Below are 57,671 nucleotides of genomic sequence, written 5' to 3' on the forward strand. Positions count from 1 at the left end.
TCTCATACATGCGCGCAACGACGCGGCGTTCGTCCAAACTCAACTGCACAAAAGAGCGGGCCATTTCCATCCTCCTGAAATCATGGCCATTATTGTCTTCGTTGCATTTGAAAATGGAATCTGCCCCAAGTCGAACACAAAAGTCACATAAGATAGATTATGGAACTAAATGTGATGCAGAATGCCAGTTTACAAGGCTGTTTCGATGATCATTCCGTCGAATGCTGGCATTACATGAGACGGAGTTTCGTTTGAAATCCTCTCATAGTCCAGTGGCACATGCATATGCGTGAGCACTGCTTGCCGCGGCTTCAAGCGCTCGATCCATTCAAGCGCTTGGCTGACCGACAGATGACTTGGATGGTAACGGTACTGCAGCGCATCGATCACAAGCGTATCGAGATCAGCCATCTTGCTCACCGTGTCAGGCGGAAAGTCGCTGACATCCGAGCAATACGCTATATTGCCGACGCGAAATCCGAGCGAGATTATATCGCCATGGATCTGCGCCAGCGGTTCGAGAACGATAACGCCGCCATCGCCATCGACACTTATGGGCTGCGAATGATCGATGATGTGCGCCTTTAGAATTGGCGGATAAGAGCTTCCTTCGGGTGTCTCAAAGCAGTAGCCGAATGCCTGTTGTAAACGCTCCATAGTAGGATTGTCTGCATAAATATCAATGAGTTGATGCTGTTCCAGAACGTAGCTTCTGAGGTCATCGATGCCGTGAATATGATCCGCATGCGGATGACTATAGACAACGGCGTCGATCTTTTTGACCGCCGCCAACAGCATCTGTTCGCGAAAGTCCGGACCTGTATCGATGACGACACTGGTAACGCCGCCAGCAGCCGATATGCGCTCGACCAAGGCGGCCGCTCTCATACGGCGGTTCTTGGGATTTGACGGATCGCAATCCCCCCAATCGCCTGTGATACGCGGAACGCCCGGAGATGATCCGCAGCCGAGAATTGTAAGGCGCAGAATGTCCCGCACCGCTCAGTTGCCCTGCCTGTCAGGATGCGGAACCTTGCTGAAAAGCCGGAAGAAATTCTCCGTCGTAGCCTTTGAAATTTCTTCGAAACTTACGTTTTGAACATCCGCCAGAACGCGCGCCGTATTGACCACATGCGCAGGCTCGTTGCGTTTACCCCTGAATGGCATAGGCGCAAGATAAGGTGCATCCGTTTCCACCAAAAGCCTGTCGCGTGGAACGTCCTTGGCGATCGCTCTCAATTCTTCCGAATTGCGAAACGTCAATATGCCTGAAAACGAGACATAGCCGCCAAGTTCGATGCCAGCTTCAGCGAGTTTCCGGCCAGACGAGAAACAATGCAGGATGAACGGAAAAGCACCGCTTTCCGTCTCTTCGCGCAGTATGGACTCCATATCGTCATCGGCGCTGCGCGCATGAATGACCAACGGAAGTCCGGTACGGCGTGCCGCATCTATGTGCCGGCGAAAACCCGTCGCCTGGCCTTCACGAGACGACTTGTCATAATGATAGTCGAGACCCGCCTCGCCTATGGCAACCACTTTCGGATGCTCTGCGAGGCGAATGAGCTCGTCCACGCCTATGTCCAGCTCTTCGTCCGCATTGTGAGGATGCGTGCCCACCGAGCAAAAAACGTTTTCATATGCTTCGGCAATCTCGAGCACAGACGCAAAGCGCCTGACACGCGTCGAAATCGTCACCATACGGCCGACACCGGCGGCCTCGGCACGCGCGACGATTGCGTCGCGCTCCTCGGCAAAATCCGGAAAATCGAGATGGCAGTGACTGTCGACGAGCACCGATTACGCCTCCGCTTCGGCTTGCTCAACATAACGCGGAAACACGCCTTGCGGCGTCGGCAGAGATGTACCGGCGACAAGGACGCTGTCTTCGCTTACATGCTCGAAGCCACGCTTTTCCTGATCGACAGAAAGCAGATCGAGAAGTTTTGCCGCCGATCCCGGAATGAATGGCTGGCAGAGTATTGCAAGCCTTCTGATCGTCTCGATCGTCGTGTGCAGAACCGTTTCCATGCGTTGCGGATCGGTCTTTTTCAGCGCCCAGGGTTCTTGCGCGGCAAAATATCGATTGGCATCCGCCACGACCGCGAAAATCGCAGCCAATGCGTGGTGAATTGCCTGATCCTTTATCGCCTTGCGTGCAATTTCCAGCGAATTCAAAGCTTTATCGAGGATTTCGCTATCGGCGTCGTTCAACGTGCCTCTCGCAGGCACTGCTGCATTGCAGTTCTTGGCAATCATCGAAAGCGAGCGCTGCGCAAGATTGCCAAGGTCGTTCGCCAGATCGGCATTCGTGCGGTTGACGATGGCGTCGTGGCTGTAGCTGCCATCCTGCCCGAACGGCACTTCGCGCAGGAAGAAGTAGCGAACCTGATCAAGGCCATAGCGTTCAATCAACGAGAACGGATCGACGACATTGCCGACCGACTTCGACATTTTCTCTCCGCGATTGAAGAGAAAGCCGTGTGCGAAAACGCGCTTTGGCAATTCGATGCCTGCGGACATAAGGAATGCTGGCCAATAGACGGCGTGAAACCGCACGATGTCCTTGCCGATGATGTGATGTGCCGGCCAGTAATCCCACTTCGGATTGTCCAGGTCAGGATAACCGGCAGCGGTGATGTAGTTGGTCAATGCGTCCACCCACACATACATGACGTGCTTTTCGTCACCCGGTACCGGAACGCCCCAGTCGAATGTCGTGCGCGAAACGGAAAGATCGCGCAGACCTGACTTCACGAAACTCATCACCTCATTGCGGCGCTCGGTCGGGCCGACGAAATCGGGATTGCTTTCGTAAAGCTCCAGAAGCTTGTCCTGATATTTGGAAAGGCGGAAGAAATAGGTTTCCTCCTCGGTCCACTCCACAGGCGAACCAAGCGGCTCGCGCCGCACGCCATCTTCGCCGACGGTCGTTTCACCTTCGTCGAAATAGGCTTCCTGCCGGACCGAATACCAACCGCCATAGCTGTCGAGATAGATGTCGCCATTGTCGGCCATGCGCTTCCAGATTGCCTGGCAGGCCTTGTAGTGGCGTTCTTCGGTCGTTCTGATGAATTCGTCGTTCGAGCCGCCGACTGCTGCAAGCATCTCGCGGAAAACGGCAGAATTCTTGTCGGCAAGAGCCTTCGGGCTGATGCCTTCCTTCTCCGCCGTCTGCTGCATTTTCAGCCCGTGTTCGTCCGTTCCTGTCAGAAAGAACACGTCCTTTCCGTCCAGACGCTGGAAACGAGCCAGCGCATCCGTGGCAATCGCCGTATATGCGTGGCCGATATGCGGTTTGCCGTTCGGGTAGAAAATCGGCGTCGTAATATAGAATTTTTCGCGTGACATCAGGTCTGCCGTCAAAATCGATGAATGTTGAGGCTCAAATAGCCTATAGGGTGATCGAGCGCCACCCGCCCGAATATGGCGACCGTTACATTCGCATCGATTTCTGAAGACGATAGATTGTCTCGAGCGCATGCTGCTTGTGATCGAGATTGTATGTTTCGGTTTCGTTTATTGCGGCACGCGTCGCTTCCCAGGCTTCAGAAAGAGCTGCCGCCCGCTGCTGGTTGCCCTCATGTGCGGCAGTAGTCGCAGCTTTGGAAAGCAATGCCAGAGAATGCTCGTTAAAAAGCTGAAACTGGATTGCCTGATCGCGCCCGCTCACGGCTTCCGCCACACGGTAGGCCGCACCGATATCGAGCGCGTCGACACCAACGATCTGTTCGATCGCATTTGCAATCTCAAGCCCGCCATATTGGGTGAGCAGAATTGCTTTGCGCGCGCTTCCTTCCGTAAGGCGGGCGAGTTCGGCTGCACTCCCATCTCCCTCCGGCAATTCGTGGTTCGCCGCGCCAAGAGCGCCGATCAATCCATCCTGGTCAAGCGCGGACAAGCGAACCGTTTGGCAACGCGAGCGAATTGTCGGCAACAGACTGCCGGGCGCATGAACGATAAGGATGAAAACCGTGCGCGATGGCGGCTCCTCAAGGTTCTTGAGCAGCGCGTTTGCGGCATTGGTGTTCATGTCGTCGGCTGGGTCGACGATAACGACACGGTAGCTTCCATCATGCGACGTCATCGACAAGAACCGGCTTACTTTGCGGATTTCATCAACCGTAAGCACGGTCTTGAAATTCTTGGTCTTGTCGTTCAGCGGTCGCGTTAGATGCAAAATTGATGGATGCGAACCGCTCGCCATCTGTCGAAAAAGCTGCGAATTCACATCGGGTTCTGCCAGCATGTCTGGAGCCTGCGCGCTGTCTCCATGCTTGAGCAGGTGATAGGCCAGATGAAACGCAAGCGTTGCCTTGCCGATACCCTGCGGCCCGCTGAACAGCAGCGCGTGCGGCAGCTTGCCAGCCTTGTAGGCGCTGGCCAGCATCGCGCGGGCGGTCTCATGTCCATAAAGAGCGGGGTTTTCTGAAGGCTCTGGAACGCCTTCAAGCGTATCATGCTGTTCGGGTGCGAGACGTTCGAACATTACGCCTCCTCGTTCAAGTGAATGGCGCGCTCGCTTTGCCGGCTTTCCAAAAGCTCGAAGACGGCTGCGGTAACTGCGTTTTCCACATCGTCGGCAGAAAGAGACGCATCGATAACGACGCAGCGTTCAGGCTCGTTGCGGGCAATTTCCAAAAATGCTTCCCGTCGCTGCTCATGCAGATCGAGCGTTTCTTTCTCGAAACGGTCCGCTACGTCCGCGCCGCGTCTCACGCTTGCTCGCTTCAGGCCTTCAGCGGGATCGAGATCGAAAATCAGCGTTAGATCGGGCATGAAACCGTCGATGGCCACACGCTCCAGCGTTCCCATGAAACTTGCATCAAGATCACCAGTCGCGCCTTGATATACGCGCGATGAATCCAGAAAACGGTCACACAGAACGATTTCGCCACGCTCGATTGCCGGTCGGATAATCTGCTCGACATGATCGGAACGCGCCGCAGCGAATAGAATGGCCTCCATTTGAGGACCAAGCGACTCGGCAGCGCCAGAAAGAAGAACATGCCGCACAGCCTCCGCGCCAGGCGAGCCACCCGGTTCGCGGGTGACGACGAGGTCATAGCGCTTTGCACGCAAGCGCTTCGCCAGCCTGTCGATTTGCGTCGACTTGCCGGCCCCTTCCCCGCCTTCAAAGGTTATGAACAAACCTCGTTTCAAATCATCCAGTCCTGTCGCCGATTGGCAGCCGAGAGTTTCAACGGCGTTTTAAGGCGCGAGTGCGGTCGCGTCCACGATTAAAGAGAAATTCGGGAATCGCTGAGGCAGATGTCAGGAAGGCGTACGACGCATCCAGCCGATCATCAATTCGCCAATAGCGTCGAACGCGCGGCTGTAAATCGGCCCGACCGCCACGCTCTCTGCCGTGTACAATGGCGTTTCCTGGCTCAGCGTATCGCCGATCCAGACGCGCAGGCTTCCCACCTGGACGCCTTCTTCTACGGGTGCCACCAACGGCCCCTCATAGACGATGCGCGCGACAAGACGGTCGCGATTGGTGATTGGCACGAAGATGGAAACCGGGCCTTTGGCTACCAGATTGATCTTCGATTTCTCACCACCGTAAACGCCCGCTTCCGCAACCGTTTCACCTTGGGCAAAGAGTTCGGATTTTTCAAAGGCGCGCATACCCCAATCGAGCAGCTTGCGGGATTCTTCTGCGCGTTCCCGTTCGGTTTTCATGCCGCTCATCGCGGCGAAAATGCGTTTTCCATCGCGCTGCACCGATCCCACGATCGCGTAGCCAGATGCTTCCGTGAAGCCCGTTTTCATACCGTCGGCACCGATATCAGCCGCGAGCAAGGGATTGCGGTTTCTCTGGTTGATCTTGTTCCAGGTGAAATCGCGCTGAGAGTAGAATTTGTAGAATTCCGGGTATTCGCGCCAGATATGGTTCGCAAGCATGGCAAGTTCGCGAACCGTTACCACCTGGCCGTCGGCAGGCAGGCCGGTCGAATTTTTGAACACGGATTTTTCCAAACCGATTGCACGGGCACGCTCGGTCATCAGCGCTGCAAAATTCTCTTCCGAGCCTGCCATGCCTTCGGCGATAATGATGCAGCCATCATTGGCGGATTGAACGACCACGCCCTGGATCAGATCTTCCAGCCGGATCGTGGATTTGAGTTCGGCAAACATCGTCGAGCCGCCGGACCGTGCGCCGCCCGTCCGCCAGGCGTTCTCACTGACCGAAAACGTGTCGTCCAACGAATAGCGACCGGATTTGATGGCGTTGAATACGACTTCCATGGTCATCAGCTTCGCCAGCGAAGCAGGCGGTATCAACGCATCCGGGTCTTTGGAAAACAGAATGGTGCCGGTTTCGGCATCGAGCATGAATGCTTGCTCTGCGCGTGTTTCGAACAATTGAGCAAAGGAACTCTGTCCGGTCGAAAGCACCAGAATGAGTGAAAATATGGCTACAAAGCCGGATATGCGTCTGTGAACCAAAACATGCCCCCGCCAAGGAAACTTGATGCTGACCACGGTATCAAGCTTTGACTGAGGATCAACCGGGTTCAGCAAAAACTGGCGTTAGCCAAACGCCGTCGTGTTAGTCGCGAACAGCGATAGCTTCTGGCGCGCCATGCGACCACGCCGCCTCGAGCATATCATCGAGAGAGCTCTTGCCGTCTTGATAAAGATCAACCGTGTAGATCGATTTTCCGTCGATGATCGTCTTTTCCAGAACGGTCTTTCCGAACGCGCCCAATGCGCTGGCAACGGTCTTGGCTTCATCAGCCTGCTCGAATGAACCTGCCGCCACATAAGGGCTCGGTGTGTTCGCCACGCTGGAATTCGGATTGAGCTTCTTCCAGGATCCTGAAATATCTGCGGCGGACATTCGGCCATTGTCGACCGATGAGAATGCGTGCGCTGCACTGCTTATGCGCTTATCTGCATAAGACATTTCTGCGAAAGCAACCTGCGTTTGCATGCCGAATGGCGGACGCTCCGGCACTTGCGGACCGAATGCAGGCAGCGCGATTTCGCCGCCTGCCGGCGCGTCTGAATAAGCCTGAGCCTGGCCGAATGGCTGGTTTGGAAATGGTGTTGGCGCATCCGACATGCTGCCGCTGGGCGTTGCGCCATTCATTGCGATCATCACGCCGGTCGGCAAGCCATCGGAAGGATCGGGAGCGCGACCGCCTGGACGATAAGATGCCATCAGATACTGGTCATCTTCGCCATGCAGAGGCGCACGCCCGACATACTCAACTTTCACATTCGCGGTGCCCGAATGCGTGTAGTCCAGCATCGTGGCGGCCTGTTTGGACAGATCGATGATACGGTTATTGGAGTACGGTCCGCGATCATTCACACGGACAATGACCGAGCTGCCATTCGCAGTGTTGGTCACGCGCGCATAACTGGGCAGCGGCATCGTCGGATGTGCCGCGGTCAGATGCGTCATATCGTAGACTTCGCCATTGGCAGTCAGGCGACCGTGAAACGCATCGCCATACCAGGAGGCGGCACCCGCCTTCGCGTAATTCTGATCTTCTTTCGGGTAGTACCATTTGCCGCGGACTTTATACGGCTTGCCGATCTGGTCGCGTCCCCCTCCCCGTTGGAGGTTGGATTTCTTGGTGGTGACGCGCGGGCTGGCTTTCACGCCATATTCGGACTCGGCGAAATATTCCTTGGAACGCTTTTTGTTGACCATACCCTTCGAGGTCGGTGCAGAAGCGCAGGCCACAAGTGCCGCAGCGCATGCCGCCAAAGTCGCAACCGTGGATACGCGTCTGATCTGCGCGCGCCTCGATATGGCCATACTGGAAGGTCCCCTGAATGAAATCTTCGCTGCTCGATCACCCTCCAGCAATCGGCAGGCAGACGGAATTTTCGTTTCAGTACACTTCTAATCAAAAATTGATTATCAGCGTGTAAACCAATTATGTCGGCAACAGGGCAAGAATATGGCGCACTGCGAATGATGCCTATCTAGGATGCATTCTGGCCGATCGAGAACGGTTCTCGACTGATAAGCGCATTTGCTTAAAATAGCCGAATGCTCAGAAAAATCGCACTCGTCCTTACCTCTTTAACGATCATGATCGGGGCCGCCATGGCAAACACGCTTGAACAGAATTTGGTCGAAGCAACGACAAAGGGCGATGTCGAATCCGTCCGCGCTTTATTGGCGCAGGGCGCGCAGCCAGACGCACGAAACGATGATCGAGCGACAGCCCTTCTCATTACAACACATGCGAACAATGTCGAACTCGCAAAGCTGTTGATCGATGCGGGCGCAGACGTGAACGCCAAGGACTCCATACAGGACAGCCCTTATCTTTACGCCGGCGCACGCGGACATCTCGAAATTCTCCGTATGACCCTCGCCCATGGTGCAGACATCAAAAGCACCAACCGCTACGGCGGGACGGCGCTGATTCCCGCTTCGGAGCGCGGCCACGTCGAGACGGTGAAGACGCTTATCGAAGCTGGTGTCGATGTCGATCACATCAACAATCTGGGATGGACCGCACTCATCGAGGCCGTGATCCTCGGCGACGGTGGCGCCCGCCATCAGCAGATCGTCAAGCTGTTGGTGGATGCGGGCGCAGACACATCCATTGCCGACAAAGATGGCATCACACCGATCCAGCATTCCCGCGCGCGCGGGTTTGATGAAATCACGGCCATTCTTTCTAAAGGAAAATAAAAACGGCACCCGGATCAAGTTGTTTTACACCTGACCCTTGTTTCCGACATATTCACTCTCTATATGTTTTTAAGAAATTATGGATCGTCTCCACTTTTGACCACGGATGTACTGGCACTGGATGTTGAGACGCTAGAGAAAGGTCGGGGAAATGCCCGGCCTTTTTTGTTTTTTGAAAGGACGCACTTTTGAGCACGCAACTTACGACCAAAGCATCAATGCTGCAGATCCCGACGAAAGCGGAGAGCAAAAGCGACATTACGAATAAAATCTCGCGTTCCATCATCGAAGGCGAAGTGAACAGTCGCGAAAAAAAGACCGAACGCTTGCGTAAAGCGCGTCTTTTGAAGGAAGAGGCCGAGGCTTTGGAGCCTGTGAAGGAAAAGCCAAAACCTGTCCGGAAAACGAAAAAATCCGCCGCTGCCGGCTGATTCTGGTTTTCCCCGCGGCGCTTGTAACGTCGATCCCACCCGCATAAAAATTCCCGACAGCCATACGTTGCAATTCTCGTGGCATTGGATCGGGCATGCTGAAAGAATTCGGCCGGGATATCTGGATTGCGAGTGGCGGCGAGGTAGTCGCGGCGTTGGGATTTCACTATCCCACCCGCATGGCCATCATAAAATTGAACGATGGAGACCTTTTCATCTGGTCGCCAACTGGATTGACGGATGGCCTTCGCGCCGAAGTCGATGCTCTTGGCACAGTCCGTCACCTGATTGCTCCCAATTCTCTGCATCATCTTTTCATAGCCGATTGGAAACGCGCCTACCCCGATGCGCTCGTCTACGCCGCGCCCGGCTTACGCGAAAAGCGCAAGGACATCGCCTTCCATGATGATCTTGGGAACGATCCAGACCCGGCATGGGCTGGAGAGATTGATCAGGTCGTGATGCTCGGCAATGTCATCACGACCGAAGTCGTATTCTTTCACGCCAAAAGCGGCACCGCGCTTTTCACCGATCTGCTTCAGCAATTTCCGGCCGGCTGGTTTTCCGGTTGGCGCGCCCTTGTGGCGAAATTGGACCTGATGGTTGCGCGCGAGCCATCCGTGCCCAGAAAATTTCGTTTGGGGTTCACCAATCGAAAAGCCGCCCGCTCTTCGATTGAACGTATCCTTACCTGGCCTGTAGAGAAGGTGCTGATGGCGCACGGAACTCCCGTCAACAAGGATGGCCGCGCAGTTCTTAGCCGGGCGTTTCATTGGCTGACAAAGTGAGTGCGACGGCTATTCGGATCACTCTGCCGCAATCGAACGCTGCGTTGCCACTGAAGGTGTGGTGCTCAAGGTCATGACCCAGAAAATAATCGTCAACGCACTGATGCCCGCGCCCAGCAGGCAGACGCCATTCCAGCCCGCATGTGCATAGACGACAGTGGAGAGCGACGAGCCGGTTGCGCTGCCTATGGAATAGAACAGCATATAGGCAGCGGTCAGGCGGCTCTGCGCCTCGGGCCTGACGCGATAAATCATCCCTTGGTTGGTAACGTGGGTTGCCTGTAAGCCGAAGTCGATAATGAAGACGCCGGCAATCAACCACAATATCGAGTGCCCCAGCAATGAGATGGGCAGCCAGGCAACCAACATGAGAGCGAGCGCAATTCCAGTGGTGCGCTGGCCGTATCCCCTATCCGCCCAACGCCCGGCTCGTGCCGCGCCGAGTGCACCTGCTGCGCCAGCGAGACCGAAGAGCCCGATTTCGGTGTGAGATAAGGAGAACGGCGGCACGCTTAATGGCAGCACCAGCGGTGTGAGCAGCGTCGTGATGTTGGCGAAAATCAACATGGCGATGACGGCACGAATACGGAGTACCGGCTCCTCCACGAAGAGCGTGACAAGTGACGCAATCAGTCTTGGATAAGAGATTGTCACATGCCGTCTCTCCTGTTTCGGGAGAACCTTGTAGAGAAGGCAGGCGATCGCCAGCGTCAATACTGCGGAAACCAGATAGACCGTGCGCCATCCGGACAGATCGGTCAGAATCCCGGATGCGACGCGCGCCAGAAGAATGCCAAGAACGATGCCGCTCGTAACCACCCCGACGACCTGTCCGCGTTCTGCCGGTCGCGCCAGACTTGCCGCATAAGCGACCAGCGCTTGTGTCACGACCGCAAGCAGTCCAACAGCCGCCATCGATGCGAGCAGCATTGCGCTGGTAGATGAAAATCCAACGGATATGAGGGCGAGAACGGAAAGCAACGACTGGCCGACAATGAGCTTGCGCCGATCGATGAGATCACCCATCGGCACCAGCAAGATCAGGCCCAATCCATAGCCGAGTTGGGTAGCACCGACGATCAGCCCTGCAACAGCATGTGTCAGTCCGAGATCGTCTGCCATCACATCCAGGAGCGGATGGGCGAAGTAGGCGTTGGCGACAGCCAGTCCGCTCGCGACAGCAAATAGAAATGTGACCGAACGGCTAAGCGGCGGTCTTGGTGGTGATGAGACATCGGTATCCACACAGCGCTTGCTGCTCTCATCCACGCCTTCCTGAGCGCGCACGTAATCACTCTCAGAGCAGGTGCGCCCTGCCTTCCGATTTGCCATTATGAATTTCGCCTATTTGGTTTTATTATGAAACCATTCGACAGATATTCGATTCGGTTTTATGATGCAACCGAAAATGATGAATGTAATCCGTTCAGTGAGCAGGGAGCGAAATCAATGGTGGCGCGAAAAAGTTTGCAAGGAAACTATTGCCCCAGCGCCCGATCGCTCGACGCCATTGGAGACTGGTGGTCGCTGCTCATCGTGCGTGACGCTTTCGATGGCCTGACGCGGTTCAGCGAGTTTCAGAAAAGTCTCGGCATCGCCAAAAACATCCTGACCGACCGCCTGCGGACACTGGTTTCACGCGGCATATTGGAACTTACTCCTGCGGCCAATGGCGGCGCGCACCAGGAATATCGCCTTACCGGGATGGGTCGCGATTTGTTCCCGATGATGGTCGCTCTCAGGCAATGGGGTGAGCGTCATCTGTTCGAAGCGGAAGAACAACGCTCGTTATTGGTCGAGCGCGACACAGGCCTGCCTGTCCGCCTCGACGTACGAACGCAGGATGGCCGGCAGATTGGCGCAGGCGATACGGTTATCCTGAAGGTGCCTGAACAGGATTAGATGAGCTTGGCGCTTACATTAGAAATGGCGGGCAGAAGCCGATGAAACCGAGAACTACGTTTACGCTATAACCCTCAAGAATTGAGGCATGAGCGAATGCCTGGAATGGGGTGGAAAGCGGACTTTCTGACTTATGGCTCAGGCTGTTTCAATTACCGCTGCTAATGCTGCGATTCCCCCTCCGATCACGCACCAGTACGCTCATGGCGATCAACCCGATTGCCGCGAAAGGCACACATGACGCGAAGACCCATCGGGCAACCTTCGTGGCGTCTGCGGCCGTCTCAATGGACAGCAGACCCGAGGCATTCGCCACGATCCCGACATAGGCCGCGCCGAGAGCGTAGCCGAGCCTCTGTATCGTGGGGATCGCCCCGGAAATTCGATGGACCTCGTCGGCACCGGCGAGCCCCATCGTTCGCCTGAGAATGAATGTCCATGCCATCCCGAAGCCGCCGCCCTCCATGGCCGCGAAGACGGCGATCAGCCAGACAGGGCCGTTGGGAACCGCATGGAGAAAGCCGAGGATGCTGAGGGTCACGACCGTCATGCCAAGCGCGATCATCAGCCGATCGAACCGTTCGGGCAATCCGCTGACCAGAACAGCCATGACCGTCCAGCCGATGGACGAACAAGCAACGATGTAACCGGCAGTCAGCGCGGATACGCCGTGAATGGCTGTTACCAGGAGTGGCCCGAATGCCGTGACAGCGATAGTCGCCATTGACATGGATAGAATCATGAGCAGCGCGGCACCAGCCGGCCGCCACGGATCGAACGGGCGACGCGGAAGAAGCCGGGTGTCGCCCGCGCGCTCATCAAACCACAGAAAGGCGATCAGGCAGACCAGACCGGCGGCAACGGAAGGGACGGTTCGCAGGATCGAGACCTCGACACCACCAAAGGCGGCCAGAACGACGGCGAGACACAACAAGGACAGACGCTTGACAGGGAATTCAGTAGCGTCGGCCGTGGATCGCGTCACGTCAGCGTCGCTTCGCAAGACGATCCAGAGGGCGAGTGCGAATGCATGGCAGGCAAAGAAGGCGAAGCCCCAACGCCAGGTCGCATATTCCACGAAGAAGCCGCCCACCAGCGGCCCGGCGAATGCCGAGACGCCCCAAAGGGTCGAAACGGCCGCCATCGCGCGTGCTATATAGCGGCGCGGGAAAATCAGGCCGACCGCGACAAAGCCCATCGCCACCAGACCGCCGCCGCCGAGTCCTTGCAGGGCGCGTCCAGTCAGAAGCAACGGCATGGTCGGGCTGACGGCACTCAGGATGCAGCCGAACCCGAACAGGATGGCGGCCATGCTCATCGGCGTGCGCAGGCCGAAGCGCATTATCAGCAACGCACTTGCCGCTCCCGCGACGATTGACCCGATTTCATAGAGCGAGACGGACCAGCCCACCAAAGCGACCCCGCCGATCTCGGCCACGATGGAAGGGAGCATGGTGGCGACGATCAAGCTGTCGGCTGCGTGCAGCCAGACGGCCAGGCAAACCAAGGCCAGAGAAGCCGCGTAAGGGCTTCCAAGAAACTCCCTCCAGGAAACGAATGTCTCCGTGTCCTTCTCTGAGTTGCTGCTCGTGTCCGCCATGCCCGTCTCCTCTTGACGGATATGTTGCTACGGCCTCAACATTGGTTGAGGTCAAGGAGATTGCGAATGACGAAGAAGGAATTATCCGTCGGCGAACTTTCGCGCCGTAGCGGGTTGCCGGTTTCCACGCTCCATTTCTATGAACGCAGGGGGCTGATCGCATCCGAAAGGACTTCGGCCAATCATCGGGTCTATAGGCGTGAAATCCTGAGACGCGTGACGGTAATCAAGATCGCACAGAGCGCGGGCATCCCTCTTGCCGAGATAGCCGAAGCGCTCTCTCAACTGCCAAGGGACACGTCCCCCGACACACACGACTGGGAGCGCATCGCCGAAAATTGGCATTACGATCTCACACGGCGGATCGAGCTTCTCACGGCGCTTCGCGACAAGATGGCGATGTGCATCGGCTGCGGATGCCTGAGCGTGCAACGTTGCCCTCTGGTCAACGCGAATGATCATTTGGCGAAAGACGGCTCCGGCGCCCGACTGCTTTAAGAATGTGAGTACGGTCCCCACCAACGTCTGCATTTGGTAGCCGTCAACCCCTATCACAAAAGTCCGCAATGGGGTCGTTTGCCGCCATCGCTGATATTCAAGACATATCAGGCCGTAGCGTAGAAACGGCAGTTCTCGACGTCGCTTGGTAAGAGTGCGGTGATCTGCGGCAATATCGCGCCATAGAGGGCAATCGGCGGTGTTTGGCGGAGGGAGTGGGATTCGAACCCACGGTGAGTTGCCCCACGCCGGTTTTCAAGACCGGTGCCTTAAACCGCTCGGCCATCCCTCCGAAAGTTGAAGCTACTCGAAAGTTTGATTTCGCAGCGGATCAACCTGTGCGGCGCTTTTACAGCCGGTTGGATCGTCGCGTCAACACAGGTGTAGCGTGTTTGTGTGAGCTTAAAGCATTTCCAGCGGAGCTTGCCGGGTCGGTCCTGGAAACGCCTTCTCCAGTTTTGCAAGCTGCGCCTCGCTCAGGACAAGTTCGGCCGCCGTCCTGTTTGCGCGCAAATGATCCGAATTGCTTGATTTCGGGATCGCGATAACGCCCTTTCGGCTCAAAACCCATGCCAAAGCCACGGTTGCTGGCGTGGTCTCACATTCCGATGCAATTTCCACCAGCGCGGGATTTCGCAGTATGCGGCCCTGTTCGATCGGAGAGTAGGCCATGATCGGAATCTTCTGTTCCTCACACCAAGGCATCAGATCGAACTCCGGGCCGCGACGGGCAAGATTGTAAAGGATCTGGTTGGCTGCGACCCTTCCCTCTCCCGCGAGACGAAGCAGTTCATCCATGTGGTCCGTATCGAAATTGCTGACGCCCCAGTTTCGAATTTTACCGGCCTGAATGAGGTCTTCGAATGCGGCGATCGTGTCTTCGAGAGGATGGCGACCGGGCCAGTGGAGAAGATAGAGATCGATCGTCTCGCATCCCAGCCGTTTCAGGCTCCGCTCGCAGGCAAGTACAGTTCCTTGGCGAGACGCATTCGACGGCAGAACCTTGCTGACAATGAACACATCATCGCGACGGTTTTTGATAGCCTCGGCGACGACCTCCTCCGCACCTCCATCGGCATACATTTCTGCCGTGTCGATCAGCGTCATTCCCAGGTCGATTCCGAGCCTGAGAGCATCCGCCTCCTGCCGGGCTGTCCTCTGGTCTTCGCCCATATACCAAGTGCCCTGCCCCAATACCGGTACAGTTTGGCCGGATGGCATAGCCAGCACTGGAAGTCCGTCAGAAGATTTGGGCATGCATCACTCCTTGGATTCTTACGACCGTAAGCCGTCTGAAGAGTTGCAGGCAATATGCCCGTCGAAATTAACACGGAGACGAAACGAGATCGCGCCGCAATGAGCGGCGCGTGAAAACTCATAGATCGGGAGTTTGAGTTTTACTTCGCAGCAAGTGCCGCGAGAATGCGTATCCATGAGCGTATGCCAAGTTTGTAGCTCGATAGATCGTATTTCTCGTTGGGGCTATGGACGCGATTGTCGAAGCGCGCGAAGCCGACGAGAAGGGAATCCATGCCGAGACGCTTCTTGAACTCGTTGATGACAGGTATCGACCCGCCGCCGCCGGCAATGGCTGCTTCAGTCTGCCATTCTTCCGAAAGCGCCTTCAAAGCTGGAACGATATAGGGATTGTCCATCGATACATTGGTCGCGCGGCTGCTCGAATGCACTGTGAATTTCGCGGTGCAATCCGCTGGCAGTTTGGCTTCGACGTGGGCCTGGAACGCCGCAAAGATGCGCGCCGGATCCTGATCTCCAACCAGACGGAATGAAATCTTCGCCGATGCCTTCGCCGGGATCACGGTTTTGAAGCCCTCGCCGGTATATCCACCAATCAGGCCGTTGATCTCCATCGTGGGACGCGCCCAGATTTGCTCAAGGACGCTGCGCCCTTTTTCACCGGCAGGAACAGACAGACCGACCTTGTTCAAAAAGGCGTCTTCGTCGAACGGCAATCTGGCCCACAGGTCGGTGATCTGCGAAGGCAGATCTTTCACGCCGTCATAAAAGCCGTCGATCAGGATGCGTCCGTCGGCATCGCGCAATCCGGCGAGGATGGTCGTCAGAACCTGCAGCGGATTACGCGCCGCACCTCCGTAGACGCCTGAGTGAAGGTCGCGGCTGGCGGCTTCGATCTCGACCTCGACGCCGCAAAGCCCGCGCATCATGGATGTGATGGCCGGCGTATTCTCGTCCCACATATCCGTATCGCAGACGAGCACGACATCTGCCTTGAGTTCGTCCTGCGTCGCGTCGAGAAACGGTCCAAGATTTTTTGAGCCAGCTTCTTCCTCGCCTTCCAGCAGGATCGACACGGGAAGCGGCAGCGAGCCGTTCGCTTCCTTCCAAGCCCGGCAAGCCTCGATGAAAGTCAGAAGCTGTCCCTTGTCGTCGGACGCGCCGCGCGCAACGATATGCGTATCGCCATTTTCTGCCGGGACAAGTTTTGGCTCGAAAGGATCGGAATTCCATTCCGAAATCGGGTCAACCGGTTGAACGTCATAGTGGCCATAGAACAGGACATGCGTGCCTTCAGCACTTTTGTCATGACCCAGCACCATCGGCTGTCCGCCCGTCGGGCGCACCGAGGCCTCAAAACCAAGCGTTTCGAGCTGATCCTTCAGCCACTCAGCCGCCTTCTGGCAATCGTCACGATAAGCAGGATCGGTTGAAATGCTCTTGATTCGGAGTAAATCGAAGAACCGGTCGAGGCTGCCGTCAAGGTTGGCGTCTGCGCGGGCAAGCGCTTTTTCGAGGGCAGAATTATGTGCAGTATCGGTCAATCGAACTAACTCCAGATGTTTTGTTTGCCGAGGTGACGAGGCGCGATCAGATGACCTTGCCGGTCTCCGTGTCGATCAGATGCATGTGGCGCAGATTGGCCATGAGCTCGAGAGCTTGGCCTGCCTGCGGATCGACGGACGGATCGATACGCGCGCAATTCATCACGTCGCTCATCAGGAAGTGCACAAGCGTTTCGACACCCATTGGCTCGGCAACGTCGACCGTGATCTTCAACGGCGCAAAGTCAGCGGACATGCCTTCCTTTCGCTCCGTCAGATGCTCGGGGCGTAGGCCGAGTTCAAGCGATTTTCCGACATAGGCGGCATAGCGATCCGCGCGGTCTTTCGGCACGGGAAGCCGCGTGCCATCATCCAGCACGACAACCAGACCGGACGCATCGCCTTCCAGTTTGCACGGAATGAAATTCATCGACGGGCTGCCGATGAAGCTCGCGACGAAACGCGTGGCGGGCGAGCGATAAAGCTCCTGCGGCGGGCCGACCTGCTCGATAACGCCATGGTTCATGACGACGACGCGGTCGGCAAGCGTCATGGCTTCGATCTGATCGTGGGTGACATAGATCGTCGTCGTGCCGAGCTTCTGGTGAAGCTTCTTGATCTCGGTGCGCATCTGCACGCGCAGCTTTGCATCAAGATTGGAAAGCGGTTCATCAAAGAGGAAAACCTCCGGATCACGAACGATTGCGCGGCCCATGGCGACGCGCTGGCGCTGCCCACCCGAAAGCTCTTTCGGCTTCCTGTCGAGCAGCGTGGAAAGCCCCAAAATGCGGGCTGCATCCTCGACGCGCGTTTTGATATCGCCTTCCGCGAACTTCCGAAGCGTCAGGCCGAAGCCCATATTTTCGAACACGTTCATGTGCGGATAGAGCGCGTAGCTCTGGAACACCATCGCGATGTCGCGGTCGCGCGGCGCAACGTCGTTGACGAGCTTGTCACCGATATACATTTCACCATCGGTGATGTCTTCCAGACCGGCAATCATGCGCAGCATCGTCGACTTGCCGCAGCCGGATGGGCCGACGAGAACGATGAACTCGCCATCAGCAATGTCGAGGTCCACACCCCTCACCGCGTGATAATCGCCGTAATGTTTGACGATCTTGCTGATCGATACTTGTGCCATCGTTACTCCAATCGAATCTTCATGCTCTTCGCTACGCAAGCCTGCCCGTTCGGGCGCTTACAGAGGCGGAAGAGGAAATGTCCTTGTCTTTTCGTAGGCTCTCGCGGCGCGCAGCACGGTTGCTTCCTCGCGCACCCGGCCGACAATCTGCAAACCGATCGGCAAGCCTTCCGGGCTCATTCCGCACGGTATCGACGCGGTGGGCTGATAGGTGAGATTGAATGGCGAGGTGAACGGCGTCCAATCCCCGCGCCACTCGCCGCCCTTGTCGCCGGGGAAATCTTCACCGACAGGAAACGCGGTGCGCGGCATGGAAGGCAGGATCAGCAGATCATAAGTCTCATGAAGCGCACGCATTCTCGCACCGAGTTCGGCGCGCTCGACATGCAGAGCCTGCGCATATTCCAGCGCTCCGAGTTTGCCTCCCGCATCAGCAATAATGAGAAGGCCGGGATCGACCAGCTTGCGCTGATCGTCGTTCATAGGTGCGATTGCACTGGCGAGCGTAACGGACAGGATCGTCGTGTAGCTTTCGACCGCACTTGGCAGGTCGAGTTCGATCTGATCGACGGTTGCGCCTAACTCACGGAAAACCGCCGCGGCCTGCGCAACCGACTGCGCGACTTCATCGGTCACAGGCGCGCCGCTGATCGTTGGCGCATATGCGATGCGAAGGCCTTTGATGCCATTGTTAAGGCCGGAAATTGCATCGAACGCAACGTCCGAAAGTGCTGTCCAGTCGCGCACATCATCGCCCGCAATCACCTGCAGCATAAGTGCGGCGTCTTCGACCGTGCGCGTCATCGGTCCATTGGCGGGCAATGATCCGGCAATTGAAGCAGGCGCGCTTGGCACACGGCCGAAGCCAGGTTTGATTCCGAAGATGCCGCAGAAAGAAGCGGGGATGCGGATAGAGCCGCCACCATCGCTGCCGAGATTGAGCGGCGCCATGCTTGCGGCTGCCGCGACACCGGCACCGCAGCTTGAGCCACCGGGCGTAAGGTCCGTATTCCAAGGGTTACGCGTCGTGCCGTGCAGCGGGCTATCGCCCACGCCCTTATGGCCAAATTCCGTGGTCGTCGTCTTACCGAGCAGGACTGCGCCATGTTCGCGAAGTCTTGCGACGGGTGGCGCATCGACATCGCAAGCCTGCTCGCGCGACACCGTCAGCGAGCCCTTCATCGTCGGCCATTTCTTTGTCAGGAACAGATCCTTGATTGTGGCCGGAACCCCATCCACCAGACCGGCTGGCTCATTGCGCATCCAACGCGCCTCCGATGCACGGGCGTCCGCCAACGCGCTCTCTTCGTCCACCAGACAGAATGCGTTCAGTTTTTCATCGAGCGCAGCAATACGTCCGAGACACGATTTCGTAGCTTCGACCGGCGAAAGTTTTTTCGCTTTGTAAGCATCGACGAGTTCTGCAGCAGATAGCGAAAAAGGCTCAGTCATTGACCCGTATCCAATAGGTTCTGGGAAGAAAGCCGGAGAATTGTCTCCGGCTTTCTGTTTTCAGCCGTTCAGGCGCGTTAGGTACGCAACTGTGCGTTGGCTTTCGCAGCGGCTTTCTTCATCGCGCTTTCAGCCGTCTCCGCTCCGCTCAGAGCGAGGCTGACGCCAACGGCCAGCTCATTGAGGATCTGCGGCGATTGCGGATGGAAGCGGGCACGCTTGGCAAGGTCGGCATCGGCATTCTGCAGATTGGCGAGTGCTGCCTGCGCTGCCTGATCGCCGAATGCCTTTTTGAAGCCTTCGCTTTCCCAGGCTGATACGCGCGTTGTTGCGAGACCCTTGGCAGCAGTCTGCAACGAGGTTGCCTTGCTGGTCGCCCAGAGAAGGAACAGGAATGCCGCGTCCTTGTTTTCAGACTTCGAGTTCACGGCAGCCTGCCAGCACGACATATTCGGGCGCGAAGGCTTGTCGCCCGCAGTCGGCATCATGGCGAATGCGGCATCCGCAGATACCTTGCTTTTTGCCGGATTTGAGATGTCTGTCGCGAAGTTCGACGTGTCTGACGTGATGGCAGATGCACCCTGCATGAAATCGTTCAGCGCTTCGTACCAATCGTAGTTGCTGACGCCGATTGGGCCGGCTTCACGCAGAAGCGTGGTGAACATTTCAACGCCCGCAATAGCTTCAGGGCTGTCATAGACGACACGGCCATCCTTGAACAATTCGCCGCCATACGAATAGATAAAACCGGTCAGCGGGAAGGTTGCATTGCCCGCAGCCTTGGCGCGCATCGCGATGCCGGAAACGCTATCCGTTTTCACCGCGCGAGCCGCAGCCAGAAGTTCATCGAAGGTCTTTGGCGTATCGAGACCCTTCTCGTTGAGATAGGCCTTGTTCAGATAGAGCGTCTGCGCTTCTGCGGTGATCGGGAACGCATAACGTTCGCCATTGTGCCACAGAGGATATTCGCGGGCGGGCTTGAGAATATCGGCCTCGTCGTACCATGCCGGATCGACGAGATCCTTGTTCTCATAATAGCTGTTCAGCGGCTCGAGCCACCCTGCGGTAATGCCCTGGCCATATGCCAGATACATGAACACGTCAGGCGTGCGGCTGCCGCTGGCGAGCTTAATCGGCAAGGCGGTCAGGAATTCGGTTTCTGAACGGAAATCCGTCTCGACCTCGATGCCGGTCAATTCCGTGAACTGCGGGATGAAAGGCACAACCGCATTGGACCAGGGGTGCGTTGCGCCGCCGACCATGATCTTCTTGCCGGCTTCGCGCTTCCAATCGACATTCGCCGAGGCGTAAGCCTCAAGTCCTTCACCGCTCTGTGCAAATGCCGAGCGGCCGATGATGGCGGGTGCCGCCAAGGCAACGCCAGCGAGCATTGCCGAGCGCGTAAACGCCCTGCGGGTCAAAACAAAGCGACGGTCATTATTGTGGTCGGTCATGCGAATTCCCCTTTTTATGATGAGCGGTCATTTCCGTAACCGCTTGTTGAGACAGACGACTACTTCACGGCACCCAGCGTCAGCCCGCGAACGAGTTGGCGCTGGAAAAGAAGGATGAAAATCAGAACAGGCGCCAACATCAGCGTCGCGGCAGCGGACAGCTTGCCCCACTCGATCTGTTCGAAGCCGATATAGGCGTAGATGCCGACTGGCACGGTCATCACGTCATTGCCGCCGAGCACCATGGAAAACAGGAACTCGTTCCACGATGACAGGAATGTGAGGATGCCGACCGCCGCGATGCCCGGAAGCGCCAGCGGAAGAATGACCTTGCGGAACGATGTAAAACGCCCTGCCCCATCGATGAATGCCGCCTCCTCCAGATCCCGCGGCAAATCCTGAAAGAAGCCGCGCAGGATCCAGACGATCATCGCCAGATTGATACCGATATGCGCAATGATCAGCCCGGCATGTGTGCCGAGAAGACCTAGATTGTAGAAGATCACGAAGAACGGGATCAGCATTGCGATGGGCGGTGTAAAGCGCGTCGCCAATATCCAGAATGCGATCTTGCTGTCACCACGAAAACGATGGCGAGCCAGCACATAGGCGGCAGGCGCGCCGATAAGCAGCCCAAAGAACGTAGCGGAGAGCGCGATGATCAGGCTGTTCATCATGTAGCCGAGCACACGCGGGTCCTGAAGAACCTCGATGTAATTCTGCAGCGTCGGCATGAAGATGAATGTTGGCGGACGCGCCACCGCATCGACCGGCTGCTTCAGCGACATGTTGATCAGCCAGTAGATTGGGAACAGGCACCAGGCTGCAAATCCCCACAGAATGACGCGGCGCAGAACCACGCCCAGCGTCAGAGCTTTCTTTTTCTTGGCCATCTCAGGACTCCGCCACTGTCAGAAGTCGCGACCGGCGCAGGAATAGCTGGGTCACAATGGTAATGATGATCAGCATGACGATCGCGATGCTGGAGCCGTAGCCGAGCGAAACGAATTCGATCGCCTGCTTGTAAGCGTACATGTTGAGGGTGGTCGTGGATGTCCCCGGCCCGCCGGACGTCAAGACATAGATGATGTCGAAAGTCTTGAACGCGTCGATGGAGCGAAACAGAAGCGCGATTGCGAGAAATGGCTTGAGCAGCGGCAATGTCACCAGCCGGAAGGTCTGCCAAGGCGTTGCGCCATCGATTTTCGCCGCTTCGAACGGGTCTGCTGGAAGAGAAGCCAACCCACCAGCGATAATAAGAAGAATGAACGGCGTATGCTGCCATGTATCGACAAGAATGAGCGAAAACAGCGCCATATTGCCGGTGCCCAGCCAATCCTGCGGCGGTAAACCAACGCTGACCAGCATGTGATTGAAGACACCAAGGCCGGGATTGAACATCATGCGGAAGGTGAAAACCGCCGCAATCGGTGTCACCGCCATTGGCAAAAGATAGATGGCGCGAAGAGCAGGAACCGCTTTTGTTTCTTCATGGAGCAGAATGGCCAGCCCCAGCCCGATTGCAGTCTGCAACGCGACCGAACTGACCGTGAAAATGAGCGTTACCCTGAGTGAATCCCAGAATTCCGGCGTGGAAAGCAGCGCCAGATAATTGTCGAATCCGGCAAAGCGCGCAGGCGGAAGCGACAGAATATAGTCGGTGAAGCTCAAGCCGAAACCGACAAGAAACGGAACGAGGATCAGACCGGTCAGAAGAACGATCGCAGGGATCAGCATAAGCAGAATGAAATGGCTACGCTCACGTCGCCACGATGCAGCTTTGCCCAACCCGCCCGCAGGCACTTTGCTCATCTGCGACTCCAACCGCTACAGTTCAGACTACACCCACGAACGAGGCGAAAGCCTGCCATGTAAATGTTATTTATCCATAATATTCAAGTTGACGACACTGTCAAGAATTCGCCTGTTTATCCATAAAAAACTTTTCAAGGATTACAAAACAGCACCAATAGTCCACGGCACAAACTCGCTGTCGCCATAGCCGAATGCTTCGCTGGTCGTCTTCTCGCCCGACGCGACGTCGAGTACCAAATCGTAGATTTCCTGTCCGAGCTGATGAAGATCCACATCTCCGTTCAGCAGACGCCCGGCATCGAAATCCATGTCGTCGGTCATGCGCTCATAAAGCGTCGAATTGCTCGCCACCTTGATCGACGGAACAGGACGGCATCCGAAACATGAGCCGCGACCCGTGGTGAAGACGATCATGTTTGCGCCGCCAGCCACCTGCCCCGTTGCGGAAACGGGGTCGTAACCCGGCGTATCCATGAAAACGAGGCCCTTTGACGTGACCGATTCTGCGTATCCGTAACAATCCTTCAGCGGCGAGCGGCCGGATTTGGCAACCGCCCCCAGCGATTTCTCAAGGATGGTCGTCAATCCGCCGCGCTTGTTGCCTGGCGAAGGGTTGTTGTCGAGCGACGCATTGTGGGATGCCACATAGTCTTCCCACCAGGCGATACGCTTCATCAGTTTTTCGGCGGTTTCCGGCGAAGCGCGAGACGTCAGCAAATGTTCCGCGCCGTAAATTTCCGGCGTTTCGGAAAGAATTGCCGTCCCGCCTCCCGCGACCAGAAGGTCCATTGCGATGCCCAAAGCCGGGTTCGCGGTAATGCCGGAAAAGCCATCGGAACCGCCGCACTGCAGGCCGATTGTCAGTTCCGAAACCGGCACATCCTCGCGTTCGACCGCATTGGCCGCGCGTGCAATCCCTTCAAGGATGACCATCGCGCGTTCCAAAGCTGCACGCGATCCGCCCACCTGCTGAATGTCGAAACTTACCCGCGTTTCACTCGGTCCGCCGGTCGCATAAAGCGCGATCTGATTGACCTCACAGCCGAGGCCGACCAGCAAAACACCGCCGAAATTCGGATGACGGCAATAGCCCGCAATCGTTTTCTGGAGCAGCTTTTGCCCCTCGCTATTGGTCGACGCGCCGCAGCCGGAGCCATGAACGATAGGAACAAAACCATCGATGTTTGGAAAACTGGAAAGCAGGCGCTTGTTGGCTTCTTCGGCAATTGCCCGGCAAACCGTGGTGGAACAGTTCACGCTTGCGATAACGCCGATATAGTTGCGCGTGGCGAATTTCCCTGTCGCGCGACGGATGCCTTTGAACGTCATACGCGACGGAAGCCGCTGCGATGCAGTCGATACGGCGCCCGGTTTGATCCGGGTAAGACCGGCGGCGAAGCCGAGATTGTGGGCATGAACCCAATCGCCGGATTCGATTGGCGATAGGGCCTCGCCGATCACCTGCCCGAACTTCAAAACTGGCGCTCCCGCCTTAATCGCCGCGACCGCGACCTTGTGGCCAAGCGGAATATCGGCGCGCGCCGTGAGGCCGTCCATGACCAGATCGCCGGTCGCGATGTCCTTGATCGCAACGGCGATGTTGTCTTCGGGATCGAGACGAATAATTGCGGACTTGCTCATTTGGCCAACCCGTTGCGTTTACATACAGCGCTCAGCATCGGCATCTTAATCTCGCTTCCAGACTGCGCGACCCATGAAATAAATGCCGCCAGACGACGGTCCACCTTCAGACCGTGATTTTGTGCGATGTCTGCAATTCGATGCTGAAGAAATGGATTGCAGAACCGGTCGAGCGTTGTCTGAATGTAGATTTCCGCTTCGTCGCCCAGCCCTAGCGCAGCAAAGCCCGGCAACACTTCACTTTCAAAAATACGTTCCAGCCACTGGCGGATTACAGCATCCGACATCGCCTGGAAGACGGTCAGCCCATCCTGTGGATTTTCCAGCCATTGATCGGCCAGAACAGTATGCCCAAGATTCAGAATGTGAAGCTTCAGCCGCTCATATTGCTCGAGATCATCGGTGACGACGATCGACGGATGCAGGAAAGGTGCATCTTCCTGTGAGGCGCCCTCGATTGCCCATAATGCATATGGTTCTGCAACGGCGCCAACGGGCTCGATCGGTTCGGATACGATGCGGTCAACCAGCGTGTTGACGAAACGGACATCGCTTTTCAACCACGTCAAAAACTCATGCGGCGCCCGCGCCGTGATCGCAATCTTTGCTACGATCGAGCGAAGCGTGTCTCCATTCTTGTTCACCAATTCGCATGGATAAATGGAAAGCTTGCGACCCGAGCGCCGCCAGCGTGCAACCAGAAGTGCCGCCAGCTTTGCTGGAAAACCCTTGGGAACGATATTTTCGTTCAGAACCGCTTCGCCGGGTTCCGTCTTGTAACCGCTGTCGCCGCTGTTCGAAACGACGATATCGGTATCCTCGACGAAAGCCCGCACGACCTCGCGCCACTGCGTATCCGCAATCAGCGCCGATTTGACGGATTTTACCTGCACGGCCTGATCGATGGTTCCGCCATTGGAGACGCCCCTCACCTTGATCGGAAAGCCACCCGGATCGGAAAACGCTGCAACCCGATGCGCACGCGCATCGTCGGGTGAGATTTTCACCACGGTAATTTCAATCGGCACCCCTCCGCTCTCATTGGCTTCATGAGCAAACAAATCGACATGCGCCTGAAGGAAGCGGCTGGTGCCGAACTGCATTATCTGGCGGGTGCGGCTCATTCCATCAAACCCGCACCAGAGCCTTGATCAACCCCTTTTTGTCATGCGCCCATCTCGGCAGATCGGTCGAAACATCGTCGAGCGTGGTTTCATGCGTTGCGAGGCTGTCGAGCGGGATCAAGCCTGCGGAAATGGAAGCGATGACGTGCTCGAAATCCTCAGCGGTCGCGTTGCGGCTGCCCAGCAAGGACATTTCGCGTTTGTGAAATTCCGGGTCCGAGAATGTGATGTCGTCCTTCACGACACTCACCAGAACGTAGGTGCCGCCATGCGCCACATGTTGAAAACCATCCATGATCGAACGGCTGCTGCCGGTCGCATCGAACACGACATCGTAGCCATCAGCATTAATGGCGCGAACTCGCCGCGCAGCATCCGCATCCCCGACGACCACACCCTTGCCGAAACCGAGAACCTTGGTCGCCTGCTCGACGCGTTCTTCACTGGCATCCGCCAAAGTTATGTCGAGACCGGCAATCTTTGCGAAGATCGCAACGCCAAGACCGATCGGCCCGGCACCTATGACCAGGGCAGAACCCTTGCTTACTTTGGATCGCCTGACTGCATGTGCGCCGATCGCCAGAAACTCGACCATCGCGGCGTCGCGCAGCGCAAGATCGCCCGCATGGATCAAATTTGAGGCAGGTACCACAAGTTGCTCGCACATCCCGCCATCCGTATGCACACCCAGAACCTGAATGCGTTCGCAGCAATTCGGCTTGCCGCTTCTGCACGCAATACATTCGCCGCAAGCGAGATATGGGTTTACGACAACCCGGTCTCCGGCCTTGAACGAAGAGCCATTCGGGTTCGATACAACGCCTGAAAGTTCATGCCCGATAACGCGCGGATATTCGAGAAACGGGTGCTTGCCTTCGAAGATATGATAATCGGTGCCGCAAATGCCGATATATCCAACATCGATCAGAACCTTGCCCTGCGCGATTGCAGACGGGGCTTGCCGCTCTTCCAGTGCCATGTGATCCGGCCGAAGGCAGACTATTGATTTCATTATAATTTCCTACAATACATCTATGGCATGCAACGGACTTGTCTCGATCAATGAATGGGCGGTGCAGCACGCTTTTTGGATCGAGATAAAATCTGTCTATTATCGTTAAAGCACACTTGAACGTAATCAGCAGGCGTGTCAAAATGTTTTTAAAGCTCGGATTTATTCGAACAAAAACAGATGGCTGGACGGTCGGATGAAAGACAATTCTGTCTACAAGCGAAGCTATAATGCGTGCCTGGACTTCATCCGCGCGCAGAAAGTCGGCGACCTTTTGGGGTCCGAACCTTCGTTGGCACAGCAACTGGAAGTAAGCCGCACGACCGTCAGAACCATACTTTCGTCACTCGACAGCGCGGGGATCCTCAACGTCGAGGGACGTGAAAAGCGCGTTTTGCGTCATCCCGCCGATGCGGAATATTTCCCCGATCCTGAAACCGAAACAAGCTCGGAATTGATCGAACGCAAGTTCAAGGATTGGATTCTAAAGGGAGATTTGAAACCCGGCGGCACGATCAATACGCTTGAGCTTGCCAGACAGTTCAATGTTTCGACGTCCGGCATCCGTGAATATCTCAATCGTTTCAGCCGATTTGGACTTATCGAGAAACGACCGAATTCAAGCTGGGTATTTCAAGGATTCACGCGGTCCTTTGCGCTGGAACTGTCGGATATTCGCGAACTTTTCGAACTTCAATCGATTTCGCTGTTTGCCGATACGGTCCGTACCGAGCCGGGACATCGTAAGCTGGCAGAGCTCAAATCCAGTCATCATGATCTGCTCAGCCGGATAGAGACCGACTATCACGCGTTTTCGGCACTCGATGAAACATTCCATCGCACGATCAACGATGCGTCGCAAAATCGGTTTATTCGCGAGTTCTACGACGTCATATCGCTGATTTTCCACTATCACTTTCAGTGGAACAAGGTCGATGAGCGGGAGCGAAACGAGGTGGCCATCCACGAGCACCTCGAAATCATCGACGGGTTGGAACGCGGAGACAAACGGCAGACGCAAAAGGCCGTCAAACTGCATCTGGATTCTGCCCGGAAGACTTTGCTCCGCTCAATCCGCGATGCCTGAATAGGCATCGCGCCTGCAGGTCCTATTCTCCGGTATCGTCCAGCAACTGCATCTGCGGCGATGACAACACGATTGTTGCGGATTTGATGAGGCTTTCAAGCTGTGCTTGTGAAGTGGCGCTGGCGATCGGCGCGGTGACGCCGGGTTGAGCTGCCACCCATGCAAGCGCGATTTCAGCCGGCTTGGCATTGTGCTGCTTCGCCACCTCGTCCAACGCCGCCAGCACGCGATTGCCGCGTTCGTTGAGATAGGTTTTGACGCCGCCGCCGCGTGCGCTCTTTCCAAGATCCGCCTCGCCTCGGTATTTCCCCGTAAGAAACCCCTTAGCCAGACTGAAATAGGTGATGACGCCGACATTCTCTTCTATGCAGAGATCGCGAAGATCACCTTCGAATGTCGAACGGTCATAAAGATTGTACTCCGGTTGCAGCACCTCATAGCGCGGCAACGAACTGTCCTTCGACACCTGCAGCGCCTCCTGCAACTGTGCCGCGTCCAGGTTAGACGCGCCCGCATACCGTATTTTGCCTGCTTCGATAAGCTTTTCATAAGCGCGAAACGTCTCTTCGTAGGGCGTTTCAGGATCGTGCCAATGGGAAAGATAAAGATCGATGTAATCTGTCTGAAGCCGCCGTAGCGAATCGTCCACGGCCTGCGCGATGTATGAAGGTGAAAGACCTTTCTTACCCTCCCCCATCTCGGAGCCAACCTTTGTAATTACAACGAATTTATCCCGATCTTTCCGGCCTTTCAGCCAGCGGCCAATGATCGTTTCCGACTCTCCGCCGGAATTGCCGTCCACCCATCTCGAATAGGCATCTGCCGTATCGATCGCATTGAAACCAGCGTCTGCAAACCGGTCCAAAAGGGAAAAGGAGGTCTTTTCATCGGCCGTCCAGCCGAAGACATTGCCGCCGAAAACCAGCGGCGCGATTTCCAGTTTCGTACGTCCAAGGCGTCGATGGGTCAAAGCTCACTCCGATATATGTGTCCAAACTTGTTTTTCTTTGCATTATTGAGAAGCAAAGCCTATCTGCCATCGCAGCGTGTGACAAAGGTCCAGTTTGCGCATGTAGGAATAGCTATAGAGCCGGTTTTTGCAGTGATATTGAGGCCGCAATTTCAAATTGCGTCTCGATGCTCCGAAAGCGCGGCGATCTGGTGAAGGGGAAGGTTTTCCGGAATGGAGATTTTTACGGCTGCAGGCTTCACGGCACTGCTTCAGGTTATAATGATCGACCTTGTGCTTGCGGGCGACAATGCGATCGTGATTGGTCTTGCGGCAGCGGGATTGCCTTCGGATCAACGTAAGAAAGCGATCCTGGTCGGTATCATAGCAGCGACGGTGCTGCGTATCGGCTTTGCACTCATCACCACCGAATTGCTGAAGCTGGGTCCTGCCCTGCTGATAGCGGGCGGCTTGCTGCTTCTGTGGGTGTGCTGGAAAATGTGGCGCGAACTGACCGTTTCGCATGAAGACGAGCATGCGGCCACCGAGGCGATGTCCGATTCCGATCTCGACAGCGACGGTCAAGTTGCTGGAAAGGCTCCGCGCAAGACCTTTGCCCAGGCTGCCTGGCAGATCGTCATTGCAGACGTGTCGATGTCTTTGGATAATGTCCTTGCGGTTGCAGGCGCGGCCATGGATCACCCGACCGTCCTGATTATCGGTCTTGGTCTGTCCATTGCACTGATGGGTTTTGCCGCGACCTTCATTGCAAATCTTCTGCATAAATATCGCTGGATCGCCTATATCGGCGTTGCCATCATCCTCTATGTGGCACTGAAAATGACCTATGATGGTGCAATCGGCGTCTGGCCGAATATGTTCAGCGCCATAGGCTTCTAGCCGCATCGAACAAAAAAGGGCGCCGATTGGCGCCCTTTTCTTTTCTGCAACTTGCCGGATTATTGCGGCAGCTTGTCGTCTACGCCCTTGATGTAGAAGTTCATGCCGAGCAGCGTGCCGTCATCCGCCACTTCGCCGTCCTTCAACCATTCGCTGCCGTCCTGCTTTGCAATCGGGCCGGTGAATGGGTTGAACTCCCCGGACTTGATCTTGGCTTCGGTTTCTTCAGCCAGCTTCTTCACATCGTCAGGCATGTTGGCATAAGGCGCCATCACGACGTGGCCTTCCTTCATGCCGCCCCAGACGTCCTGCTGCTTCCAGGTGCCGTCGATGACTGCCTTGACGCGTTCGGTGTAATACGGACCCCAATCGTCGATGATCGAGGTGAGCTGCGTTTCAGGACCGAACTTGATCATGTCGGACGCCTGACCGAAAGCCTTGATGCCGCGTTCTGTGGCAACCTGCATCGGTGCGGTGGAATCCGTGTGCTGGGTGATGATGTCGACGCCCTGATCGATCAGAGCCTTTGCAGCATCGGCTTCCTTGCCTGGATCGAACCAGGTGTTCGCCCACACGACCTTCACCTTGAAATCGGGATTGACGGTCTGCGCGCCGAGCACGAACGCATTGATGCCCATGACGACTTCAGGGATCGGGAAGGAAGCGATATAGCCTGCTTCGCCGACCTTCGAGAGCTTCGCGGCGATAATGCCCTGAATGTAACGGCCTTCATAGAAACGCGAATTGTAGGTCGTGACATTCGGATGATCGCGCTTGTAGCCGGTCGCGTGTTCGAACTTCACATCCGGAAATTTGCCGGCAACCTTGTTGGTCGGGTCCATATAACCGAACGAGGTCGTGAAGATGATGTTGCAGCCGGAGCGTGCGAAACGCTCGATGGCGCGTTCCGCGTCAGCACTTTCAGGAACGCTTTCGAGGTAAGCCGTCTCGACGGCATCACCCAAAGCTTCCTTCATTTCGAGCAGGCCCTGATGGTGCTGATAGGTCCAGCCGAAATCGCCTGTTGGCCCGATATAGATGAAGCAGGCCTTTGTGGCGGCCTGTGCTCCCATCGCGCCGAACGACAGCATCGCTGCCGCCGTGGCGAAGGATAAAATTGTCTTTTTCATTGTCCGTCCTCTTGTGTTGCCAGGGGGCATTATCCCGTATTTTCTTAGCGATCAGGCACAAACGGCCGCCCCAAAGAAGCCGGTGTGTTTATCATCGTCAGTCGCCGATTTCTGGAGATTAGAACAAGCACCACTATCGTTGCCAGATAGGGAAGCGAAGAAAGAAGCTGCGAAGGCACGCCTATCCCCAGTGCTTGCGCATGAAGCTGGCCGATGCTGACCGCACCGAACAGATAAGCGCCCGCCAGAACGCGCCACGGCCGCCACGAAGCGAACACGACAAGCGCCAATGCGATCCATCCGCGGCCCGCGGTCATGTTCTCGATCCATTGCGGCGTGTAGACGAGCGAGAGGTAAGCCCCAGCCAATCCGGCGCACGCACCGCCAAACATCACCGCCAGATAGCGAATGAGGATGACATTGATGCCAAGAGCATGCGCCGACATGTGATTGTCGCCGACCGACCGCAAGGTGAGGCCAGCCCGTGTGCGGAAAAGGAACCATGCGACTGCCGCAGTCAGGAAGATCGAGAAGTAGAAGATCGGGTCTTGCCCGAACAGCAGCTTGCCGACGATCGGCAGGTCGGTCAGACCCGGTATGTAGACAAAACCGAGCTTCACTCCGGGAAGGCCAACAAAACCTTCGCCCAGCATGCCGGACAATCCAAGCCCGAGCAGCGTAAGTGCAAGGCCGGTCGCGACCTGATTGGTCACAAGTGTAAGTGTCAAAAAGCCGAACAGCAGCGAAAACAAGGACCCGACGATAATTGCGGTACCCGCGCCGAGCCAAGGCGATCCCGTCATGAGGGCAACGCCGAAACCTGTCACCGCGCCCATGACCATCATGCCTTCGACCCCAAGGTTCAGCACGCCGGAGCGCTCGACCACGAGTTCGCCTATCGCTGCCAGAAGAAGCGGCGTTGCGGCGGTCGCGATGGTAATGAGTATGTTCTCAAACATTCTGCGTAGCCTTTGCCGGAGCGCCCACAAATCGGATGCGGTAGTGGATCAGCATGTCGCAAGCGAGCACGAAGAACAGAAGCATGCCTTGGAAAGCCCTGACGACCTTGTCGGAGACACCGATGGAAATCTGCGCTGCCTCACCTCCGAGATAGGAGAGCGCCAGCACAAGACCTGCGGCAACGATGCCCAGCGGGTTCAAGCGGCCGAGAAACGCGACGATGATGGCCGTGAAGCCATATCCGGGCGAGATCGTTGGGCGCAATTGTCCGATTGCGCCTGACACTTCCGATATTCCGGCCAATCCTGCCAATCCGCCCGAAACCAGAAAGGCAAAAAAGATCATCTTCGTGTTGGAAAATCCGGCAAAGCGTCCTGCTCGCGGGCTTTGTCCAAGCACTTTGACTTCAAAACCCTTCAACGTGCGCGAAAGGACGAACCAGAGCACCAAAGCTGCGACAAGCGCGAAAACGAAGCCCCAATGCGCCCGTCCCGATGCGCTCCAGACCTCAGGCAGCACCGCATATTCGTGAAAAGTCCGTGTTTCGGGAAAATTCATGCCCGATGGGTTGCGCCACGGTCCGCGCACCAGCCAATCGAGAAAAAGCTGCGCGACATAAACCAGCATGAGGCTGGTCAGGATTTCATTGGTGTTGAAACGCGCCTTTAGAAACGCCGGGATGGTGGCAAAAGCCGCGCCGCCTGCGATGCCCATCAGCATCATCAGGGGCAGCACGGCCCAGTTCTGAAACTCCGGGAACATGACAGGCAGGATCGAGCCTGCAAGCGCGCCGATCACGAATTGGCCTTCTGCGCCGATGTTCCAATTGTTCGAAAGATAACAAACGGATAGCCCAACCGCGATCAGTATGAGCGGAGCGGCTTTGATTGCCAGTTCGTGCAGCGACCAGACTTCGCGCAATGGATCGATGAAATAATAATAGAGCGCGTCGAGCGGGTCCTTTCCCAGAAGAAAGAACATGATCGCTCCGGCAATCAGTGTCAGCACCAGCGCGATAAACGGCGAAACGACACTGAACAAACGCGAATGCTGCGGACGCCTGACAAGTTCGATCCGCATCAGACGAGTTCCTTCGCTACTTCGACATGGCCAGGCTCCGCGCCGCCCATCAGAAGGCCTATCTTTTCGAATGTGGCATCTGCGATGCGAAGCGGTTTTGAAAGTTCGCCATTGTGCATGACGGCGATGTTGTCGGAGATTTCAAAAAGTTCGTCGAGGTCCTGGCTGATGACGAGAACCGCCGAGCCTGCTTTCGCCAGATCGATGAGCGACTGGCGGATATGAGCCGCCGCACCGGCATCGACACCCCATGTCGGCTGGTTCACGACCATGACGGCAGGCTGCCTATCGAGCTCACGACCAATGATGAATTTCTGCAGATTACCGCCGGAAAGTGCCGTCGCCTCAGGATCGATGCCGCTCTTGCGAACATCCATGATCTTTACGATCCGCTGGGCAGCGGCAAACACAGCGCCGTTCTTTACGACTCCTCCTATGCCGAAAAAGGCTTTGCGGTCGGTCTTGTGACGCGACAAGAGAAGGTTTTCAGAAAGCGTCATGCGCGGTGCCGCACCATGGCCCAGCCGTTCTTCCGGAACAAAGGCCGCACCAAGAAGCCGCCTGCCGGAGATCGAAAGTCTGCCTGCATCCTTAGCGCGAATACGTACCGTCGCCGCATCCGATTGCAGAACTTCGCCGGAAATCGCCTCGAAAAGCTCGCCTTGCCCGTTTCCGGCCACACCGGCGATGCCCATGATCTCGCCGGCCTTCACCGTGAGATTGATATTGCGCAGCGGCACGGAGAAAGGCGTCGCAGGCTTGCGCACCAGATCATTGACCTGAAGAAGCGGCGTGCCCGCGGTTTCATCAGTGGATGGCTCATGTTCAATGGTGTGAACGTCACCGCCCACCATCATCCGCGCCAGCGTAGTGGCCGTTTCCTTGCGCGGATCACATTGCCCGACTACCTTGCCGTGACGCAGCACGGTCGCCCGATCGCAAATCCTTTTCACTTCCTCCAGGCGGTGTGAAATGTAGAGGATCGACTTGCCTTCGGACCGCAACCGCTCAAGCGTCTCGAACAGCTTGTCAGCCTCCTGCGGCGTCAAAACGGAGGTCGGCTCGTCGAGAATGATGAGGTCTGGCGCTTGCAGAAGGCAACGCACGATCTCGATGCGCTGACGCTCGCCGACCGACAGGTCGCCGACAATCGAATAGGGATCGAGCGGCAGGCCGTAGCTGTAGGACAGTGCCTTCGCCTTGGCAGCAATCGTGCCGATCGGCGTATCGCTTTCCAGCGAAAGCGCGATATTCTCCGCAGCGGTGAGCGCGTCAAACAGCGAAAAATGCTGAAAAACCATGCCGATACCGAGCTTTTTTGCAACGCTCGGCGTGTTGATGGTGACCGGCGAACCCTTCCAGAAAATCTCGCCTGAAAACGGCTCCAGAGAGCCGAACAGCATTTTTACCAGCGTGGATTTCCCCGCGCCGTTTTCGCCGAGCAGCGCATGGATTTCTCCCGGCGCGATTTTCAGGTCGATGTTATCGCAAGCCTTCAGGCTACCAAAAATCTTGGTCAGGCCCCGGACCTCAAGCAGGTCCGCTCCGTCAGTCACCAGGGTTGTTTGCACAACGCCCCCATTTTTCTTGTTTTATATGTTCCCGCGTCCATCGTAGGCGCGCATTGCTCCAAGTACAAAGCCGCGCTTATCTTGAAAGTGCTTCAATATTTCCAGTGATACCGCTGGCATCATGGGATCAGGATCGTGGTTCCGGTCGTCTTTCGGCCTTCGAGGTCCGAATGCGCCCGCGCCGCGTCTTTGAGATCGTAAGTCTGATTGATGCTGATCTTCACAGCCCCATTCAGCACCGCATCGAAAAGGGCGCTGGAGCTTTCTTCCAGATCCTGGCGCTTTGCGATGTAGGTGAACAGCGTTGGCCGCGTTACGAACAGAGAGCCCTTTTTGGAAAGGATACCGAGATCGAGAGGCGGAATGATCCCGGAAGACTGTCCGAAGCTAACCAGCATGCCGAGCGGCCTGAGACAATCGAGAGAACCGGCAAACGTATCCTTCCCGACAGAATCATAGACGACATTGCAAAGCTCGCCATTTGTGATTTCACGCACGGCAGAGGCAAAATCAGGCGTCTGGCGATAGTTGATGACGTGGTCGTAACCATTGGCCTTTGCCAACGCGACCTTATCGGGTGAACCGGCCGTACCGATGGTCTTTACGCCAAGATGCTTGGCCCATTGTCCGGCGATCAGGCCGACGCCGCCCGCTGCAGCGTGAAACAGGATCGTGTCGCCCTTCTTGACCTTGAAAGTGCGTCGCAGCAGATACTCAGCGGTCATGCCCTTCAGCATCATCGCTGCTGCCTGTTCATCACTTATACCGTCCGGGATTTTTACAACCTTGTCCGCAGCGATAACGCGCTGCTCGCAATAGGCGCCGATCGGTCCCGCATAGGCTATGCGATCGCCTTTCTTCAATGAAGTGACGCCCTCGCCTGTCTCGAGCACAACGCCTGCGGCTTCATTGCCGGGGATGAGCGGCAAGCCGGCAGGCGCCGGATAAAGGCCGGTGCGGTAGTACACGTCGAGAAAGTTCAGACCAATGGCCGTATGCTTGATCAGGACTTCGCCAGCACCCGGAGTGCCGGGATCTTTGTCCGCATAAGTCAGAACTTCAGGACCGCCATTGCTGCGAACGAGGACCGCTTTGGACATGTCAGACATCCTTTGCACCAAGCTTCGGGAACATCTGCATGACGCCCCCGATAAAGAACAGATAGACGCCGGTTATGGCGATGCCGATTTTCACCAGATCATGCGCGTTCATGCCCTGCAGCAGAGCAATCGCGCCAAAAGCACACCAAACCAGCGTTATGGTCAAATTGAGATTGCGCAGGCGCTTGACCCGCACGGGATGAAGAAAATTGATCGGCAGGAACGTCATGACACCCGCAATGACAACGATGGCGAATGAGAGCCATTCACCTGTGCCAATCACGAAAAGCGTAAAGACGAGCATGTTCCAGACGACCGGAAAACCTTTGAAAAAGTTCTCCTTCGTCTTCATGCTGGTGTCGGCATAATAGATCGCGCTGGAAATGACGATTATCGCCGCCGAGAGGAAGGAAAGGCCTTCGCCCATGAAACCGCTCTGATAGAGCGCGAAAGCCGGGATCAGGACGTAGGTGACATAGTCGATGATGTTGTCGAGCATCTCGCCCGACCAGGTCGGCAGCACGTCTTTGACTTCGAGCTTGCGGGCTATCGGCCCGTCTATGCCGTCGACGAACAGGGCAAGGCCAAGCCACCAGAACATGGCCGTCCAACGCTCCTCGCTCGCCGCAACCAGCGAAAGAAACGCCAGAAAAGAACCTGATGCTGTTAGCAGATGAACCGAGAAGGCCTTAGCCTGCGGCCATGTAACTTTCTTCTTTTTCACGTTTCGCGCCGCTCGTTGTTCAGAATTCAGCGAGATGGAGCGCTTCGACAACGCGCCCACAAGCAGATGACTGCTTCAGCCGCACTTAATATGAGCGTTGTCGGGCATTCAAGCGCTATCGGACCGAACCAAGCTTGCGAGCAGTGTTACCAACGACTTTTGTGCCGGTCACCGCATGAGTGCGACGAGACACCACGGATTGCATCATGTTGATCAGGCACCTCGCAACGCCCTATATCACAGGCAATGATTTCGCCTGATCGAGGTTAAAAGCATGAGCAAACGAGCCGACATAATCGTTGCAGGCGCCGGCCCTGTCGGCCTCGTCGCCGCTCTTGCCGCCGCACAGGCTGGCTTTTCGGTGAGGCTCTGCGGACCAAAGGCCGGCACGACCGACCGCCGGACAACAGCATTGATGCAGCCCGCGATCGACGCCCTAAGTAGCCTTGGCGTGCTCGATAAGATCCTGCCGCAAGCGGCTCCCTTGCGGGTTATGCGCATTATCGACGGCACCAAAAGGTTGATTCGCAGCCCGATCGTCACATTCCATGCAAGCGAAGTCGGCGCGGAGTATTTCGGTCTCAATATTCCGAATTCCGTTCTTGTTGCAGCGCTAGACGAGCAGATCGCCAGCCGCCCTGAAATCACAAGGCTCGAAACATCCATTGTCGAATGGACGATAGATGACGACGCTGTTCAGGCTGCCCTCTCCGATGGGCAGGCAATTTTCGCCAGGCTGGTCATCGCTGCTGATGGGCGGCTGTCCATGGCCCGCGACGCCGCGGGCATCGACAGTTCGACAACCCGCTACCCGCAAGCAGCATTGGTTGCGAGTTTTACCCACAGCCGCGAGCATGGCTTCGTTTCGAATGAATTTCACACCGAAACCGGCCCTTTTACGCAAGTGCCGCTGCCGGGCAAGCGATCAAGCCTCGTATGGGTGGTTGAGCCTGAACGCGCCGACGAACTAGCGTCGCTGGATACGGCTGAACTGTCCAGACTGATCGAAAATCAGATGGGCTCTATGCTTGGAAGTGTCACGGCGGAGCCCGGCTGTCAGATTTATCCATTGTCGGCAACGCTCCCGACGAGCTTTGCGAAAAACCGCGTTGCGCTGGTTGGTGAAGCTGCCCACGTATTCCCGCCGATCGGTGCGCAGGGTCTCAACCTTGGAATTAGAGACGTCCAGGATCTTATTGAAACAATTTCCGAATCTTCTTCAGACGTAGGCAGCAAAGAAACCCTTCGACGCTACGACGCAAAACGGCGTCCAGACGTCCTTGCGCGGGCGGGCGGGGTTCGTCTGCTCAACAGATCACTGCTTTCCAACATGCTGCCAATGCAGATCGCAAGGACGGGCGGGTTGGGCCTGCTCGGATCCATCAGCCCGCTTCGCGTGTTTTTCATGCAGGAGACCCTAAAACCCGGCACCGGGCTTTTGGGAATTCGCGATGCGTTACGGAAACAGATCGGGCGGAAGGATACCGCTGCGGATCGCGTAGAGTAGTGCTGTCACGCTGAACACCGATATGCATGTCGTGATCAGCACGCTGGCCGACGCCCGCTGCACCCAAACGCCATATTGCTGGGCCAGCACGAAGACATTCGTTGCCGTGGGGAGCGCTGCAAGCAGAACTGCCGTAAAAACCCAGACCTCCGAAAAATTGCCGATCCAGCTCAGCATCACATAGCAAAGCATCGGATGCACAACCAGCTTGAGGCCGGCAATCGGCACGAGCTCGACCGGGACGCGGTTCAATGGTCGAAGCGCCAGCGTCACGCCCATTGCAAACAATGCGCAGGGGGCGGCAGCGCTCGCGAGATAATCCAGCAGCCTTTCCAGCGGCATCGGCGCCCTGAATTCGAACGCTGCCGCGGCAACACCGATCGCAGTCGCGATGATAAATGGGTGAAGCAGGATTTTCTTGAGCGCATCGCCGGTCATTTGCAGCGGCGAGCGCCCCTGCCCGCCGGCAACCGCCATCAACATCGGCGCCAGGGCGAAGTGCATGATGTTTTCAAAACAGAAGATCAACGCCAGCGGCACAGCCGCTTCCGGGCCGAAAGCCAGCAACGCAAGCCCCGGCCCCATGAAACCGATATTGCCATAGGCAGCGGCAAAACCCTTGATGCCCGATTCGGCAATTTTGCCGCGCGAAACGATCACCGAGCCGCAAAACATCAGCGCAAAGATGACGAAAGTCGAGAAAACCGAACCGAAAATATAGCTCCATTCGGTCAGTTGCTCGATCGGCGTCTTCGACAATAGCTGAAAAAACATGGCCGGAAGCGCGATATAGATGATGAATGTCGTCATCCAGCCAAGCGCTTCAAGCGGCTGGCGCGTTAACTTCGCGACCACGAAACCGATGAAGATCAGGCCGAAGAACGGCAAAACAAGCCCAAATATATCCGACATTTCTTCCCGCGCCTGAAACCTCACCCAGCGCTAACGCGTGGCTTTGGTGGGCGTCAAGGCTCAAGGGATTGAATTGCTTGGATCGATGCGCCAAATAGTGCCAGAGGTAGCGCAATGAGTGACATCAAGACAGCCAAGTTTTCGATCGGCCAGGTTGTTCGCCACAGGCTGTTTCCGTTTCGCGGCGTGATCTTTGACGTCGACCCGGAATTCGCCAACAGCGAAGAATGGTACGAATCCATTCCGGCAGAGGTTCGTCCGGCGCGCAACCAGCCTTTCTACCATTTGCTGGCCGAAAATTCCGAGACGGAATACGTCGCCTATGTGTCGGAGCAGAACCTGCTTGAGGATGAGTCCGGCGAGCCGGTCAGGCATCCACAGATCAGGGAGTTCTTCGATAAGACTTCTGACGGCCGATACGCCCCAAAAGACAATTTGAAGCATTAAAAAAGGCGGGTTTTGACCCGCCTTTTTTATAATTCCGGAAATTCAGAACTTAATTGGCGGTTTTCGCCCTGTCCTGCTCTTCCTTCAGCTTTTTCGCGAAGTCTTCGTTGTTCTTGCTCACGAACTCCTGAAGCTTCTTCTGGCGATCCTCGATGTCGGACTGCTGCATCGCAGGACCGTCATAAGCGCCCGTGAAGCCCTGAAGCGAAACCTTCACCGGGTTCTGCTGGTTCTGAAAATTGACCGAAGTAAGCGTCAACTCCTGACCCTTCTTGAACGAAGCGACGAGCGGGTCGTTGAGCGGAACTTCCGCCACGCAACGGTCAGGGAAGCAGATCACATAGTCGAGCTTCTGTGCCTTGCCGCCGTCGATCTGCAGGCCGATGCCGGGAGGCACCAGGCGACCGGTTGGAACCGTTACCTGAAATACCTTGCGATTCACCTTGCCCTTGAGTTCGATCAGGCTGATGCCGGTAACCATCTGGCCGGAATCGGCAACCAGAATGTTCTGCACGTTGCAGATGTCGACTTCTTCCTGCTTGGTGCAAGCCTTGAACCAGCCCTGAGGCGCTTGCTGTTGCTGCTGGGCTGCCGCTGGCGAAAAGCTGGCGGCGAGCACTCCAAGTGCGCCTGCGGCCATCGCCGGAATACGGCAAGCGTCGATTTTCAGGCTGATCATCTTGTTCCTATCCTCTCAAACGATCCGGGAACGGTTCTATCCGCTGTTTGTCTTGGCTACCTGTTGGGCAAATAAGGCAACAGCATGACTTCGCGTCGCCTGTTACACTGCCGCATCGTATGAATCCAGCCTCTTTGCGGAATGTCACTTACATTAGAGTGCCGTGCGTCCTATTGGACGCACAAAGGACGCTCTAACACTTTAGTCTCTGCATCGTGCTTTCCTCAACCGATTCCGTTTTCGGGCCGATGCAGAACCGCCATGAACTGCACCGAATTCAACCTCATGATAGATTGAAAAGCGAATCAATCCAAAACACGTCCGATTTTTTGAGGTAAGAGGCTATGCGCCGTTCATTTTTGTTGCTCTGCGCGAGCCTGATTCTCGGCCTTGGCGTCTCCCAGGGCAATGCCGAACCCAAACACGCCATCGCAATGCACGGCGAACCGGCGCTGCCGGAAAACTTCACGCATTTCCCATATGCGAATCCTGACGCACCCAAGGGCGGACGCATCGAATATGCATGGCCCGGCACCTTCGACAGCATCAATCCATTCATTGTCCAGGGAAGCGGCGCACGCGGCACGCTCGATCTGATTTTCGGCTACAACGTTTTCGACAGCCTCATGCAGCGCTCCGCCGATGAGCCGTTCACACTCTATCCGCTTGTTGCAAAATCGGTGGAAACCGATGACCAGCGCAGCTTCGTCGAGTTCACCATCGACGATCGCGCGCGCTTCTCCGACGGAGAACCTATCACACCCGACGACGTGATTTTCACCATCGAACTGCTGCGCGACAAGGCATTGCCGCGCTATGGCGTCACGGCCGGGAAGATCGAAAAAATGGAGAAAATCGGAAAACAGGGCATCCGGTTTGTTTTCAAAGAACCCGACCGTGAGCTGCCGCTTATCCTCGGCCTGATGCCTGTTTTGCCCAAACACGCAATCAACGCGGAAACATTCGATCGTTCGACGCTCACGCCAATTATCGGCAGCGGGCCTTACAAGCTCGAAACGGTGCGCGCAGGCGAAAGCATCACGATGGTCCGCAACAAGGACTATTGGGCGAAGGATTTGCCCACAAAACGCGGTTTCGACAATTACGACCAAATTCGCGTCACCTATTTCCGCGACGAAAACGCGATGTTCGAAGCCTTCAAGAAAGGTCTGGTCGATGTTTTCATGGAAGGAAGCAGCGGGCGCTGGGCCAATGACTATGATTTCCCGGCGGTAACGCGCGGCGACATCGTCAAGGAAACGATCCGCACACGATTGCCTTCGGGCATGTTCGGCTTCCTGATGAACACGCGCAGACACGTCTTCAAAGAACCGGAAGTCAGAAAGGCCCTGATCGACCTGTTCGATTTCGAGTGGTCCAATCGAAACCTGCTTTCGAACGCTTACACGCGCACCAAGAGTTTTTACGACAATTCGGATTTGTCCTCTCACGGTCGCCCGGCGAGCGAGCGGGAAAAAGTCCTGCTTGCGCCCTTCCCCGACGCAGTCACGCCGGAAATCATGGCTGAAGGCTGGAAGCCGCCCGTCTCGGACGGCAGCGGCCGGGACCGGGATTTCCTGCGCGTCGGCTACGAAAAGCTGAAACAGGCAGGTTACGAGGTCAAGAACGGCGCGCTGACAGCACCGGACGGCTCGCCACTGGCGTTCGAGATCATGCTCAAGGGCAAAGACGGCGAACAGCTCGCAATCGCATGGCAGCAAACGCTGCGACGCCTTGGCATTGCGGCAAACGTCCGTTCGGTCGATGCCGCACAATATCAGCAGCGGATGATCAACTATGATTTCGACGCGATCGTTTATCTCTATCCTTCATCGCTCTCACCGGGCGTCGAGCAGATTGCGCGCTGGGGTTCTGCCTTCCGCGACCAGCCGGGAACCTTCAACTTTGCAGGTGTGGCCAATCCGGCTTTGGATGCAACGATCAACGCGTTGTTGAATGCCCGCACGCGCGAAGAGTTCGTCGATGCCGTGCGCGCGCAGGATCGCGTTTTGTTGAGTGGCGCCTATGTCGTTCCTTTGTATTACTCGCCCGAGCAATGGATAGCGCGTTGGAACCGCATAAAACGCCCCGAAACCATACCGCTGAACGGCGCGCAATTGCCCACATGGTGGCGGCAAGATTAGAACGGAAGAGCTCGACATGGCCAAGCAGTCAGTAACGGTAGACGTCGTTTCCGATGTCGTATGCCCCTGGTGTTTCATCGGCCAGAAGCGGCTCGACAAGGCAATAGAGTTGCTTCCCGATATCGATGTCCATGTCCGTTGGCGTCCATTCCAGCTTGATCCGACGATCCCGGCAGGCGGCATCGACCGCAAGCAATACATGCTGTCGAAATTCGGGAGCGAAGAGCGCCTGAAAGAGATTCACGCGAGAGTCGAGCAACTGGGTGCCGATGAAGGCATTGAATTCGACTTCGATGCGATCACCGTTTCACCGAATACGATCGACGCGCATCGCGTGATCCGCTGGTCTGCAGCACAGGGCGAAGCCGCGCAAAATACCGTCGCGCGCCGCCTGTTTCAGCTTTATTTCGAAGAAGGCAAAAACGTCGGTGATCATGAAGTTCTGATCGACGCCGTAAGAGGCGCTGGCCTGGACGCGGCCCCAATCGAAGTGCTCCTCGCAACGGACGCCGATCGCACGGAGATTTCGACGGAAGCCGCCACCGCATCGCAAATGGGCATAACCGGCGTCCCGTGCTTTTTGCTCGAAAGCAAATACGCTGTCATGGGCGCTCAGGACGTCGCGACGCTGGCCGACGCGATCCAACAAGTCGCCACTGCCAAAGCGAATGGCGACCTCGGCGACGCCTGATAGGAATCAGGCCGCCGCTTTTTCCGCCAAGCGCGCAAGCTGCGTCATCACCACGGCAGCGCCTGCGAGACGCTTTTCGGGCTTTGGCCAGTCGCGGGAAAGCACGATGCTGTGGTCTGGCCGGATTTTGGCAAGACTGCCTTGCTCGCTGATGAAGCGCACCAGACCAGCCGGATCGGGGAATTCGCGCTTCCTGAAATGAATGACGATGCCCTTCGGTCCTGCGTCGAGTTTCTCGACATTCGCCTTGCGGCAAAGCGACTTGATGAACACGATCTTGAGCAGATGTTCGACTTCTTCCGGCAGCTTGCCGAAACGGTCGATGAGTTCGGCAGCAAAACCGTCGATCTCTTCCGGGGAATCGAGATCTGCAAGCCTGCGGTAAAGCGCCAGCCGAAGCTGCAGGTCGGGCACGTAGGATTCGGGGATCATGACTGCCGTGCCGATTGCGATCTGCGGCGACCATCCGCCATCCACGACTTCGCCCGTGCCACGAATTTCCGCGACGGCCTCTTCGAGCATCTGCTGATAAAGCTCGAAACCGACTTCCTTGATGTGGCCGGACTGTTCCTCACCGAGCAGATTGCCCGCGCCGCGAATGTCGAGATCGTGGCTTGCAAGCTGGAAACCTGCGCCCAGCGTATCCAGCGACTGAAGCACTTTCAGCCTGCGATCGGCCGTCGTCGTCAAAACCTTGTTCGCCGGCAGCGTGAACAGCGCATAAGCGCGCACTTTCGAACGGCCAACACGCCCGCGTATCTGATAGAGCTGAGCCAGCCCGAACATGTCGGCGCGGTGAACGATCAGCGTGTTTGCGGTCGGAATGTCCAGACCCGATTCCACGATCGTCGTGGACAAGAGCACGTCGTACTGCCCATCGTAGAAGGCGTTCATGATGTCGTCGAGTTCGCCCGGCGGCATCTGGCCGTGCGCGATCGCGACCTTCAACTCTGGCACGGATTCCGCCAGAAACTGGCTCATCTCGGTGAGATCGGCGATACGCGGTACGACATAGAAGCTCTGCCCGCCGCGATAGCGTTCGCGCAGAAGCGTCTCGCGGATGACCAGCGGATCGAACGGCGAAATGAAGCTGCGCACCGCCATGCGGTCTACCGGCGGCGTGGCGATCAGCGACAATTCGCGAACGCCGGTCAGCGCCAATTGCAGCGTGCGCGGGATAGGCGTTGCCGAAAGCGTCAGAACGTGAACGTCGCTCTTGATCTCCTTCAGCCGTTCCTTGTGCTTCACACCGAAATGCTGCTCCTCGTCGATAATCAGAAGCCCAAGATTTTTGAAGGAAATCGATGCGCCAAGAAGCGCATGGGTGCCGACAACGATATCTACCGTGCCTTCCGCGATGCCCTTCTTCGTTTCGGCGAGTTCCTTCGCGCCTACCAGACGGGAGGCTTGCCGGACATTTATCGGCAGGCCAGAAAAACGCTGCGAGAACGTCTTGAAATGCTGGCGCGAAAGCAAGGTCGTCGGCACGACAACCGCGACCTGAAACCCTTCCATTGCCGCGATGAACGCCGCTCGCAGCGCAACCTCAGTCTTGCCGAAGCCGACGTCGCCGCAAATCAGGCGATCCATCGGCTTACCGGCGGAAAGATCGTCAATCACAGCATCGATTGCGCTCTGCTGGTCATCCGTTTCCTCGTAAGGGAAGCGTGCCGAAAACTCCCCATACACGCCCTCCGGCGGAATGAAGGCAGGTGCCGAACGCATCTGGCGTTCTGCGGCAAGGTGAATGAGCGCGCCAGCCATTTCGAGCAGGCGGCGTTTCAGCTTCGCCTTGCGTGACTGCCATGCACCGCCGCCGAGCTTGTCGAGCGTGGCTTCTGCCGAATCCGAGCCGTATCTGGACAGAAGCTCGATGTTTTCGACCGGCAGGAAAAGGCGATCATCGCCCGAATAATGGATCTCAAGGCAATCGTGCGGCGCACCGACCGCCTCGATGGTGCGCAAACCGATGAACCGGCCAATGCCATGGTCAGCATGAACCACGATATCGCCTGCCGAAAGCGAGGCTGCTTCCGCAATGAAATCAGAAGCCTTCTTGCGTTTTTTCGAACGCCTTATCAGACGGTCGCCAAGAATATCTTGCTCGGCAACGATTGCGAGCGTGTCCGTCTCGAAACCGGATTCAATCGGCAGAACCGCCATTCCCGCCTGCCCGGCGGTGAGTTTGGCGACATCCGACAGCGACGCAACACGCGTCAGATTGCCGAGTTCGTGTTCTTCGAGAATTTGCCCAAGGCGGTCGAGCGAGCCTTCCGTCCAGCCCGCGATGACAACGCGGCGCTTCGCAGCACGCATGTCGCTGATGTGCTTGACGGCCTGTTCGAACACATTCGCATTCGGATCGGCACGCTCCTCGACGAAACGACGGCCTGCGCGCGCGCCTGCGTGCAGCACCTTGCGCCCGCTGGTGAATGGCGTGTCGAAAGGCGTTAGCTCAATCGACGCGTGATCCGGCATTTCCGCCGCAAGATTTTCCGGCGACAGATACATCGCCAAAGGCGCGACAGGCTTGTAAGGCACAGCCTCTTTCAAACCGCCTTCGGACAGCCGCTTGCGTGCCTCGTAATGGTCGAGAATCAGCGTATGGCGTTCACTCAGCGCTTCACGCGCAAGGTGGTCGAACACTACCGGAACGCCCGGCAGATAGTCGAAAATCGTCTCCAGACGGTCGTAGAAGAACGGCAGCCAGTGTTCCATACCGGCAAAACGCCGCCCTTCGCTGACTGCCGCATAAAGCCCGTCGTCGCGCGACGGCGCACCAAAGGCTTCGATATAGTTGCGGCGAAAGCGGCTGATCGTTTCGGGTGTCAGGGCGACCTCGCTCATCGCCTGCAAGATCATCGCATTGCGCTGGCCCGTCGTGCGTTGCGTTGCGACATCGAAAGAGCGGATGGATTCCAGCGTATCGCCAAAGAAATCGAGCCGTAGCGCTTCTTCCCAGCCCGGCGCATAAAGATCGAGAATGCCGCCGCGCACCGCAAATTCACCGATGTCACGCACCGTCGCGACACGATCGAACCCGGAATTTTCCAGCCGGCTGATCAACACATTCATGTCGATCTGATTGCCGGGTTTTGCCTTAAACGTTTGCGCAGCAATGACTTCCGCTGGCGGAATGCGCTGCAGCAGACCGTTCGCGGTCGTCAGGATGACAGCGCGATGCGGCTTTTCGGCCAGCGCGATCATCGCGCTCAGCGCATCGAGACGCCTTGCCGATGCGTCAGATCCCGGCGAAACGCGGTCATATGGCAGGCAATCCCACGCAGGCAGTTCGAGAACCGGCAGACCGGGCGCGGCAAAGGCGAGCGCCTCGACGATTGCGGGCAAGCGCTGTCCGTCGCGGGCGATGAAAAGCACTGGCCCATCCTTGGCCATTTCTTCCGAAATCGTCGATAGCGCAAAGGCTTCGTAGCCATCGGCCACGCCGTCGACGATGAAAAGCCCGGTTCCGCTTTTGGGCAGGCCGATTGGTTTTATGAAGCTCATGTCTGTTTTAATCGAATTCTACCGTCTGGCGCGCGGCCAGAACCTTGCGAAAAATTGCCGTATCGTGTTGTTGCGGCAGCGGGCGTTCGCCCGTAACCCATGAAAGAAGATCACCGTCCTGCAGATCGAGCAGGACAGAGTATTCGTCGAGTTCGGCGTCGGTAAGCTTGTCGATGTAACGATCCGCGAAATCACCGAGAATGAGGTCCATCTCGCGCATGCCCCTATGCCAGGAACGATACAGCAGTTTGCGCCGGTGCGTATCCAGCCCGTCGCTCGTCCGTGTGGTTCCAGTCATGGCAATCTTCCTTGAAGTTCGGCACGCATATAGCGTGGATACAGCCGACTGTCAGCCTTGCAACGACACTCGCAGCGCATAAGCTGACACAATGCGCCCATCCATTCTCGATCCGCTTTTCGCACCCATCACCACGCTGCCCGGCGTTGGGCCGAAAATTGCCGTTCTCATTGAGAAAGTCGTGGCGGCCGACCTGACGGGTCGAACCGCGCGTGTCGGCGATCTGCCCTTCATCATGCCCGGTTCCGTCATCGACCGGCGCAACAGGCCGGGCATCGCACTTTCGCCGGAAGGCGCGATCGTTACGCTCGATGTGCAAATCGACAGGCATCAGCCGCCGCCGCGCGGCAACAAATCCGTGCCTTACCGAATCTATGCATTCGACGACACAGGCGAAATAGCCCTGACCTTTTTCCATGCGAATGCCGGATGGCTGGAAAAGACCTTGCCCGAAGGCGAGCAAGTTGTCCTCAGCGGCCGCATGGAATGGTTCAACGGCCGCCCGACAATGGTTCACCCGGACCACATCGTAAAAAAGGAAGACGAGGCGAGCCTGCCGCTAGTCGAACCGGTTTATCCATTGACGGCGGGTCTGTCGGGAAAAATTCTGCGCAGAACCATCGTTTCTGCAACGGAGCGCATGCCCGAATTTCCCGAATGGCTGGACCCGGAACTTGCAAGGCGCAACCGGTTTGTTCCGTTTCTGGAATCTCTGAGCCGCATTCACAACCCAATCGACGCTCTCGACATTTCGCCCGACAGCGTCGCGTGGCGCAGGCTGGCTTACGACGAATTTCTGGCCGGGCAGGTTTCGCTGGCGCTTGTCCGAGCCAAGATCAAACGGCTTTCCGGCCGCCCCCTCAAAGGCGATGGCCGTATAGCGAACGCCCTGCGCGCCGCCCTTCCCTATTCGTTGACTGCTTCGCAGGAAACGGCGCTGGCGGAAATCAACGCCGACCTCTCCGAGCCGGACCGGATGCTGCGCCTGCTTCAGGGCGACGTGGGGTCCGGCAAGACTGTCGTAGCGCTGCTGGCTATGGCGCGCGCCGTCGAGGCAGGCGGTCAGGCAGCACTGATGGCGCCGACTGAAATTCTGGCGCGCCAGCACATGGCGACCATAAAGCCTCTCGCCGAAAAAGCTGGTTTGCAGGTCGCGATCCTCACTGCACGGGAAAAAGGACGCGAGCGCGCCGAAATTCTGGCCGGGTTGGAAAATGGCGACATAAACATCGTTGTCGGAACCCACGCTCTGTTTCAGGACGCCGTGGTCTTTCACGATCTGGTGTTCTCGGTCATCGACGAGCAGCACCGTTTCGGTGTCCACCAGCGCCTTGCGATGACTGCCAAGGGCAACGCGCCGGATATGCTTGTCATGACAGCGACGCCGATCCCGCGCACGCTTGTTCTGACTGCATTCGGCGACATGGATGTTTCGCGCCTGACCGAAAAGCCAGCCGGACGGCAGCCGATCCAGACGGTAACTCTGCCGCTTGAGCGGCTGGACGATCTTGTCGAGCGGGTTCGCAAAGCCGTTTCCGAAGGCCAGAAAATCTACTGGATTTGCCCGCTTGTCGAGGAATCGGAAGAAATCAAGCTGATGTCTGCGGAAGACCGCTTCCGTTACCTCACAGGCGCTTTAGGTCCAATTGTCGGGCTTGTCCATGGCCGCATGAACGGTCGCGACAAGGACGAGGCGATGCGCGCCTTCAAGCAGGGCGAGACACGCGTTCTGGTGGCGACGACTGTCATCGAGGTCGGCGTCGATGTGCCGGACGCGACGATCATGGTCATCGAACACGCCGAGCGCTTTGGCCTGGCGCAATTGCACCAGCTTCGCGGGCGCGTCGGTCGCGGCGACAAGGCGTCCACATGCGTTCTGCTTTATCAGGGGCCGCTCGGCGAAACCGCAACGCGCCGTCTGTCGATCATGCGCGAGACGGAGGATGGCTTCCTGATCTCCGAGGAAGATTTGAAACTGCGCGGCGAAGGCGAATTGATGGGAACGCGCCAGTCCGGTACGCCCGGTTTCCAGATTGCCCGGATAGAAGCACATTCCGATCTACTGGAAACCGCCCGCAATGACGCGCGGCTTATTTTGACGCGCGATCCCGACCTGAAATCGGAGCGCGGCGAAGCGCTGCGCCTGCTGCTTTACTTGTTCGGGCGCGACGAAGCAGTCCGCCTCTTGCGCTCCTGCTGAGGAGCCGCCGCTGCTTTCGCAAGCTCGGCGGTCTTTTTGTGATATTCCGGCGCGACGAGACCCGCTGATATGATCAGCTTTGCGGCGTCCTCGACGCTCATGCTGAGCATGACGATTTCGTCTTCGCGCACATACATCAGGAAGCCGGTCGTCGGATTCGGTGTCGCGGGCATGAAGACCGCGACCGTCCGTCCCTCGATAGGGTGAAGCACATCGCCGACCTCGCCCTCTTTTTCAGTTGCGATAAACACAATCGACCAGACGCCTTTTCGCGGATATTCGACCAGCGCCACCTTGTTGAAAAGGTCCGCCTTGTTCGAAAGAACCGTCTCGAAAATCTGTTTCAGGCCGCGATAGATGCTGCGCACAAAAGGCGTGCGGCCAAGCATGTTTTCGCCAAGCGAAACGATGGAACGGCCAATAAAGTTTGCGGTCAGAAACCCGACAAGCGTGATCAGCGCAAGAGCAACGATCAGCCCGAAACCCGGCACCGCGAACGGCAGGTAGGAATCCGGATTATATCGGTGCGGGATATAGGGCTTTACCCATGAATCGACCCAGCCCACGAACGACCAGGCCAGATAAGCCGTGATCGCCAGAGGTGCCGTGACGATGAACCCCGTCAGGAAGTAGTTTCTGATACGACCCATCACATCCGATCCGCGAAAATCTGCATAAAGACTATTCGACAGTGACCGATTTCGCGAGATTGCGCGGCTGATCGACGTCCGTTCCCATGAAGACAGCCGTGAAATAGGCCAGCATCTGGATCGGCAGCGCATAGATGATCGGCGTGATGATCTCCGGCACGTCCGGCAGGATGATCGTTTCCATCGTCTCGACGGTCGACTGAGCCGCACCTTTTTGGTCGGTAATCAGAATGATCTTGCCGCCGCGCGCCGCAACTTCCTGCATGTTCGAAACCGTCTTTTCGAAAATACGATCATGCGGCGCGATGACGATCACCGGCATCTGCTCGTCAATCAGCGCGATAGGTCCGTGCTTCAACTCGCCAGCGGCATAGCCTTCGGCGTGAATGTAGGAAATTTCCTTGAGTTTCAGCGCGCCTTCCATAGCCAGCGGATAGTTGGTGTCGCGGCCGAGATAGAGCACGTTTTTGTAATGCGAGAGTTCGCGCGCCAGCTTTTCAAGCTGCTCGTCGAGCTTCAAAACCTGGTTGGCGAAACGCGGCGCTTCGGAAAGTTCGCGCACCAGCGTCCTTTCCTGTTCACGCGAGATCGTTCCCCGCGCCACACCGGCACGCACGGCCAGCGACGCCAGAACCGACAATTGACAGGTGAACGCCTTGGTCGACGCTACACCGATTTCCGGTCCGGCAAGCGTCGGCAGGATCACGTCTGATTCGCGCGCAATGGTCGATTCGCGAACATTGACGATTGCACCGATCGGAATGCCTTCCTTGCGGCAATAACGCAGCGAAGCCAGCGTATCGGCCGTTTCGCCGGACTGCGAGATGAAGAATGCGGCGCTATTCTTCGAGATCGGCATTTCGCGGTAGCGGAATTCCGAAGCCACATCGATATCCACCGGCAGGCGGGCAAGCCGCTCGAACCAGTATTTGCCGATGAGGCCGCTGAGATATGCAGTGCCGCAGGCCGAGATCGCCAGACGGTCGAGCTTGGCGAAGTCGAATGGCAGGTCTAGCGGCTTTGATACGCCATCCGTGAAATCTATATAATGCGCCAGCGTGTGCGAAATCACCTCTGGCTGCTCATGGATTTCCTTTTCCATGAAATGGCGGCGATTGCCCTTGTCGACCATGAAGCTGGTGCTGAGCGACTGTTGCTTTTTGCGCTCGACGGGCTTGCCGTCCATATCGAAGATGCCAATCTCGTCGCGTCGCACGACTGCCCAGTCACCATCCTCAAGATAAGTGACCGTGTTGGTAAACGGCGCCAGCGCGATCGCGTCGGAGCCGAGATACATTTCGCCCTCACCGTGCCCGACAGCAAGTGGCGGGCCGTTGCGAGCGCCGATGATGAGATTTTCATCGCCCTGGAACATGATCGCAAGCGCGAACGCGCCTTCGAGGCGCTTCAGCGTCTCATGCGCGGCCTTTACAGGATCTGCTCCGCGCTTCAACTCGCGCGCAATGAGATGGGCCACGACTTCGGTGTCCGTCTGGGAAACGAATTCGTAGCCGTCGGCCTTCAACTCGTTCCGCAACTCGGCGAAATTCTCGATGATACCATTGTGAACGACTGCAACGCCGTTCGAAAAATGCGGATGCGCATTCGTCTCATTTGGGACACCATGGGTTGCCCAGCGCGTATGGCCGATGCCGATCGTGCCGTCGAGCGGCTCGGCATTCAGGCGCTTTTCGAGATTGACCAGCTTGCCTTCTGCACGGCGTCGCCCAAGCGCGCCATTCTGAATGGTGGCGACGCCGGCTGAATCATAGCCGCGATATTCAAGCCGCTTCAGCGCATCGACAATGAGCGCCGCAACGGGCGTACGCCCGACAATTCCAACAATTCCGCACATCCAGGGAGCCCCGTATTCAAACCCAATCAACCCAGGCAAGTATTTATGGAGCGGGCCGATCGATAAAAAGTCACTTTGCGTTTCTTTCCATGTCAGGTGGAAAGACCTGCCGCAAGCATACAATTGAAAGCGGCAGGTAGCGCCATACTCACATCGTCTTACTTTTTTGCTGCCGAAGCACGAATTTCGCGCAATTGCCTCGCACGTTCGGGCAATATCTTCTGGCGCGCACGGCCGAATGCCAGTGCATCGTCAGGCACATTCTCTGTCACCACGCTACCGGAAGCGACATAGGCGCGGTCGCCAATCGAAATCGGCGCAACCAGCGATGAATTCGAACCGATAAACGCGCCTTCGCCAATATCGGTGAAAAATTTGGAGTAGCCATCGTAATTGCAGGTGATGGTGCCGGCGCCGATATTTGCGCCTGCGCCGACGCGCGCATCGCCGATATAACTCAGATGATTGACCTTGGCGCCTTGCTCTATCGTCGATTTTTTCACTTCGCAGAAATTGCCGACCTTCGCCTTGTCGCGCAAATCAGCACCCGGTCGCAGACGCGCGAACGGCCCGACATCGCAATTATCGGCAATGGTCGTGCCTTCGAAATGGCAATAGGCGTGAATTTGCGTGCCTGAACCAATCTTTACGCCTGTCGAGAAGTAGACATGCGGTTCGATAACCGTGTCCTGCCCGATTTCGGTATCGTGCGAGAAAAACACTGTCTCCGGTGCAATCAGGGTGGCACCGGAAAGCATCACCGCCCGGCGCTTGCGCTGCTGCCAGATCGCCTCCGCGTCGGCCAGTTCGGCGCGGTTGTTAATGCCCATGATGCTTTCAGGGCTTGTCTCGATAGCAACGACGCCAAGGCCAGCCTGACGCGCGATTTCCACGACATCCGTCAGGTAGAATTCGCCCTTTGCGTTGTTGTTTTCGACTTTTTCGAGCAATGCGAGGGCGTTTTTGCCCGAAATCGCCATCAGGCCGCCATTGCAGAAGCCGATCTTGCGCTCTTCGTCCGAACAATCTTTGTCTTCGCGGATCGCCACCAAAGCGCCATTCTGCTCGATCAAGCGGCCATAGCCCGAAGGGTTGGGCGGACGAAAGCCGATCACGACCACGGCGTGGCCCTCGGCAAGCTTTGCCCTCGCCTCGGTCAGCATCTCCGCCTCGATCAACGGCGTGTCGCCGAACATCACGAGCACATCGTCAAAACCACGCGAAAGAGCGTCTTTCGCTGCCAGGACCGCGTGTGCCGTGCCCAGTCTCTCTTCCTGAACGAAAATGCCTGCATCCGGCGCAAAAGATGAAGCTGCTTTGCGCACAGCGTCTGCGCCGTGACCGATGACGAGTGCGACCTCGCCCCCTCCGGCTGCCTGCGCCGCCTTGGCGACATGGGCAACGAGCGGCAGCCCGGCGACCTTGTGCAACACTTTCGGCAACGCGCTTTTCATGCGGGTACCCTCGCCGGCAGCGAGAATGATGGAAAGACAGCTTCTTTTTGACATGAAACTTCCGGTTTTTGGTCAGGCGGGATTCGATGCATGTGTAACACCGACGATCTCGCCGTCCAATGCGGCTTTATTTTGAGCCCTAACCGAGTGTTCCCAAGGTGGGGAATGTTTCGAGCAGCCAGTAGGACGCCGTCTGAACACCGCCCGTCAGGAAGAATACGCCCGCCAGAACCAGAAGCGCCCCGATGAGTTTTTCGATGCGCCCCAGATGAACGCGAAAACTTCCTACGAAACGCATGAAGGCTGCCGAGAACAAGGCAGCCAGCATGAACGGAATGCCAAGCCCCAGCGAATAGGCCGCAAGCAGCAATGCACCCTCGCCGACCGTCTCGCGACCGCCTGCAAGTGTGAGAATCGGCCCAAGCACCGGCCCGATGCAAGGCGTCCAGCCAAAGGCGAAGGCCAGACCCATCACATAGGCAGCAGCAACGCTCGCCGGTTTGCCCTGAGATTGAAAGCGCGCTTCGCGCGACAGAAACGGAATGCGCAGAACGCCCAGGAAATTGAGGCCCATGATGATGATGAGCACACCCGCGACCATCGCCAGGGTTTCCTGGTAGACTCTCAGGAAGCGCCCGATCGTTGAGGCACCCGCCCCGAGCGCGATGAATACGGTGCTGAAACCCAACACGAAGGCAAACGATGTAATCAAAAGGATTCGGCGTGTGGAAGACTCTTTGGTCTTCTCCGGTTGCTCGCGAAAATCTTCGACGGAAACACCGGCCATGTAGCAAAGATAGGGAGGCACAAGCGGCAACACGCAAGGCGAAAGAAACGAGAGCGCCCCGGCTCCGATTGCACTTACATATCCTACGTCTAACGCCATTCTAACCCCGCAACGATTTCGAAGCCCTATAACGCCTCGAAATTGGCTGCTCCAATCACCATTCCGTGCCCGCTATGAGAGCAGCGCAAAACCATACAGGAATGATTGGATTTTGGATGGTGAGCGCGCGTCTAGTTAAATCAGTGGTTTATTGGTGGGCGGGGTGGGTATCGAACCCACGACCATTCGATTAAAAGTCGAATGCTCTACCACTGAGCTACCCGCCCTAATACTGTTGCAGCGCAGCAACTTATCTCAAGGTTGCGTGACTTATCATGAACCATCGTGAAGTCCAGTGATTAAAAGTCAGTTGCTCTACCGGCTGAGCCACGCGCTCCCGAGGCGGAAACGCCCTGGAAATTTCGGCGGAACATAGGGAGAGTGCGGTATGCGGTCAACCTGAAAAATCAACATCATGCACGAACTCACAATTGACGTGACGAGAGCCGATATTTCCATTGGAAACGGCGCGCGATTTCTGACACGTTGCAGTTGTATAGGGAACTTTTTGTAATGATCGTACGTTTCATCGATCAAGGGATGGTTCGTACAAGATCAGGAGCAACAAATGAAACGGTTTTTGTCGACAATGTGCGCTGCGGCGCTCTCTATGACGTTAGCAGCAACATCTTTCATGCCTGCCAACGCCGCGCCTGTTTATGTTCCTAAAGTTGCCAGTGGCGTATCAGGTGCTGCAATTGACGTACAAAACGTTCAGTACAACCGCCGTGATCGCCGGATTGAGAGGCGTATAGATCGTCGCTGGGACCGTCGTCAGGTGCGTCGTGACTATCGAAACGATCGCCGCGGCTATTACCGTGGTCACCGAGGCTACAGCAATTATCGCCGCGGATATCGCCGCCATAACGATGGCATGTGGTATCCGGCAGCGGCCTTCATCGCAGGTGCGATAATCGGCGGCGCGATCAATCAGCCGGCGCCGCGTCCTGTGTACCGTGGCGGCAATGCTCACGTTCAGTGGTGCCACAATCGCTATCGTTCGTATCGCGCGTCGGACAATACGTTCCAGCCATATAATGGCCCGCGTCAGCTATGCCGTTCGCCTTACTGATAGGCCCCCGGCAAACAGAAAAACCCGCGCTTCGCAGCGCGGGTTTTTTTTATGCCTTGAAATCCGGAAGGCTCTGGAATGCGGCTTTCAGCGCATCCGACCAACCTTCGGAGATAGCCCGGTAATAAGGGTCATCAGCTCCGATTCGCTTCTTCATGCCGACTTTCAGCGCATCTGCTTCATAAAAAAGCATGTCCAGTGGAAGCCCAACAGAAAGGTTGGATTTCAATGTAGAATCAAAGGACACCAGCAAAAGCTTCACCGTTTCCGCGAAGCTCATTTCCTTGTCGTAGGCGCGCACTATGATCGGCTTGCCATACTTCGTCTCGCCGATCTGGAAAAACGGTGTGTCGTCGGTCGATTCGATGAAATTCCCTTCCGGGTAAATCATGAAGAGACGTGGCTCGGAGCCTTTGATCTGACCGCCGAGAATGAACGACGCGTTGAAATAGGAATCTGCGCGTTGCCCGACCGGTGACGAATTGGCGATCACTTCTTTCACCGTGTCGCCCACAAGACGTGCCGTCTGATACATGGACGGCGTCTTCAGCAAGGTCGAGCTTCGGTCCGCCGCCGCCTTGGAGCGCTCGTCGAGAAGGCTGACCACAGCCTGAGTCGTTGCGAGATTTCCCGCCGACATAAGCACGACCACGCGTTCGCCCGGCGTCTCCCATACCCGCATTTTGCGGAATGTGGAGATCGAATCGATACCGGCATTGGTGCGCGTATCCGACATGAATACGAGCCCGCGGTCTATTTTCAGGCCTACACAATAGGTCATGGAATCATCCGGCGTATCGGCGATGCCGGAATTACTGCTCCACGGTTATCCACACCGCAAGCTCTTCCGCCGCCTGTCCCAAGCGAATTCCCGAAACCGGCGCTGCCTCCCGGTAGTCGCGGCCGGTTGCAATCCGCACATATCGCTCGTCTGGCGATATGCCGTTTGCCGCGTCAAATGCCACCCATCCGAGCGAATCGACATAGGCTTCCGCCCAGGCATGGCTTGCCGCCTGCTCCGTCGTGCCGTCCATCAGGAGATAGCCGCTGACATAACGCGCCGGAAACTTCATAAGGCGCGCTGCCGAAATGAAGATATGCGCGTGATCCTGGCAAACGCCCTCGCCGCGCCCCAGCGCTTGTTCTGCCGTCGTCGTCGCATCGGTCGAGCCGGTCTTGTAAGCGACTTTTTCCGCAATCGTGCCCATAAGCGTGTGCAGACGGGCGATGTCGCTGCCGTCCGATACGCTGGCAGCAAGGCTGGCAACAAGTTCGCCGCCTTCGGTCAACGGTGTCTCGCGCTCGAATAGCCAAAGCGGCGCAAAACCGTAATGTGCGCCGGTAACGCCGGCCTTGTTGGACGTCTGCACGCTGCCGGAGGCCTCCACGACAACCAATTGCGTGTTGCCGTCTATGCTGACCAGACGATTCTCATTGCCGAAATGATCGGTAAATCCGACTTCTTCCTTAGCGCCCTCGAGTTTCAGCGACCATGAAAGCACAGCCTGTGTTGGCCCGCTGCGCGGTATCAGCCGCAAACGCTGCAGCGCATAGCTGAGCGTCACGTCGTAGCTGTATTCCGTGCGGTGGCTGATCTTGAGATACATGATCAGTAAAACCGGTAATCGGCGGCGACTTCATTGCCGAGCGCGTTGTTCTGATTGACAAAATCGGTCAGAAACTCATGCAGGCCCATATCGAATACATCCTTGATCGAGCTGACCTGGAGCTTGGCGAGCGTGCGCTTCACGGTTTCATGGCAGGGATGCCAGCATCCATAATCATTGCCGAGCGCCTGCAAGACGGTGAAAATGTTCTTGTAGCAAAAAGCCAGAGAGCGCGGCATCCGTTCATTCAGGATCAGATAGTCCGCAATGTTGGTCGGCCGGTAATCCGCATCATAGACCCAGCGATAGGAACGATGCGCGGCGACCGAGCGCAGGATCGATTCCCACTGGTAATTGTCGAGAGACGATCCGACCCATGAGACGGACGGCAAAAGCACGTAATATTTTACGTCGAGAATGCGCGCGGTGTTGTCGGCACGCTCCACAAATGTCCCGATCTGGCAAAAATCAAAGATTTCGTTGCGCAACATCGTGCCGTGGAATGAACCACGGATAAGCGCGGTTTCGCGTTTGATGGCATCGAGAACCTTGGGCAGTTCGCGCTCGTCGATAGGATCGGCCAAAATCCGTTTCAGAGACATCCACGCTTCGTTGATGCTTTCCCATGTTTCGCGGGTAAGCGCTGTACGCACCATGCGGCCATTGTTGCGTGCGGTTTCGATTGACGACATCACACTCGACGGGTTCGAAACGTCCCGCAGCAGAAAATCCGCGGCATTTTCGGCCGTAACCTCACTGTATTTGCTACGAAACGCCGTCTCCGCCCCGGCGCTGAGAAGAACGGAATTCCATTCCTCCACCACGCTGTAAGTGCGGGTAAGCGCCATGCGAAGCCCGGCATCCACGAGGCGCGCCATGTTTTCGGCACGCTCGATATAACGATTCATCCAGTAGAGGCCGTTTGCGGTACGCCCTAGAAGCATGAGCGCACCACCGCTTTGCGATCAGTCATCAAGCACCCACGTATCTTTCGTTCCTCCGCCCTGCGAGGAGTTCACCACCAGCGAACCTTCCTTCAGCGCGACACGTGTCAGTCCGCCCGGCACGATCTGGATCCGGTCGGAAACAAGAACGAAGGGCCGCAGATCCACGTGGCGCGGCGCCAACCCGGCTTCAGTCAGGATCGGGCATGTCGAGAGCGACAGCGTCGGCTGCGCGATATAGTTCGAAGGCCGCGCGGCAAGTTTCTTGGAAAAATTTTCACGCTCAGTTTTGCTCGCCGCAGGCCCGACCAGCATTCCATAGCCGCCGGAGCCGTGAACCTCTTTGACGACCAGCTCGGAAAGGTTTTCCTGTACATATTTGAGGCTGTCCGCTTCCGAGCAGCGATATGTCGGAATGTTGCCGAGTATCGCCTTTCGGCCCGTATAGAACTCGATGATTTCCGGCATGTAGGAATAAATCGCCTTGTCATCGGCGATACCAGTGCCCGGCGCATTCGCAATCGTGATCTTGCCCGCGCGATACACATCCATAATGCCCGGAACGCCAAGGGCTGAATCCGGGCGGAAGGTCAGCGGGTCGAGATAATCGTCATCCACACGGCGATAAAGCACGTCGATGCGCTTGTATCCCTGGGTCGTGCGCATCGCGACATGACCGTCAACGACCCTGAGATCAGGGCCTTCGACCAGCTCGACGCCCATCTGGTCCGCAAGAAACGCATGTTCGAAATAGGCCGAATTGAAACTGCCGGGGGTCAGAACCGCAATTGTCGGGCTTCCCGAAACTCCATCCGGTTTTACCGCAGCGAGAGACTGCCGCAGCAATTGCGGATAGTTCTCGACTGAACGCACCTTGATGCGCTGAAACAGCTCCGGGAAAAGCTGCATCATGGTTTCGCGGTTTTCGAGCATGTAGGACACGCCCGAAGGCGTTCGCGCATTGTCCTCCAGAACATAGAATTCGTT

51 protein-coding genes and 2 tRNA genes (1 of these 53 running past the window's edge) are annotated in these 57,671 nt (G+C 56.8%); 13 read left to right on the forward strand and 40 right to left on the reverse strand.

The window, feature by feature from the left end:
- Positions 1-189 precede the first annotated feature (189 nt).
- From ABFT80_RS15830 to ABFT80_RS15860, 7 genes are all read right to left on the reverse strand, one after another.
- Positions 190-999, reverse strand: coding sequence for an MBL fold metallo-hydrolase (locus tag ABFT80_RS15830; RefSeq protein ID WP_347972890.1), 810 nt, complete (start codon positions 997-999; stop codon positions 190-192).
- 3 nt (positions 1,000-1,002) lie between these two features.
- On the reverse strand, positions 1,003-1,797 hold the full coding sequence (locus ABFT80_RS15835; RefSeq protein WP_347972891.1) for a TatD family hydrolase: 795 nt from the start codon (positions 1,795-1,797) through the stop codon (positions 1,003-1,005).
- Positions 1,798-1,800: 3 nt separating this feature from the next.
- A complete protein-coding gene (gene metG / locus ABFT80_RS15840) occupies positions 1,801-3,351 on the reverse strand; it encodes a methionine--tRNA ligase (RefSeq protein WP_347972892.1) in 1,551 nt (516 codons plus the stop codon).
- Between the two features lie 85 nt (positions 3,352-3,436).
- Positions 3,437-4,489, reverse strand: a complete 1,053-nt coding sequence (locus tag ABFT80_RS15845; RefSeq protein ID WP_347972893.1) for a DNA polymerase III subunit delta' — start codon at positions 4,487-4,489, stop codon at positions 3,437-3,439.
- On the reverse strand, positions 4,489-5,163 hold the full coding sequence (tmk, locus tag ABFT80_RS15850; protein WP_347972894.1) for a dTMP kinase: 675 nt from the start codon (positions 5,161-5,163) through the stop codon (positions 4,489-4,491). The genes ABFT80_RS15845 and tmk overlap by 1 nt, the downstream gene beginning before the upstream one ends.
- 111 nt (positions 5,164-5,274) lie before the next feature.
- On the reverse strand, positions 5,275-6,438 hold the full coding sequence (locus ABFT80_RS15855; protein ID WP_455189954.1) for a D-alanyl-D-alanine carboxypeptidase family protein: 1,164 nt from the start codon (positions 6,436-6,438) through the stop codon (positions 5,275-5,277).
- Positions 6,439-6,556: 118 nt separating this feature from the next.
- Positions 6,557-7,777 (reverse strand): septal ring lytic transglycosylase RlpA family protein, encoded by a 1,221-nt coding sequence (locus ABFT80_RS15860; RefSeq protein ID WP_347972895.1) that lies wholly within the window; start codon positions 7,775-7,777, stop codon positions 6,557-6,559.
- Between the two features lie 294 nt (positions 7,778-8,071).
- Here ABFT80_RS15860 and ABFT80_RS15865 point away from each other — a divergent pair, with 294 nt between their 5' ends.
- From ABFT80_RS15865 to ABFT80_RS15875, 3 genes are all read left to right on the forward strand, one after another.
- Positions 8,072-8,668: an ankyrin repeat domain-containing protein gene (locus ABFT80_RS15865; protein ID WP_347972896.1), complete on the forward strand. Its 597-nt coding sequence runs from the start codon at positions 8,072-8,074 to the stop codon at positions 8,666-8,668.
- A 188-nt stretch (positions 8,669-8,856) separates the two neighbouring features.
- Positions 8,857-9,099, forward strand: coding sequence for a hypothetical protein (locus tag ABFT80_RS15870; RefSeq protein WP_347972897.1), 243 nt, complete (start codon positions 8,857-8,859; stop codon positions 9,097-9,099).
- A 95-nt stretch (positions 9,100-9,194) separates the two neighbouring features.
- Complete coding sequence (locus ABFT80_RS15875) at positions 9,195-9,887, forward strand: DUF4336 domain-containing protein (protein ID WP_347972898.1); 693 nt, start codon at positions 9,195-9,197, stop codon at positions 9,885-9,887.
- 18 nt (positions 9,888-9,905) lie between these two features.
- On the opposite strand, the gene ABFT80_RS15880 is transcribed toward ABFT80_RS15875, so the two are convergent.
- On the reverse strand, positions 9,906-11,156 hold the full coding sequence (locus ABFT80_RS15880; protein WP_455189955.1) for an MFS transporter: 1,251 nt from the start codon (positions 11,154-11,156) through the stop codon (positions 9,906-9,908).
- Between the two features lie 180 nt (positions 11,157-11,336).
- Between ABFT80_RS15880 and ABFT80_RS15885 the strand changes: the two genes are divergently transcribed.
- The gene (locus tag ABFT80_RS15885; RefSeq protein ID WP_347972900.1) at positions 11,337-11,789 is read left to right on the forward strand and encodes a winged helix-turn-helix transcriptional regulator; all 453 of its coding nucleotides are present in this window, start codon (positions 11,337-11,339) and stop codon (positions 11,787-11,789) included.
- A 148-nt stretch (positions 11,790-11,937) separates the two neighbouring features.
- Here the strand turns inward: ABFT80_RS15885 and ABFT80_RS15890 are convergent, their stop codons facing one another.
- Positions 11,938-13,389: an MFS transporter gene (locus tag ABFT80_RS15890; protein WP_347972901.1), complete on the reverse strand. Its 1,452-nt coding sequence runs from the start codon at positions 13,387-13,389 to the stop codon at positions 11,938-11,940.
- A 45-nt stretch (positions 13,390-13,434) separates the two neighbouring features.
- On the opposite strand from ABFT80_RS15890, the gene soxR reads away from it, so the two are divergent.
- Positions 13,435-13,887: a redox-sensitive transcriptional activator SoxR gene (gene soxR, locus ABFT80_RS15895; RefSeq protein WP_455189952.1), complete on the forward strand. Its 453-nt coding sequence runs from the start codon at positions 13,435-13,437 to the stop codon at positions 13,885-13,887.
- A gap of 204 nt (positions 13,888-14,091) precedes the next feature.
- Here soxR and ABFT80_RS15900 read toward each other — a convergent pair.
- The 11 genes from ABFT80_RS15900 to ABFT80_RS15950 form a co-directional block, all read right to left on the reverse strand.
- A tRNA-Ser gene (locus tag ABFT80_RS15900) sits at positions 14,092-14,179 on the reverse strand.
- 110 nt (positions 14,180-14,289) lie between these two features.
- Entirely contained in the window at positions 14,290-15,144 is an 855-nt protein-coding gene (locus tag ABFT80_RS15905; RefSeq protein WP_347972903.1) for an aldo/keto reductase, read from the reverse strand.
- 140 nt (positions 15,145-15,284) lie between these two features.
- Positions 15,285-16,688 carry a dipeptidase gene (locus tag ABFT80_RS15910; RefSeq protein ID WP_347972904.1) on the reverse strand — a complete coding sequence of 468 codons (1,404 nt, stop codon included), beginning with the start codon at positions 16,686-16,688 and terminating at the stop codon, positions 15,285-15,287.
- 46 nt (positions 16,689-16,734) lie between these two features.
- Positions 16,735-17,832, reverse strand: coding sequence for an ABC transporter ATP-binding protein (locus tag ABFT80_RS15915; RefSeq protein WP_347972905.1), 1,098 nt, complete (start codon positions 17,830-17,832; stop codon positions 16,735-16,737).
- Between the two features lie 57 nt (positions 17,833-17,889).
- Positions 17,890-19,284 carry an amidase gene (locus tag ABFT80_RS15920; RefSeq protein WP_347972906.1) on the reverse strand — a complete coding sequence of 465 codons (1,395 nt, stop codon included), beginning with the start codon at positions 19,282-19,284 and terminating at the stop codon, positions 17,890-17,892.
- A gap of 77 nt (positions 19,285-19,361) precedes the next feature.
- Positions 19,362-20,738, reverse strand: a complete 1,377-nt coding sequence (locus ABFT80_RS15925) for an ABC transporter substrate-binding protein (protein WP_347972907.1) — start codon at positions 20,736-20,738, stop codon at positions 19,362-19,364.
- A gap of 59 nt (positions 20,739-20,797) precedes the next feature.
- Positions 20,798-21,631 (reverse strand): carbohydrate ABC transporter permease, encoded by an 834-nt coding sequence (locus ABFT80_RS15930; RefSeq protein ID WP_347972908.1) that lies wholly within the window; start codon positions 21,629-21,631, stop codon positions 20,798-20,800.
- Between the two features lies 1 nt (position 21,632).
- The gene (locus ABFT80_RS15935) at positions 21,633-22,550 is read right to left on the reverse strand and encodes a carbohydrate ABC transporter permease (protein WP_347972909.1); all 918 of its coding nucleotides are present in this window, start codon (positions 22,548-22,550) and stop codon (positions 21,633-21,635) included.
- A gap of 141 nt (positions 22,551-22,691) precedes the next feature.
- Positions 22,692-24,194: a UxaA family hydrolase gene (locus ABFT80_RS15940; protein ID WP_347972910.1), complete on the reverse strand. Its 1,503-nt coding sequence runs from the start codon at positions 24,192-24,194 to the stop codon at positions 22,692-22,694.
- Complete coding sequence (locus tag ABFT80_RS15945; protein WP_347972911.1) at positions 24,191-25,318, reverse strand: mannitol dehydrogenase family protein; 1,128 nt, start codon at positions 25,316-25,318, stop codon at positions 24,191-24,193. The genes ABFT80_RS15940 and ABFT80_RS15945 overlap by 4 nt, the downstream gene beginning before the upstream one ends.
- Before the next feature lie 4 nt (positions 25,319-25,322).
- A complete protein-coding gene (locus ABFT80_RS15950) occupies positions 25,323-26,330 on the reverse strand; it encodes a zinc-binding alcohol dehydrogenase family protein (RefSeq protein ID WP_347972912.1) in 1,008 nt (335 codons plus the stop codon).
- Between the two features lie 196 nt (positions 26,331-26,526).
- Here ABFT80_RS15950 and ABFT80_RS15955 point away from each other — a divergent pair, with 196 nt between their 5' ends.
- Positions 26,527-27,417, forward strand: a complete 891-nt coding sequence (locus ABFT80_RS15955) for a GntR family transcriptional regulator (protein ID WP_347972913.1) — start codon at positions 26,527-26,529, stop codon at positions 27,415-27,417.
- A gap of 22 nt (positions 27,418-27,439) precedes the next feature.
- Here ABFT80_RS15955 and ABFT80_RS15960 read toward each other — a convergent pair whose 3' ends face one another.
- Positions 27,440-28,387 (reverse strand): aldo/keto reductase, encoded by a 948-nt coding sequence (locus ABFT80_RS15960; RefSeq protein ID WP_347972914.1) that lies wholly within the window; start codon positions 28,385-28,387, stop codon positions 27,440-27,442.
- 213 nt (positions 28,388-28,600) lie between these two features.
- Between ABFT80_RS15960 and ABFT80_RS15965 the strand changes: the two genes are divergently transcribed.
- Positions 28,601-29,266 carry a TerC family protein gene (locus tag ABFT80_RS15965; protein ID WP_347972915.1) on the forward strand — a complete coding sequence of 222 codons (666 nt, stop codon included), beginning with the start codon at positions 28,601-28,603 and terminating at the stop codon, positions 29,264-29,266.
- A 59-nt stretch (positions 29,267-29,325) separates the two neighbouring features.
- Here the strand turns inward: ABFT80_RS15965 and ABFT80_RS15970 are convergent, their stop codons facing one another.
- From ABFT80_RS15970 to pcsA, 6 genes are all read right to left on the reverse strand, one after another.
- Positions 29,326-30,396, reverse strand: a complete 1,071-nt coding sequence (locus tag ABFT80_RS15970) for a BMP family ABC transporter substrate-binding protein (protein ID WP_347972916.1) — start codon at positions 30,394-30,396, stop codon at positions 29,326-29,328.
- 44 nt (positions 30,397-30,440) lie between these two features.
- On the reverse strand, positions 30,441-31,355 hold the full coding sequence (locus tag ABFT80_RS15975) for an ABC transporter permease (protein WP_347972917.1): 915 nt from the start codon (positions 31,353-31,355) through the stop codon (positions 30,441-30,443).
- On the reverse strand, positions 31,348-32,436 hold the full coding sequence (locus tag ABFT80_RS15980; protein ID WP_347972918.1) for an ABC transporter permease: 1,089 nt from the start codon (positions 32,434-32,436) through the stop codon (positions 31,348-31,350). Before ABFT80_RS15980 ends, ABFT80_RS15975 begins: the two co-directional genes overlap by 8 nt.
- Positions 32,436-33,992: an ABC transporter ATP-binding protein gene (locus ABFT80_RS15985; RefSeq protein WP_347972919.1), complete on the reverse strand. Its 1,557-nt coding sequence runs from the start codon at positions 33,990-33,992 to the stop codon at positions 32,436-32,438. Before ABFT80_RS15985 ends, ABFT80_RS15980 begins: the two co-directional genes overlap by 1 nt.
- 134 nt (positions 33,993-34,126) lie before the next feature.
- A complete protein-coding gene (locus ABFT80_RS15990; RefSeq protein ID WP_347972920.1) occupies positions 34,127-35,107 on the reverse strand; it encodes a quinone oxidoreductase family protein in 981 nt (326 codons plus the stop codon).
- A 1-nt stretch (position 35,108) separates the two neighbouring features.
- Positions 35,109-35,831 (reverse strand): phosphatidylcholine synthase, encoded by a 723-nt coding sequence (gene pcsA, locus ABFT80_RS15995; RefSeq protein WP_455189953.1) that lies wholly within the window; start codon positions 35,829-35,831, stop codon positions 35,109-35,111.
- Positions 35,832-36,105: 274 nt separating this feature from the next.
- Between pcsA and ABFT80_RS16000 the strand changes: the two genes are divergently transcribed.
- Complete coding sequence (locus ABFT80_RS16000) at positions 36,106-37,338, forward strand: UbiH/UbiF family hydroxylase (protein ID WP_347972922.1); 1,233 nt, start codon at positions 36,106-36,108, stop codon at positions 37,336-37,338.
- Here the strand turns inward: ABFT80_RS16000 and ABFT80_RS16005 are convergent.
- Positions 37,288-38,250: an AEC family transporter gene (locus ABFT80_RS16005; RefSeq protein ID WP_347972923.1), complete on the reverse strand. Its 963-nt coding sequence runs from the start codon at positions 38,248-38,250 to the stop codon at positions 37,288-37,290. The genes ABFT80_RS16000 and ABFT80_RS16005 overlap by 51 nt on opposite strands.
- 114 nt (positions 38,251-38,364) lie before the next feature.
- Here ABFT80_RS16005 and hspQ point away from each other — a divergent pair, with 114 nt between their 5' ends.
- Positions 38,365-38,697 carry a heat shock protein HspQ gene (gene hspQ / locus ABFT80_RS16010; protein ID WP_347972924.1) on the forward strand — a complete coding sequence of 111 codons (333 nt, stop codon included), beginning with the start codon at positions 38,365-38,367 and terminating at the stop codon, positions 38,695-38,697.
- A gap of 49 nt (positions 38,698-38,746) precedes the next feature.
- Here the strand turns inward: hspQ and ABFT80_RS16015 are convergent, their stop codons facing one another.
- Positions 38,747-39,376, reverse strand: coding sequence for an invasion associated locus B family protein (locus ABFT80_RS16015; RefSeq protein ID WP_347972925.1), 630 nt, complete (start codon positions 39,374-39,376; stop codon positions 38,747-38,749).
- A 344-nt stretch (positions 39,377-39,720) separates the two neighbouring features.
- Between ABFT80_RS16015 and ABFT80_RS16020 the strand changes: the two genes are divergently transcribed.
- Positions 39,721-41,520: an extracellular solute-binding protein gene (locus tag ABFT80_RS16020; protein ID WP_347972926.1), complete on the forward strand. Its 1,800-nt coding sequence runs from the start codon at positions 39,721-39,723 to the stop codon at positions 41,518-41,520.
- Between the two features lie 16 nt (positions 41,521-41,536).
- Positions 41,537-42,211, forward strand: coding sequence for a DsbA family oxidoreductase (locus tag ABFT80_RS16025; protein WP_347972927.1), 675 nt, complete (start codon positions 41,537-41,539; stop codon positions 42,209-42,211).
- Positions 42,212-42,217: 6 nt separating this feature from the next.
- On the opposite strand, the gene mfd is transcribed toward ABFT80_RS16025, so the two are convergent.
- A complete protein-coding gene (gene mfd, locus ABFT80_RS16030; RefSeq protein ID WP_347972928.1) occupies positions 42,218-45,718 on the reverse strand; it encodes a transcription-repair coupling factor in 3,501 nt (1,166 codons plus the stop codon).
- A 7-nt stretch (positions 45,719-45,725) separates the two neighbouring features.
- The gene (locus ABFT80_RS16035; RefSeq protein ID WP_347972929.1) at positions 45,726-46,016 is read right to left on the reverse strand and encodes a succinate dehydrogenase assembly factor 2; all 291 of its coding nucleotides are present in this window, start codon (positions 46,014-46,016) and stop codon (positions 45,726-45,728) included.
- Positions 46,017-46,107: 91 nt separating this feature from the next.
- Between ABFT80_RS16035 and recG the strand changes: the two genes are divergently transcribed.
- Positions 46,108-48,216, forward strand: coding sequence for an ATP-dependent DNA helicase RecG (recG, locus tag ABFT80_RS16040; protein ID WP_347972930.1), 2,109 nt, complete (start codon positions 46,108-46,110; stop codon positions 48,214-48,216).
- Here the strand turns inward: recG and ABFT80_RS16045 are convergent.
- The 5 genes from ABFT80_RS16045 to ABFT80_RS16065 form a co-directional block, all read right to left on the reverse strand.
- Positions 48,168-48,866 (reverse strand): DUF502 domain-containing protein, encoded by a 699-nt coding sequence (locus ABFT80_RS16045; protein WP_347972931.1) that lies wholly within the window; start codon positions 48,864-48,866, stop codon positions 48,168-48,170. The genes recG and ABFT80_RS16045 overlap by 49 nt on opposite strands.
- Before the next feature lie 31 nt (positions 48,867-48,897).
- Positions 48,898-50,721 (reverse strand): glutamine--fructose-6-phosphate transaminase (isomerizing), encoded by a 1,824-nt coding sequence (glmS, locus tag ABFT80_RS16050; RefSeq protein WP_347972932.1) that lies wholly within the window; start codon positions 50,719-50,721, stop codon positions 48,898-48,900.
- A gap of 158 nt (positions 50,722-50,879) precedes the next feature.
- Entirely contained in the window at positions 50,880-52,229 is a 1,350-nt protein-coding gene (gene glmU, locus ABFT80_RS16055) for a bifunctional UDP-N-acetylglucosamine diphosphorylase/glucosamine-1-phosphate N-acetyltransferase GlmU (protein WP_347972933.1), read from the reverse strand.
- An 85-nt stretch (positions 52,230-52,314) separates the two neighbouring features.
- Positions 52,315-53,061 (reverse strand): cytochrome c biogenesis CcdA family protein, encoded by a 747-nt coding sequence (locus ABFT80_RS16060; RefSeq protein ID WP_347972934.1) that lies wholly within the window; start codon positions 53,059-53,061, stop codon positions 52,315-52,317.
- 152 nt (positions 53,062-53,213) lie between these two features.
- A tRNA-Lys gene (locus ABFT80_RS16065) sits at positions 53,214-53,288 on the reverse strand.
- 341 nt (positions 53,289-53,629) lie between these two features.
- Here ABFT80_RS16065 and ABFT80_RS16070 point away from each other — a divergent pair.
- Positions 53,630-54,133 carry a BA14K family protein gene (locus tag ABFT80_RS16070; protein WP_347972935.1) on the forward strand — a complete coding sequence of 168 codons (504 nt, stop codon included), beginning with the start codon at positions 53,630-53,632 and terminating at the stop codon, positions 54,131-54,133.
- Positions 54,134-54,182: 49 nt separating this feature from the next.
- Here the strand turns inward: ABFT80_RS16070 and ABFT80_RS16075 are convergent, their stop codons facing one another.
- The 4 genes in view from ABFT80_RS16075 to ABFT80_RS16090 are tightly spaced (at most 31 nt apart) and all read right to left on the reverse strand, a layout consistent with a single transcriptional unit that may run on beyond the window.
- On the reverse strand, positions 54,183-54,914 hold the full coding sequence (locus tag ABFT80_RS16075) for a proteasome-type protease (protein ID WP_347972936.1): 732 nt from the start codon (positions 54,912-54,914) through the stop codon (positions 54,183-54,185).
- Between the two features lie 31 nt (positions 54,915-54,945).
- Complete coding sequence (locus ABFT80_RS16080; protein ID WP_347972937.1) at positions 54,946-55,740, reverse strand: transglutaminase family protein; 795 nt, start codon at positions 55,738-55,740, stop codon at positions 54,946-54,948.
- Positions 55,741-55,742: 2 nt separating this feature from the next.
- Positions 55,743-56,684, reverse strand: coding sequence for an alpha-E domain-containing protein (locus ABFT80_RS16085; protein ID WP_347972938.1), 942 nt, complete (start codon positions 56,682-56,684; stop codon positions 55,743-55,745).
- 21 nt (positions 56,685-56,705) lie between these two features.
- Positions 56,706-57,671, reverse strand: the 3' portion of a protein-coding gene (locus tag ABFT80_RS16090; RefSeq protein ID WP_347972939.1) for a circularly permuted type 2 ATP-grasp protein. 447 nt of this gene lie beyond the right edge of the window; 966 of the gene's 1,413 nt are visible here — the last part of the coding sequence; its start codon lies beyond the right edge, outside the window; its stop codon occupies positions 56,706-56,708.

The sequence above is a fragment of the Foliimonas ilicis genome (genome assembly GCF_039939195.1).
GTDB lineage: Bacteria > Pseudomonadota > Alphaproteobacteria > Rhizobiales > Rhizobiaceae > Foliimonas > Foliimonas ilicis.

Coding starts and splice junctions, on each gene's coding strand:
- metG (WP_347972892.1), bottom strand. CDS start 3,351: ATGTCACGCGAAAAATTCTATATTACGACGCCGATTTTCTACCCGAAC.
- ABFT80_RS15845 (WP_347972893.1), bottom strand. CDS start 4,489: ATGTTCGAACGTCTCGCACCCGAACAGCATGATACGCTTGAAGGCGTT.
- ABFT80_RS15860 (WP_347972895.1), bottom strand. CDS start 7,777: ATGGCCATATCGAGGCGCGCGCAGATCAGACGCGTATCCACGGTTGCG.
- ABFT80_RS15865 (WP_347972896.1), top strand. CDS start 8,072: ATGGCAAACACGCTTGAACAGAATTTGGTCGAAGCAACGACAAAGGGC.
- ABFT80_RS15875 (WP_347972898.1), top strand. CDS start 9,195: ATGCTGAAAGAATTCGGCCGGGATATCTGGATTGCGAGTGGCGGCGAG.
- ABFT80_RS15885 (WP_347972900.1), top strand. CDS start 11,337: ATGGTGGCGCGAAAAAGTTTGCAAGGAAACTATTGCCCCAGCGCCCGA.
- ABFT80_RS15890 (WP_347972901.1), bottom strand. CDS start 13,389: ATGGCGGACACGAGCAGCAACTCAGAGAAGGACACGGAGACATTCGTT.
- ABFT80_RS15905 (WP_347972903.1), bottom strand. CDS start 15,144: ATGCCCAAATCTTCTGACGGACTTCCAGTGCTGGCTATGCCATCCGGC.
- ABFT80_RS15915 (WP_347972905.1), bottom strand. CDS start 17,832: ATGGCACAAGTATCGATCAGCAAGATCGTCAAACATTACGGCGATTAT.
- ABFT80_RS15920 (WP_347972906.1), bottom strand. CDS start 19,284: ATGACTGAGCCTTTTTCGCTATCTGCTGCAGAACTCGTCGATGCTTAC.
- ABFT80_RS15925 (WP_347972907.1), bottom strand. CDS start 20,738: ATGACCGACCACAATAATGACCGTCGCTTTGTTTTGACCCGCAGGGCG.
- ABFT80_RS15930 (WP_347972908.1), bottom strand. CDS start 21,631: ATGGCCAAGAAAAAGAAAGCTCTGACGCTGGGCGTGGTTCTGCGCCGC.
- ABFT80_RS15935 (WP_347972909.1), bottom strand. CDS start 22,550: ATGAGCAAAGTGCCTGCGGGCGGGTTGGGCAAAGCTGCATCGTGGCGA.
- ABFT80_RS15940 (WP_347972910.1), bottom strand. CDS start 24,194: ATGAGCAAGTCCGCAATTATTCGTCTCGATCCCGAAGACAACATCGCC.
- ABFT80_RS15945 (WP_347972911.1), bottom strand. CDS start 25,318: ATGAGCCGCACCCGCCAGATAATGCAGTTCGGCACCAGCCGCTTCCTT.
- ABFT80_RS15950 (WP_347972912.1), bottom strand. CDS start 26,330: ATGAAATCAATAGTCTGCCTTCGGCCGGATCACATGGCACTGGAAGAG.
- ABFT80_RS15955 (WP_347972913.1), top strand. CDS start 26,527: ATGAAAGACAATTCTGTCTACAAGCGAAGCTATAATGCGTGCCTGGAC.
- ABFT80_RS15965 (WP_347972915.1), top strand. CDS start 28,601: ATGGAGATTTTTACGGCTGCAGGCTTCACGGCACTGCTTCAGGTTATA.
- ABFT80_RS15970 (WP_347972916.1), bottom strand. CDS start 30,396: ATGAAAAAGACAATTTTATCCTTCGCCACGGCGGCAGCGATGCTGTCG.
- ABFT80_RS15975 (WP_347972917.1), bottom strand. CDS start 31,355: ATGTTTGAGAACATACTCATTACCATCGCGACCGCCGCAACGCCGCTT.
- ABFT80_RS15980 (WP_347972918.1), bottom strand. CDS start 32,436: ATGCGGATCGAACTTGTCAGGCGTCCGCAGCATTCGCGTTTGTTCAGT.
- ABFT80_RS15990 (WP_347972920.1), bottom strand. CDS start 35,107: ATGTCCAAAGCGGTCCTCGTTCGCAGCAATGGCGGTCCTGAAGTTCTG.
- ABFT80_RS16000 (WP_347972922.1), top strand. CDS start 36,106: ATGAGCAAACGAGCCGACATAATCGTTGCAGGCGCCGGCCCTGTCGGC.
- ABFT80_RS16005 (WP_347972923.1), bottom strand. CDS start 38,250: ATGTCGGATATATTTGGGCTTGTTTTGCCGTTCTTCGGCCTGATCTTC.
- hspQ (WP_347972924.1), top strand. CDS start 38,365: ATGAGTGACATCAAGACAGCCAAGTTTTCGATCGGCCAGGTTGTTCGC.
- ABFT80_RS16015 (WP_347972925.1), bottom strand. CDS start 39,376: ATGATCAGCCTGAAAATCGACGCTTGCCGTATTCCGGCGATGGCCGCA.
- ABFT80_RS16020 (WP_347972926.1), top strand. CDS start 39,721: ATGCGCCGTTCATTTTTGTTGCTCTGCGCGAGCCTGATTCTCGGCCTT.
- ABFT80_RS16025 (WP_347972927.1), top strand. CDS start 41,537: ATGGCCAAGCAGTCAGTAACGGTAGACGTCGTTTCCGATGTCGTATGC.
- mfd (WP_347972928.1), bottom strand. CDS start 45,718: ATGAGCTTCATAAAACCAATCGGCCTGCCCAAAAGCGGAACCGGGCTT.
- ABFT80_RS16035 (WP_347972929.1), bottom strand. CDS start 46,016: ATGACTGGAACCACACGGACGAGCGACGGGCTGGATACGCACCGGCGC.
- recG (WP_347972930.1), top strand. CDS start 46,108: ATGCGCCCATCCATTCTCGATCCGCTTTTCGCACCCATCACCACGCTG.
- ABFT80_RS16045 (WP_347972931.1), bottom strand. CDS start 48,866: ATGGGTCGTATCAGAAACTACTTCCTGACGGGGTTCATCGTCACGGCA.
- glmS (WP_347972932.1), bottom strand. CDS start 50,721: ATGTGCGGAATTGTTGGAATTGTCGGGCGTACGCCCGTTGCGGCGCTC.
- glmU (WP_347972933.1), bottom strand. CDS start 52,229: ATGTCAAAAAGAAGCTGTCTTTCCATCATTCTCGCTGCCGGCGAGGGT.
- ABFT80_RS16060 (WP_347972934.1), bottom strand. CDS start 53,061: ATGGCGTTAGACGTAGGATATGTAAGTGCAATCGGAGCCGGGGCGCTC.
- ABFT80_RS16070 (WP_347972935.1), top strand. CDS start 53,630: ATGAAACGGTTTTTGTCGACAATGTGCGCTGCGGCGCTCTCTATGACG.
- ABFT80_RS16075 (WP_347972936.1), bottom strand. CDS start 54,914: ATGACCTATTGTGTAGGCCTGAAAATAGACCGCGGGCTCGTATTCATG.
- ABFT80_RS16080 (WP_347972937.1), bottom strand. CDS start 55,740: ATGTATCTCAAGATCAGCCACCGCACGGAATACAGCTACGACGTGACG.
- ABFT80_RS16085 (WP_347972938.1), bottom strand. CDS start 56,684: ATGCTTCTAGGGCGTACCGCAAACGGCCTCTACTGGATGAATCGTTAT.